The organism is Streptomyces gardneri, assembly GCF_006539185.1.
In the GTDB taxonomy this organism is placed as follows: Bacteria; Actinomycetota; Actinomycetes; order Streptomycetales; family Streptomycetaceae; genus Streptomyces; species Streptomyces gardneri.
Window position 1 is genome coordinate 284,049 of sequence record NZ_BJMN01000005.1, and the last position, 57,671, is coordinate 341,719.

Here is a 57,671-nt window from a genome sequence, read left to right on the forward strand (position 1 = left end):
TCGTCGTGGCCTGGCGGCTGGTCATGGTGTCGCTCTCTCTCGACCTGGGCGGCCGATGGGACGGCCGCTGGGAACCCCGGACGATAGCCGCGCCGCGAGCCCGGCGGCCACCCGGTTTCCGCGCTCGGCAGGTCACTTGGACACGCGCGCCGGCCCGGCGGGGGAGTTCCGCCGGGCCGCCGCCGTGGTGGGTGACGTCAGCAGGCGTCGACCCAGAGGTGGGAGCCGATCCGGTCGTTGACGGGCTCGCCCTGGCCCTCGCCCGGGCCGAAGAACCTCAGGCCGTTCGCGCCGAGGTCGGGAATGGAGTGGCCCTGGTGGAGGCAGACCCACGAGCCGGTCCAGGAGACGCCGCGGAAGAGCTTGGCGTCCTCGCCACGTCCGGGGTAGCCGTTGTTCCAGATGTCCGAGACCTTGTCCCGGCAGCCGGCCCAGTTGCCGTTGGGCCCGCTCCACTTGCAGTGGGCTCCACCCGCGTGGGGGTGCTCCCAGGCGTAGAGGAAGCCGTCCGGGGCGGGAACCGCCGCCGGTGCGACGACCGCCTCGGCCTCGGGGACGGCGCCGCGGGCGTCGGCCACCGGGGCGGTCAGCAGGGTGAGGGCTCCGACGGTGAGAGCGGTCGCGAGAGCGCGCTTGATACGCATGGTGTGTCTCCTTCTGAGGGGGGATGGTGGCCGTACCGCCGTTCGCGGCACGGCCGTCGGGGCCGCCGGGTGGCACGTGGCACGCGGCGGAGTCTTGGGTGCAGGGGGTCAGGCCTGCTCGTCGGCGCCGAGGATCCGATGGGCGCGGGGCAGCGCCGCCGACCTCAACCGGTCCCGGGTCTCGACGTCCGCGCGGTACTCGCCGGCCAGCAGCCTGCCGTGGTGCGCGTCGAGGTCCCGGGCCGTGCGGGCCAGCTCCGCATCCCGGCCGCAACGCACCTCCGCCAGGGCGAGGGCGACCTCGCGTTCCCTGCCCAGGGGGCGTTCGGGGGAGAGCGCGGCGGCCCGGGCGTCGGCCGGCGCCGCGAACGCGTGTCCGGCGCGCCGCATGCACTCCCGCCACGCACCGAGCCGTTCCCGGTAGCCGGGGTCGGCCACGACACGGCTCCGGCGGATCCGGACCAGCGCCTCGACGCGGGCCGAGGCCCGGAACCAGGCGCCGAGGTCTCCGTAGAGGCCGCGCCAGGACTCCGCGACGCAGCCCGTGTCGCTGCGCTGAAGGCTTCCGCCGCCCGGGAGGGTGACGGTCAGGCCTTTGGGCGAGGTGCCGTTGGCGGCGGCGAGCGCCGCGGCCTTCCGGTCCGCCGGCAGCGCGGCGAAGTAGGCGCGGTTCGGATCGCTCGCGGTGCGGGCGTCCCGCTGTCGGCGCAGATCGGAGCCGTAGCCGTGGCGTCGGGCCCGGTCCTCGTCGTCGAGGACGTACACGAAGTCCGTGGCCCCGGAGTCGTCGTCGAGCGGGAACACCTCGTACGTGAATCCGTGCCGACGCATGCAGTCGCGCAGCAGCCGTTGCTCGGCGTCGTGGAGCAGCCGGTCGTCCGCGGTGACCGCTCCGGCGGATGCGGGAGGTGGGCGTTCACCCGTGGGCGGTTGACCGAGGCCGGCCAGCAGGGTCGCGGCGAGGGCGATCGTGGCGCTGGTGACCGCCACGGCGGTGGCGAGGGGGGAGCTGTGGACAGGGCTGTGCCGGGGCATGGGGGATCTCCTGCGGTGGTCGAGGACGAGCGGGGGTGACGACGAGACCGGGGACCTGAGAGCCATGGAGGCGAGCGTCAGGGGGAAAGGGGGAAGAGGTGGTGGTCTCGTCGGGGGATGTCAGGTGATGTCAGGCGATCTCGGAGGACATCGGAGGCGTCGGGAGGCGTCGCTCCGGCCGTGTGGCTCCGGCGTACGGCGCGGGTTCGCACCAGAGCGGGACGCCCGGTCCGGGTGCCGCTGTCGAGCGGCGTCCCGGTCGGACAACCGAAGTCTGCGACGGGCCGGAAGCGGCCCGCAAGCGTGTCCCGGCCGCTTCGGTGAAGTCGGGATCCCCACCCTTCTGACCTGCGGGGACTCTCTTGTCCCGGGACAGGAACGACCCCGGGACACGGGTCGGGACCGGCGCAACGCGACGGGCGCCGTGTCGTTCTCGTGGTGTGCCCCGCGCGCCGAGGCGCGGGCGGAACGAACCCGCCGGAACCGACGTCGTCCGCGACGCCGGGCCGGCCGGAACCGAGGGAGCGCATCCGTGGACCACCGCAACGAGCACGGGGACGGACGTCCCCGCCGCGCGGACGTGAGACGCCGCCGAGCAGACCCGTCGATCGGCCGGGGACAGGGCCGGGGCCGGGTCGCCCGGGAACGGGCCGCCTCCCGCCGGGGGTTCGTCGCGACCCTGGCGCTGGGCGGGGCCGCCTGCCTCGCCGCGCTCGCCGGCGGCGGCGCCGTCGCACCCGTGACGGCGCCGCCCCGCGTGGAGGTCCTCGCCCCCGGAGCCGCACCTCCCGTACTCGCCCCGGCCGCGGCCCAGGTGCCCACGCAGCGGGCCGCGCCGCCCGCGCCCGTCCTCGACCAGGACTTCGCCGACCCGGACGTCGTGCGGGTCGGCCGGGTCTACCACGCCTACGCCACCAACGCCCACGGCAGGAACATCCAGCACGCCACCTCCACCGACCTGGTCCACTGGACGGCCGACGGGACCGACGTGCTGCCCGAGGTCGGCGCGTGGGTCACGCTCGATCCTCCGGGCCACGTCTGGGCGCCGGAAGTCTTCGACAACGGCGACGGGTTCACGCTCCACTACACGGCCCGCGACCGGGCCGGCGGGCGCCAGTGCATCGGCGTCGCGCTCGCGGACTCGCCCGACGGCCCGTTCCGGCCGGTCGGCGACGGCCCGCTGGTCTGCCCGACCGAACAGGGCGGCGCGATCGACGCGTCGAGCTACACCGAGAACGGCGCCCGCCACCTCCTCTGGAAGAGCGACGGGAACTGCTGCCAACGGGACACGTGGCTCCACCTCCAGCCCGTCTCGTGGGACGGCACCCGCGTCACCGGCGAACCGGTCCGGCTCGTCAGGCAGGACGACCCCCACAGCTGGGAGCAGGGCCTCGTCGAAGCGCCCACGCTCGTCAAGCGGGACGGCCGGTACGTCCTCCTCTTCTCGGGAGGCGACTACCGCACCGACGCGTACGCGGCGGGCTGGGCGACCTCCGACACCCTCACCGGGCCGTACGTGAAGGGGAACGGGCCGTTCATGACCACGGCGTCCTTCGCCGGCGCGATCGGCGGACCGGGCGGTCAGGACGTCGTGACCGGCCCCCGTGGCCAGGACCGCATCCTCTTCCACGGCCGCGGCGCCGACGGTTCACGACGGGTGCTGTACGCCGCCGACCTGGGCTTCGCCGACGGTCGTCCGATCGTGCGCGGCAGCCGGACGGTGTACGAGGCGGAGCTCGCCCGGGTGCACCTGGCGTCAGTCCGCGAGGCGCGGAAGGCCTCGGCCGACCGGGCCGTCGGCCACATCGACGAACCCGACAGCTTCGTGGAGTTCCGCGTCTTCGCCGCCTCCGCGGGACGCCACACGATGACCGTGCGCTACGGAAACGGCTCGCTGGACGCGGGCGCACCGGCCACCGCGTCGCACGGCCTGACGGTCAACGGCAGTGGCGCGGTCGTCGTCGACTACCCGTACACCGGGTGGGACGAGTGGCGGTCGCGCGAGGTCCCGGTCGACCTGCGAGCGGGGTGGAACACCCTCCGCCTCACGAAGGGCGAGCGCTACACGGAACTGGACGCCGTGGAGGTGGCGTAACCCCCGACCAGGGCCTGTCACCGGGTGCGCGTCAGGCCCACTTCTGACGCGTCGTCCCGTCGCACGGCGACACCCGCAGACCGCCCGCGCTGTCGGCCAGGCAGCGCCGGGCGGTCGTGCTCCTGATCTCGACGGCCACGTCGTCGCGCGCGCTGACGGTCCACCGCTGCGACGCGGACGAGCCGCAGGGAGCCGTCGACAGGCCGCCGGGGAGGTGGTCCAGGCACTCGCCCGTCGCGTGGTTCCTGAGCTGGGCGCTGCCGTCGGGCGTGGTGCGGACGGTCCAGCGCTGGTACGACATGCCGTTGCACGCGAAGGACCGGGTGCCCTGGTCGAGACTGTCGTCGAGACAGGCGCCCGTCGCGCGGCTCACGAAGATCCTGGGGCCGCTCGACGCGGCGGACGCGCCCTGCACACCGTGCGCGCCGGCCGAGGCCGTCGGAGCGTCGCCGCCCGAGGATGCCGGGGCCTGCGGCTGGACGAGTACGGTGCTCACGGCTCCGAGCACCAGGCCGATCACGGCCCCGGCGAGGGCCCAGACCGTACGGCTGCCCCGCCGCCCCGGCTTGCCGGCGACGGCCTCGCCCGCGGCCGTCCCGCCCGGGACCGGCTTGCTCTCGACCGGTTCACTCTCGGCCGGTGCGTCCTGGCCCGGTTCACTCCGGACCGGTTCGCCCGCGGCCCGCTCGTCCCCGCCCGGTTCCCCTTGGGCCGGCTCACCGCTCTTGCCCCGCTGCCGCCGGGCCGGCTTGCGCTGGCTCCGGTCGGCGGCCTGCCACAGGTGGCGGTACTCGGAGGGGTCGCCGCCGAGCGCCTCGCACAGATCGCGCACCGTCGCCCACGGGGGGACCGTGATGCCGAGGAAGTACCGGGACAGCGACGAGTCGCTGATGCTCACGCTCGTCTCAAGGTCCCGCAGCGTGTGCCCGGAGCGTCTCTGGAGGTCGCGCAGCGCCCTGCCCAGCACGCGCGCCGGTTCCTGGTCGTCAGCCCGGTCGGCAGCCATGGTGGCGCCCTTCGCAGGAGGGGCAAATGGTGTTCCAGCAGGTCAGAACCCTAGGGCGCGGCAGATCTTGGTGGCAAACAGGAACACTCTCCCGGAGGACCCCGAGCCTCCCGGTTGACGTGCGCGTGGTTCAGACGTCCGCCGGGCCGCAGCACTCCTCGGGGACGGTCTCCCGGTCCTCGTCCGTATGGAGGAGGGGGCCTTGCGGCGGTTCGTGGACCATGCCGGCCGGTGCCGGTTCGAGGTGGCGGTGGACGCGCCGTAAAAGGGAGCCCAGTTGGGCGCGTTCCGCCGGGCTGAGCGGGGCGAGGACCTCGTCGTCCGTCGACGCGATGTCCGCGCTGAGTTCGGCGAGCGCGGTCCTGCCCTCGTCCGTCAGCCCGACGACGACACGGCGCCGGTCGACGGTGTCGCGGACGCAGTCCACGTGTCCGGCCCTGTCCAGGTCGTTGACGATCTTCACGAGGTCGCTGGCGTTCATGTCGAGCCGGGTGGCCAGGGCCGTCTTCATCTGCGGGCCGAGGTCGTGGAGCAGCGCCATCACGGTGAGGTGCCACAGGCGGAGTCCGCGCGCGGTCAGCCGGTCGGTCAGGCGTCGGCGCGCGGCCTTGCCGATCGCCGTCAGGAGGTACGCGTGGAGGTCGAGGACGCTCGGTGGCGTCATGCGCGTCACGGGCGTGGGCGTGGGCGTGGGCGTGGGCGTGGGCGCAGAGGAAGGCGCGGTCGCGGCGGGCGGAGGACCGGCGGCCGGTACGGTCGCGCTGTCGCCCGGGAGCATGCTGAGGGTCAGGCCGGAACCGGCGAGTGCCGCGAGGACCCGTGCCCAGTCGGTCGGTACGTTCGAGATGCCGACGAACGCGAACCGCTCGCCTTCCGGGTCGTGTGCCGTCCCCGAGACGACCGGCTGCTCCATCGAGTAATCCCTAGGTTAGGTAAACCTAATATTCGACCACTGGCGTACCCCGGGACCGTCCGGGGCACGTCAGTGGCTATGCCGGGTCGTGGCTCTGCGCGGCCGTGCGCAGTTCCAGCGTGCAGCACTTCACGCTGCCGCCCGCCTTGAGGAGTTCCGAGAGGTCGACGCCGATGGGGTGGAAGCCCCGGGCGCGCAACTGCTCGGTCAGGCCGGTGGCGTTGTGCGGCAGGACGACGTTGTGGCCGTCCGAGGTCGCGTTGAGGCCGAAGGCCGCCGCGTCCTCGGCCGTGGCGATGACGGCGTCCGGGAAGAGGCGCCGCAGGACGGCGAGGCTGCCCGGTGAGAAGGCCGCCGGGTAGTACGCGATCGTCTGTTCGTCGAGCACCGTCAGCGCGGTGTCGAGGTGGTAGTAGTCCGGGTCCACGAGCGTCAGCCCGATGACGGGGCGGCCGAAGAACTCCTGCGCCTCGTCGTGCGAGCGCGGGTCGCTGCGGAAGCCCGTACCGGCGAGGAGCCACTCGCCGGCCAACAGGTAGTCGCCCTCGCCCTCGTTGACGACGTGGGCGGTGCGGAGGTCCGGGAACCCGTTGTCGCGCAGCCAGTCGTGGTAGGCGGGGCCCTCCGCGATGCGCTCGGCGTCGCGGAACCTCGCGACGAGCGCCCGGCCGTCGATCACGGTGGCGCCGTTGGCGGCGAAGACCATGTCGGGGAGGCCGGGGAGGGGGTCGATCGTGTCGACGGTGTGCCCGAGGCTCAGGTAGACCTCGCGCAGCTTCTCCCACTGGGTGATGGCCAGTTGGGTGTCGACGGGCTTCGCCGGGTCCATCCAGGGGTTGATGGAGTAGACCACGTCGAAGTGGGTGGGCCGGCACATGAGGTAGTGCCGAGGCCGTGCGGTACGCATGGGTGAGGGTCCTCGTGGTCGGGGGGTAGGGGTCAGGGGCGGCCGGTGAGGTAGCCGCCCATGGAGGTGAAGTACTCGGCCGCGGCGAGCTCGCGGCCGTCGTCGGTCCGTACGCGGGTGACGGCGAGGCCGTGGTTGCGGCCGGTGCGGGCGTCCGCTCCGGCGACGATGACGACGCCGTCGCCCTCGCGGTAGAAGATCCGGCCGGGAGTTCCGCCGTAACGGCCCGTGGAGACCACGGCGGAGAGGATCTCCAGGCGTCGGCCGCGATGGAACGTGAAGGCCGCCGGATACGGCTCGGACTGGGCGCGGACCAGGCGCTCCAGGACCTCGGCGGGCCAGCTCCAGTCGATCCGGATGTCCTCTTCGGCCCGCTTGTGGAAGAAGGTGGCCTGGGACCTGTCCTGCGGGGTGAACTCGGTCTGCCCGGAGGCGATCAGGCCGAGGGCGCCGATCGTGACCGGGGCGATGAGGTCGACCGTCTTGTGGAACAGGTCCGTCGCCGTGTCGGTCGGCTCCACGGCGACCGACTCCTGCCGGACGATGTCGCCGGCGTCGAGCACCTCGTCCATCATGTGGGCGGTGACGCCCACTTCCGGCTCGCCGTTGATCAGCGCCCAGATGAGGGGCGAGAAGCCGGCGTACTTCGGCAGCAGTGAGTCGTGGACGTTCAGCGTGCCGTGGCGCGGCAGCGTGTAGATGCGCGGCGGGATCCACGTACGCCAGTTGTTGGCCACGATGATGTCCGGATCGGCCTCCTTGAGGCGCTCGAACAGCTCCTCGTCGTCGAGCCGGTTGCGGATGACGACGGGGACGCCGTGCTCCGCCGCCAGATCGGCGACCGAGTCGCTCCAGATCTTCTCGTAGGCGTGCTCGCTCTTGGGGTGCGTCACGACCAACACCACGTCGTGCTCGGAGTCCAGGAGCGCTCGGAGGGTCCGATGGCCCCAGGTCTGATAACCGAACATGACGACCCGCATGGGCTTCCTCCTCGGAAGAGCGATTGATCGACGCCAAGTAAAGCAAGGCTTACCTAACATGACAACTGGGCGGTGTTTCAAGGCTGTTCAGCGCCATTTCTTCGCCGTCGTTCGCCGTGGGCCGTCGACAGCTGCCGTCAGATGAGGTTAGCTTTACCTAAGTTCGACTCGGGTCGCCGTCTCCGGTGTGCCCCGATGTCCTGTTCTCGACCACGCCCCCCACAGGCGGCACGCACGATGGGAGTGACATGTCTCAGGTTCTTCCTGGCGACACACCTCTGGTCCACGACCTCATTGGAATCGGCTTCGGGCCGTCCAACGTGGCCATGGCGTTGGCGCTCAGTGAGCACAACGCACAGGTCGACAGGGAGGAGGCGGTCACCGCGCACTTCTTCGAGCGGCAGCCGTGCTTCGGCTGGCACCGCGGCATGCTGATCGACGACGCGACCATGCAGGTGTCCTTCCTCAAGGACCTGGTGACCCTGCGGAACCCGTCCAGCGAGTACAGCTTCCTCTGCTACCTGCGGAGCAAGGGCCGGCTGATCGACTTCGTCAACCACAAGAACCTCTTCCCGCTGCGCGTGGAGTTCCACGACTACTTCGAGTGGGCGGCGGCGAAGGTCGACGACATGGTCTCGTACGGCCACGAGATCATCGCCGTCGAACCCGTCGTCCAGGACGGCGTGGTGGAGTACCTGGAGGTCACCGCCCGCGCCGGCACGGAGCTCGTCGTGCACCGCGCCCGCAACCTCGTCCTCGGCACGGGACTGCGCCCCCGCATGCCGGAGGGCATCGAGCGGAGCGAGCGGGTCTGGCACAACTCCGACCTGCTGGCGAAGGTGGACGGTCTGGAGGGCACCGCCCCCGAGCGGTTCGTCGTCGTGGGCGCCGGGCAGAGCGCCGCGGAGAACGTGGCCTACCTGCACCGCCGGTTCCCCGACGCCGAGATCTGCGCCGTCTTCTCCCGCTACGGCTACAGCCCCGCCGACGACAGCGCCTTCGCCAACCGCATCTTCGACCCCGAAGCGGTCGACGAGTACTTCACCGCACCCGACGACATCAAGCGCAAGCTGATGGAGTACCACGGGAACACCAACTACTCCGTGGTGGACATCGACCTCATCGACGACCTGTACCGGCAGTCGTACCAGGAGAAGGTCCTCGGCACCGAGCGGCTCCGCTTCCTCAACATCTCCCGGCTCGTCGGCGTCGAGGACGGCCCGGACGGGGCCCGCGCCACGGTCAGGTCCCTGGTCAGCGGCGAGGAGACCACGCTCGACGCCGATGTGGTCGTGCTCGCCACCGGCTACAGCCCCGCCGACCCGATGGGCCTCCTCGGCGACGTCGCCCGGCACTGCCACCGCGACGAGCAGGGCCGCATCCGCGTCGAACGCGACTACCGCGTCGCCACCGACGCCGAACTGCGCTGCGGCATCTACCTCCAGGGCGGCACGGAGCACACCCACGGCATCACGTCCTCGCTGCTCTCCAACACCGCGATCAGGGTGGGGGAGATCCTCGAATCGGTCGTCGGTCACCGCCGGTCCGCCGTCTCCTCCCCGACGTCCTCCCCGGTGCCGGTCCCCGCTCCCGCGCCCGCCACGGCCCCGGCCGTCGGTAAGGGCCGGCCGGTCGCCGACGGAGTCGGTACGGCCCGCTAGGCCGACGCCTCCCTCGCACCTCCCGTACGTCTCCGCGACCCCCCACGCGACACCCGCCGTCCCTCCGCCGGACAGAGCTCTCGCCCGGCGGCGCGGCACGCACTGTGTATCCCCGTGAAAGGAAAGTCCGTGTCAACTGGTGCACGTCCCACCGCCCTTGTGCGGTTCGCCAGATCCGCTCCCCGTGTGGCCGTCCTCGCGGTGGCGGCGCTCGCGCTCGCCGCCTGTGGGGGCGGGACGGAGAAAACCGGTTCGTCCTCCTCGCCCTCGGCCCCGGCGTCGGCCGACGGGGCGGACAAGCCCGCCGCGTTCCCCGTCACCGTCGCGCACAAGTACGGCAGCACGACGATCGACAAGGAGCCGAAGACGATCGTCACGCTCGGCCTCTCCGACCAGGACGCGGTGCTCGCGCTCGGCGTCAAGCCGGCCGGCTCGGTCGACTGGTTCAAGGAGCAGCCGTACGGCAAGTGGCCCTGGACCAAGGACAAGTGGGGCTCCGTCAAGCCGGTCATCGTCGGTGAGCGCGACGAGTACAACATCGAGAAGATCGTCCAGCTGAAGCCGGACCTCGTCATCGCCCAGTACTCGGGGATGAAGAAGGAGCAGTACGACACGCTCTCCAAGTTCACCAAGGTCGTCGCGCAGCCCAAGGAGCACCCCGACTACGGCGCCCCGTGGCAGGTCATGACCCGGCAGATCGGCAAGGCCCTCGGCAAGGACGCCGAGACCGAGAAGCTGATCGCCGACATCGGCACCCGCTTCAAGGCGGTCCGCGACAAGCACCCCGAGTTCGCGACGAAGACACTGGCCGTCGCCGACTCCTTCGAGGCCGGCAAGTACTCGGCGTTCACCAGGACCGACCCCAAGGCGATCTTCTTCTCCGAGCTCGGCTTCAAGCTCAAGCCGGAGATCGACGGCCTGGCCAAGCCCGGGTGGAACGTCGCCGAACTCAGCGCCGAGAAGCTGAACATCCTCGACGTCGACCGGCTCGTCTGGGTCACCTCCAGCACCGACGCCAACGACCGCATCAAGGCGGAGCCGCTCTACAAGAAGCTGAAGGTCAACCAGGAGAAGCGCGACCTGTTCGTGCCCTACCAGGACCCGGACATCGGCGCCGCGTTCTCCTTCAACACCGTCCTGTCGATCCCGTACGCCATCGACGAGATCGAGCCGCTGCTCGCGGCCGTCAAGTGACGACGCACCGCTGCCCCACGCGCCGCTGACGCGGCGTCAGGGTGCGTCGATCGAACCGACGGCGTGGCGGGCCCCGCCACGCCGTCGGCGATCTAGGGCCTGTCTTTCGGATCATGCCGGGCTCGCGGGGCCTGGTGCCGCGCCTCGCCGCGTTGTCGTCACTCGCCATGGCTCCGCCATGACTCCCTCCTCCGCCTTGCGATCCACGGCACCAGGCCCCGCTCCCTGATCCGGCCTGATCCGAAAGACAGGCCCTAGCCGCACCCCGCGCACGGAGGGGTGCCGAGCCGCGCCCGGGACCACCCACACCGACGCACCTCCAGGGAAAGGCCACTTCGTACGATGTTTGACGTCGAGTCGGACCGGACGTCCGCTTCCGGGATCCCCCTCACCGGCGGGCAGTCCGGTATCTGGCTGGCCCAGCAACTGGAGCCGGACAGCTCTGCCTACAACATCGTCTTCACGCTCGACCTCCGGGGCTGCCTCGACGTCGACCGGCTCACCGAGGCCGTCCGCCGGGCCGTCGAGGAGGCCGAGTGCCTGCGGGTGACCATCGTCGCCGGGAGCGACGGACCCCGCCAGACGCCCCGGGCCCTCCCCGTCGACATCACCGTCGTGGACCTGCGCGCCGCCGCCGACCCCGAGGAGGCCGCCGCCGCGTGGACCGCCGCCGACCGGGACCGGCCCACCGACCTCGCCCACGGACCGCTCACCGGCCACGCGCTGCTGCGGCTCGCCGACGACCACGTCCTGTGGGTCCAGCGCTACCACCACATCGTCGCCGACGGCATGGGCGCCGCCCTCGTCACCCGGCGCGCCGGCGAGCTCTACACGACGGGGGAGCAGGCGCCGCCGCCCGGAGACCGGTCCCTCGCCCGCCTGGTCGCCGCCGACCGCGCGTACCGCACGTCGGAACAGCACGGGCAGGACCGCGACTGGTGGGCCGACCGCATGGCCGGCCGGACCGAGCCCGTACGCCTCGTCGAGCGCGGCGCCGCCCCCATGACGCGACGCCTGCGACGGACGACGGAACTCGCCCCCCAGGACGTCGACCGGCTGCACGCCGCCGCCCGCGGCGCGGGCGTCCGCCCCTCCCGCGTCCTCGTCGCGGCCGTCGCCGCCTACCTCCACCGCGTCAGCGGCGAGCAGGACCTCGTCCTCGGCCTGGCGGTCACCGCCCGCCGGGACGAGGTCTCCGCGACCGTCCCCGGCATGGTGTCCAACATCGTCCCCCTGCGCCTGTCCGCCGGTCCCGCCCTCACCGGCGCCGCCCTGGTCGCCCACGTCCGCGACACGGTCGCCGACGCCGTCGCCCACGGCCGCTACCGCGCCGAGGACCTGGCCAGGGACCTCGGCCTCGTCGACGGCGTACCGGAACTCGTCGGCCCCACCGTCAACATCCTGCCGCGCGCCGAGGGCCTGCGCTTCGCGGCCGACGGGATCGAGCACGAGGCCGAACTGCGCCCGGAGTGGCTCGGGCCCGTCAGCGACCTCGCCTTCGGCTTCGCCGAGACCCGGCGGGGTCACGGCCTCACCGTCCACCTCGACGCCGACGCGGACGTCTGCGACGAGGCCGCGCTCGCGGACCACGAACGCCGCTTCCTCGCCCTGCTGCACGCCTTCACCGGGGACCTCGACCGCCCGATCGGCCACCTCGACATCGCCTCGGCCGCCGAACAGACCCTGGTGCTCGACGAGTTCGGCATCGCACCGCGCGAGGTGCCGGAACTCTCCTGGCCCGCCGCCTTCGAGCGGCAGGTCCGCCGCAGGCCCGACGCCGTCGCCGTCGTCTGCGAGGACCGCGAGCTGACCTACGCCGAGCTCAACGCCTCCGCCAACCGGCTCGCCCGCCTCCTCGCCGCCCGTGGCGTGGGCGCCGAGGACGTCGTGGGCGTCGCCCTGCCCCGCTCGCCGGAGCTGGTCGTCGCGCTGCTCGCCGTGATGAAGGCGGGCGCCGCCTACCTGCCGCTGGACGCGGACCACCCCCGCGACCGCATCGCCTACATGCTCTCCGACGCCGGGGCGCGGACCGTGCTCACCGTGCGCGAGCTCGCCGGTGAACTCCCCGGGGCGGGAGACGTCACCCATCTCCTGCTCGACGACCCGGCGACCGCGGAGGCCCTCGCCGCCCAGGCCGACACCGACCCGGACGTCCCGGTCGCCCTCGACCAGGCCGCGTACGTCATCTACACCTCCGGCTCGACCGGCCGCCCCAAGGGCGTCGTCGTCCCGCACGACGGCGTCGGCAGCCTCATCGCCACCGCGACCGACCGGATCGGCATCACCCCCGACAGCCGGGTCGTGCAGTTCGCCTCCGTCGGCTTCGACGTGACGGTGTGGGACCTCGTCATGTCGCTGTGCGTCGGCGGCCGGATCATCCTGGTCCCCGCCGAGCGCCGCGTCGCGGGCCCCGCGCTCACCGACTACATCGCCCACCACCGCGCCACCCACATGATCCTGCCGCCCTCGCTCGTCTCCGCGCTGCCGCAGGAGTGCGAACTCCCCGCCGGCGCCGTGCTCGTCGTCGGCACCGAGGCGGTCCCGGGCGAACTGATCGCCCGCTGGGACGGCAGGCTCCGGGTCGTCGTCGCGTACGGCCTCACGGAGGCGAGCGTCAACTCGACGCTCTGGCTCGCCGAGCCCGACCGGCCCGGCCCCGCGCCCATCGGCCGGCCCGACCCCAACACCCGCGCCTACGTGCTCGACACGGCGCTCCGCCCGGTGCCCGTCGGCGCCGAGGGCGAGCTGTACGTGGCCGGGCGCGGCCTCGCCCGCGGCTACCTGGGCCGCCACGGCCTGACCTCCGAGCGGTTCGTCGCCGATCCGTACGGCGAGCCCGGCACCCGGATGTACCGCACGGGAGACCGGGTCCGCTGGGGCGCCGACGGCAACCTGGAGTTCCTCGGCCGCGCCGACGGGCAGCTCAAGATCCGCGGCCACCGGATCGAGCCCGGCGAGATCGAGAGCGCCCTCATGGCCTGCCCGGGCATCGCCCAGGCCGCCGTACTCGCCCGCGAGGACCACCGGGGCGTGAAGCGCCTCGTCGCCTATCTGGTGGCGGAGGCGAGCGGGACGGTGGCCGAGGCCGCCGTGGCGGCCTCGCGCGCCCACGTGACCGACGCGCTGCCCGACCACATGGTCCCGTCGGCCGTCGTCGTCCTCGACGGACCCCTCCCGCTGACCCCCAACGGCAAGCTCGACAGCAAGGCCCTGCCCGAGCCCCGGTGGACGGCCATGACCGGCGCCGACACCCCGGGCACCCCGGCCGAGACCGCGCTCGCCGCGCTGTTCGCCGAGGTCCTCGGCCTGCCGTCGGTAGGCGTCCACGACAGCTTCTTCGAGCTGGGCGGCGACAGCATCGTCGCCATCCAGCTCGTCAACCGCGCCCGCGAGGCCGGTCTCGCGATCACCCCGCGCGAGGTGTTCCGGAACAGGACCGTCGCCGCACTCGCCCGGATCGCCGGCGAGACGGCCACCGCCCCGGCTCCCCGGGTGAGGCTCGACGCGGACGCGCTGCCCGTCTCCCCGCTCCAGGAAGGTTTCTTCTTCCACGCGGAGTTCGACGACCGCGCCCCGGACCTCTACGTCGTCCAGGAACTCCTCGACCTCGACGGCCCCGTCGACCCCGACCGGCTGCGCCGCTCCCTCCAACTGCTCCTCGACCGCCATCCGTTGCTGCGCGCCGCGTACCGCCAGCTGCCCGGCGGCGAGATCGTCCAGCGGCTCGCCGACCACGTGACCCTGCCCTGGTCGGAGGCGGACACCGCCACCACCTCGCTCGACGACATCCTGAGCGCCGACCGCGCCGAGCGGTTCGCCCTCGACCGGCCGCCGCTGCTGCGCGCCACCCTCGTCAGGGACGGGCAGCGCCACCGGCTCCTCCTCACCCTGCACCACATCGTCGCCGACGGCTGGTCCGTCTCCGTCCTGCTCCGCGAACTGACCGCCGCCTACCGGGGTGACGCCCTGCCGGAGCCCGCATCCCCGGAGCCGTACCTGGCGTGGCTGGCGGGCCGGGACCGGTCCGCCGCGCGCGAGGCCTGGCGCGGGGCCCTCGCCGGGCTCGCCGGACCGACCCGGCTGACCGAGCTCTCCGGGACCGACAGCCCCACGGGTGCGGCCGACGCGCCGGTCCGGCCCGAGCACGTCGACACCCGGCTGCCCCAGGACCTCACCGCCGGGCTGACCGCGTACGCCCGGACCCACGGCCTGACCCTGAGCACCGTCCTCCACGGCGCCTGGGGCCTCCTCCTCGGCGGACTCACCGGCAGCCAGGACGTCGTCTTCGGCACCACCGTGTCCGGGCGGACCACGGAGGTCGCGGGCCTCGACTCCGCCGTGGGCCTCTTCATCAACACCGTCCCGGCCCGGGTGACCCTGCGCGCCGACGAGTCGCTCACCGAGCTCCTGCGGCGCGTCCAGGACGAGCACACCGCCCTCCTCGACCACCAGCACCTCGGCCTCGCCGACATCCAGCGGGCCGCCGGGGGCGGTGAACTCTTCGACACGCTCGTCGTGCTGGAGAACTACCCGACCGGCGACCGGTCCGCCGGACAGGGCGCCGAGGAGCTCCGCATCACCGGCGCCGAGGTCCTCGACGCCGTCCACTACCCGCTCGCGCTCGTCGTCGAGCCGGCCGACGGCGGGCTGCTGCTGCGCTTCAAGCACGACGCGGCCCGCCTCGACCAGGTGGCCGTGGCGGTCCTCGCCGGCCGGTTCACCGCCCTGCTGCGGACGGTCGTCGCCGAACCCGCCCGCCTCGTGGGCCGGACCGGACTGCTCTCCCTCCGCGAGCGGGAGCACCTCACGGAGCTCAACGCCACCGGGCACGCGGTGCCCGAGGCGACCCTCGCCTCCCTCTTCGCCGCGCGGGCGGCGGGCACGCCGGACGCCCCGGCCGTCGTCTTCGAGGACACCACCCTCACCTACGCGGAGCTCGACCGGCGCGCCGAGGCCCTGGCCCGGCGGCTCCGGGCGAGCGGCGCGGGCCCCGAGCGGTACGTCGCCGTCGCGGTACCGCGCTCGGCCGAGCTGATGGTCGCGCTCCTCGGCGTCCTCAAGGCGGGCGCCGCCTACCTCCCCGTCGACCTCGACTACCCCGCCGACCGGGTCGCGTTCATGCTCACCGACTCGGGTGCCCGGACGGTCGTGACGACCGGTGAGGCGGCCGGCCGGCTGCCCGCCGTCCCGGACCTCACCCGGATCGTGGTGGACGCGGACGAGCACGGCAGCGACCCCCTCACCGACGGGTCCGTCCCGGCGGTCGCCGGACCCGACCACCCCGCCTACCTGATCTACACCTCGGGCTCGACCGGCCGCCCCAAGGGCGTCGCCGTCACCCACCGGGCCATCGTCAACCGACTCGCCTGGATGCAGCACACGTACGGGCTGACCGCCGACGACCGGGTCCTCCAGAAGACCCCGTCCAGCTTCGACGTGTCGGTGTGGGAGTTCTTCTGGGCGCTGACCGAGGGCGCGACCGTCGTCCTCGCCCGCCCCGACGGCCACCGCGACCCGGCCTACCTGGCCCGTCTGATCCACGACCGCTCCGTCACCACGGCCCACTTCGTGCCCTCGATGCTGGCCGCGTTCACCCGGGTCATGGAAGCCACCGCGGACGTCCCCGACTGGGCGGCGAGCCTGCGCCGGGTGTTCTGCAGCGGCGAGGCGCTCACCGGCGCCGACGCCCGCCGCTGGCGGGACCTCACCTCCCGGACCTCCGGCGACGGCCGGGGACCCGTACCCCTCCACAACCTCTACGGCCCCACCGAGGCCGCCGTGGACGTCACGTACTTCCCGTACGAGGGCGGCGACGAGCCTGCCGTGCCGATCGGCCGGCCCGTCTGGAACACCCGGCTCCACGTCCTGGACCCGTTCCTGCGCCAGGTGCCCGACGGGGTGCCCGGTGAGCTGTACCTCGCCGGCGTGCAGCTGGCGCGGGCCTACCACGACCGGCCCGGGCTGACCGCCGAGCGGTTCGTCGCCGACCCCTTCGGGGCGCCGGGGGACCGGATGTACCGTACGGGCGACCTGGTGCGGCGGCGCGCCGACGGGGCGGTCGAGTACCTCGGGCGCACCGACCGCCAGGTCAAGATCCGCGGCAACCGCATCGAGCCCGGCGAGATCGAGACCGCCCTCGCGGCCCTCCCCGGCGTCGCCCGCGCCGCCGTGGTCGTGCGCGACGGCACCCTCGTCGGGTACGCCGTCCCGGACGCCGGCGCGGCCCCGGAGAGCGAGACGCTGCACGCGGCGCTCGCCGACGCGCTGCCCGCCCCCATGGTGCCCGGCGCCGTCGTCGTCCTCGCGGAACTGCCGCTGACACCCAGCGGCAAGCTCGACCAGAACGCCCTGCCGGCCCCCGAGGCCGTGCCCCGGGCGGACGGCCGCGCACCGCGCGACGAGCGCGAACGGGACCTGTGCGCGATCTTCGCCGACGTCCTCGGCATCCCGGGGATCGGCGTCGACGACGACTTCTTCGTCCTGGGCGGCGACAGCCTCACCTCGATCACCGTCGCCACCCGCGCCCGCGCTCGCGGGCTGACGCTCGGCCCGCGCGACGTGTTCGTGTGCCGCACGCCCGCCGCACTGGCCGAGACGGCCGCCCGGGCGGCCCCGGCCGAGGCCCCGGCAGAACCCACCGCACCCCAGACACCCGAGGTACCCGTGCACTCAGACGGCGTGACCGTCTCCGCCACCGACGCCGGGCAGGCCGCCGCCGCCCTCCAGGCCGTCCTGGCGCTCCAGCAGCAGTCCGGCGCGGCCGTCGACCCGGCCCTGAAGGCCCTGCTCGACCAACTGACCGCCGCCGCGCCCCAGGCGCCCCCGGCCCCGGCGCCCGCCCCGACTCCCGACCGGGCTCCCCTGGGCGGACTCGACCTCACGGCGGAGGAGACCGCCCGCGTCCACGCCGCCGCGGGGCTCCCCGTCGCGGACATCTGGCCGCTCTCCCCGCTCCAGGAGGGCATGTACTTCCACGCCACCTACGACGCGGGCGACGCCCTCGACGTCTACCAGTCCCAGGAGGTCCTGGACTTCGACCGCGAGGTCGACGCCGACCGGCTGCGGGCCGCCTGCCGCGCGCTCCTCGCGCGCAACACCGGCCTGCGCGCGGGCTTCACCAGCGACGGCCTGCCCCGGCCCGTGCAGTTCATCGCGGACGGCGCCGAGATCCCGCTGGCCGAGGAGGACCTGACCCACCTGTCCGAGGAAGAGCGGCGGATGCGAGTGGAGGAGCTGCTCGCCGCCGACCGCCGGCAGCGCTTCGACCTGTCCGCCGCGCCGCTCTGCCGTCTGCTGCTCATCCGCCTCGGCGACGGCCGCGACCGGCTCGTCGTCACCCACCACCTCATCCTCTGGGACGGCTGGTCCGCCTGGCTGTTCCTGGAGGAGCTGTTCACGCTGTACGAGCGGGCCGGCGACGCCACCGGTCTGCCGCAGCCCGGCTCGTTCCGCGACTACCTGGCCTGGCTCGACGTCCAGGACACCGCCGCGGCCCTGGACGCCTGGCGCGGAACGCTCGACGGCTTCGACGAACCGACGCTCGTCGCCCCGTCCGGGCGCGACGCCGGCCCGGTCATCCCGGCCGACTTCGACGCCCTCCTCACCCAGGAGAGCAGCGACCGGCTCCGCACCCTCGCCCGGCGCCACGGACTCACCCTGAACACCGTCCTGAACGCCGCCTGGGGCCTGGTGCTCTCGGCGATGACGGGCCGCGGCGACGTCGCCTTCGGTACGGCGGTCGCCGGGCGCCCGGCGGACGTACCGAACGTGGCCGGCATCATCGGCATGTTCCTGAACACCGTCCCCGCCCGTATCGCCTTCGCCCCGGACGAGCCGCTGCTCGACCTGCTGCGGCGGATGCAGTCCGAGCGCGCCTCCGTCATGCCGTACGAGCACGTGGGCCTCGGCACGCTCCAGCAGGAGACCGGCCACCGCCGCCTCTTCGACACCCTCTTCGTGCTCCGCTCCGCCGACGGCGAGGACCGGGCGGCGGAGCTCCGGGCGCGCCACGGCATCACCGGCGTCTCCAACGTCGACGGCACCCACTTCCCGATCACCCTGATCGTCACCCCCGGCGCGCGGCTGCGGGTGACCCTGGCCGCCCGGCCCGACCTCTTCGACGCCGAGGCCGCCGCCACGATCCTGGCCCGTTTCACCACGGTCCTCGACCGGCTCGGCCAGGCCCTGGACGCGGCGGAAGGACCGGCCGCCCGTACCGTCGGCGTGGACCTGCTGCTGCCGGCGGAGCGCGCCGCGCTGGAGTCCGGCCGGGCCGCCACCCGCGAGGACGTCCCGGACGAGACCGTCGCCGACATGCTGACGGCCCAGGTCGCCCGTACCCCCGACGCGGTCGCCCTCGTCTTCGGCGACCGTGCCCTCACGTACGCCGAACTCGACGCCCGGATCAACCGGCTCGCCCGGCTGCTCCTCGCCCGCGGCGCCGGACCCGAGACGGTCGTGGCGCTCGCGCTGCCCCGGTCCATCGAGATGGTGGCCGCGCTCTTCGCCGTCCTGCGGACGGGCGCCGCCTACCTGCCGCTCGACCTCGACCACCCCGCCGACCGGCTCCGCCTGATGGCGGAGGACACCGGACCGCTGTGCCTGCTGTCCACGACCGCCGTCGCCCCGACGCTGCGCGGCGAGGACGGGCCCGCGGCCCCCGAACTCCTCCTCGACGACCCGCTGGTGGCGGCCGAGCTGGCCGCACTGTCCGGCGACGGCATCACCGACGCCGAGCGGCCCGCGTTCGCCCGCGGCGTGCCGGACCGCCTGGAGCACCCCGCGTACGTCATCTACACCTCCGGCTCCACAGGCCGTCCCAAGGGCGTCGTCACCCCCTACCGGGGTCTGACGAACATGCAGCTCAACCACCAGAAGGAGATCTTCGACCCGGCCATCGCCTCGGCCGGCGGACGGCGCCTGCGCATCGCGCACACCGTCTCCTTCGCCTTCGACATGTCCTGGGAGGAGCTGCTCTGGCTCGTCGAGGGCCATGAGGTCCACGTCTGCGACGAGGAGCTCCGCCGCGACGCCGAGGCCCTCGTCGCGTACTGCGACGAGCACCGCGTCGACGTCGTCAACGTGACACCCACCTACGCCCAACTCCTCATCGAGGAGGGCCTGCTCGACCGGGACGAGGCTGCGGGGCGGCACCGGCCCGCCCTGGTGCTCCTCGGCGGCGAGGCCGTGTCCGACACGGTCTGGACGCGCCTGCGCGACACCGACGACACCTACGGCTACAACCTGTACGGCCCGACCGAGTACACGATCAACACCCTCGGCGGCTCCACCACCGACAGCGCGACGCCGACCGTCGGCGTGCCCATCCGCAACACCCGCGCCCATGTGCTCGACACGATGCTGCGCCCCGTGCCGCCGGGCTGCCCCGGCGAGCTGTACATCGCCGGTACGGGCCTCGCCCGCGGCTACCACGACCGGGCGGGCCTCACGGCCGAGCGGTTCGTCGCCGACCCCTTCGGCGAGCCGGGCGAACGCATGTACCGCACGGGCGACCTCGTACGGCAGCGCCCCGACGGCCTGCTCGACTTCCTCGGCCGCACCGACGACCAGGTGAAGATCCGCGGCTACCGCGTCGAACTCGGCGAGATCGCCACGGCCCTGTCCGGGCACCCGGAAGTCGCCCACGCCGCCGTGGTCGTCCACGAGGCCACGGGGACGAAGCGCCTGGTGGGCTATGTCGTACGGGAGGACTCCGCCGGCCCCGCCGACGAGACGCTCGGCCGGCGGCTGCGCGAGCACCTGAAGGCCGGCCTGCCCGACTACATGGTGCCGTCCGCGCTGGTCACCGTGGCGACCCTGCCGCTGACCGTCAACGGCAAGCTGGACGTCAAGGCCCTGCCCGCACCCGACTTCGCCGGCACCGGCCTCGGCGAGATCCGCGCGCCGCGCACCCCGCAGGAGGAGACGCTGTGCGCGCTCTTCGCGGAGGTCCTCGGCCTGGCCGGGGACAGCGTCGGCATCGACAGCGACTTCTTCGACCTCGGCGGCCACTCCCTCCTCGCCACCCGGCTCGTCAGCCGCGCCCGTACGGCCCTCGACGCGGAGCTGGCCATCCGCGACCTGTTCGAGGCGCCCACCGTCGCCGAACTGGTGGAACGCGCGACCGCCTCGCGCGGCGCGGCCCGCCCGTCCCTGTCGGCGCTCCCGGCGGGCGAGCGGCCCGTCGAACTGCCGCTCTCGCACGCCCAGCAGCGCCTGTGGGTCATCCAGCAGATCGAGGGCACCTCGGCCGCGTACAACTTCCCGCTCGTCATGCGCCTGCGCGGCGCCTTCGACCGCGCGGCCTGGTGCGCCGCCCTCGCCGACGTGACCGCCCGCCACGAGGCGCTCCGCACCGTCTTCGGCGAACGCGAGGGACAGGCCTTCCAGCGGGTCCTGCCCGCCGGCGTCGTTCCGGCCGTGGAACACCTGCGCGCCACCGAGGACGAGGTGCCCGGCATCGTGGACGCCGCCGTCCGGCGGCCGTTCGACCTCGCCGCCGAACTGCCCGTCCGCGCCACGATCGTGGAGGTGGCGCCCGACGACCACGTCGTCGCGCTGCTCCTGCACCACATCACCACCGACGAGTGGTCCGACCGCCCCTTCCTGCACGACCTGACCACCGCCTACACGGCCCGACTCGACGGAGCCGCCCCCGACTGGGAGCCGCTGCCCGTCCAGTACGCCGACTACGCCCTGTGGCAGCGCAGCCTCCTCGGTGCCCCGTCGGACCCGGACAGCCTGGCGGCGAAGCAGCTGGAGTACTGGGACACGGCCCTGGCCGGCGCTCCCGAGGAGCTGGAGCTGCCCACCGACCGGCCGCGACCCGCCCGCCCGGCGTTCACCGGGGCCGAGGTGGACATCGCCTTCGACCGGACGGTCCACGAGGGCCTCAGGAGGCTCGCCCGCGAGACCGGCGCCAGCATGTTCATGGTGGTCCACGCGGCCGTCGCCGCCCTCCTGCACCGGCTCGGCGCGGGCACCGACATCCCCCTCGGCGCACCCATCGCCGGACGGGGTGACGAGGCCCTGGACGAACTGGTCGGCTTCTTCGTCAACACGCTGGTGCTGCGCACCGACCTCGCGGGAGACCCCACCTTCACCGAGCTGCTCGCCCGGGTGCGGGAGACCGACCTGGCCGCGTTCTCCCACGCGGACGTCCCCTTCGAGTCGGTCGTGGAGAAGCTCAACCCGACCCGGTCGCTCTCCCGGAACCCGCTGTTCCAGGTGATGGTCGGGTACCACGCCCGCACCGACGACGAGCTGCGGCTGCCGGGCCTCCAGGCCTCCTACGTCCCCTTCGGGATCGGCACCGCCAAGTTCGACCTGGTGTTCAGCTTCACCGAGCACACCACCGGCCCCACCGCCGAGAGCGGTTCCGGCTCCCTCGGCTGCCGCCTGGAGTTCGCCACCGAACTCTTCGACCGGGAGACCGCCGAGCTCGTCGCCGACCGCCTCCGCAGGCTGGTCGCGGCCCTCGTCGCGGCCCCCGACCAGCCCGTGTCGCGGGCCGAGATCCTCTCCGCCGAGGAACGCCGACTGGTTCTCGAAGGCTTCAACGGCGCGCCCCGCGAGGTCGACGAGCAGACCCTGCCCGCGCTGTTCGCCCGATGGGTGGCCGAGCGCCCGGACGCCGTCGCCGTCGTCGAACGCTCCCGGTCGGTGACGTACGCCCAGCTCGACGCCCGAGCCGACCGCCTGGCCCGGCTGCTCGCCGCCCGGGGAGTCGGCGCCGAGAGCGTGGTCGGTGTGGCCGTCCCGCGCTCGGTGGACATGGTCGCGACGGTCGTCGCCGCGCTGAAGCTGGGCGCCGCGTTCCTGCCGCTCGACCTGGTCCACCCGGGTGACCGGCTCACGTACATGATCGAGAACTCGGGCGCGGCCGTCGTCGTCGGCACGGAGCCCGTGGCCGGCAAGATCCCCGAGGTGCCGGGTGTCCCGGTACTCCTGCTCGACGCTCCGGACATCGCGGCCGAACTGGCCGCACCGGACGGGCCGGACACGCCGCTGCCCTCCTCCGGCCCGGCCGACCTGCACCAGGCCGCGTATGTGATCTACACCTCCGGCTCCACCGGCCGTCCCAAGGGTGTCGTCGTCCCGCACGAGGGCATCGCCAGCCTGGTCGCCACCGCCGTCGACCGGATGGGCCTGGAACACGACAGCCGCGTCCTGCAGTTCGCGTCGATCGGCTTCGACGTCTTCGCCTTCGAACTGGCCATGGCCCTCTGCCACGGCGGCCGGCTCGTCCTGATCACCGACGAGGCCAGGGTCGCGGGCCCCGCGCTCACCGACTTCCTCGCGGACCAGCGGATCACCCACATGATCCTGCCGCCGTCGCTGGTGTCGGCGCTGCCCCCGGGCTGCGCCCTGCCCGAGGGCTCGACCGTCCTCGTCGGCACCGAGACGGTGCCGCCGGACCTGTTCGAGCGCTTCGGCGCCACGGCGCACCTGATCTGCGCGTACGGACTCACCGAGGCGACGGTCAACTCGACGCTCTGGCCCGCGCGCGAGCACGGCGGCCGGGCCCCCGGCCGCGTGCCGATCGGCCGCCCCGACCCCAACACCCGCTGCTACGTCCTCGACGACCACCTGCGGCCGGTACCGCCCGGTGTCGTCGGCGAGCTGTACGTCGCGGGGCGCGGCCTCGCCCGGGGCTACCTCGGGCAGCCGGGGCTCACCTCGGAGCGGTTCCTCGCCGACCCGTTCGGCGCGCCCGGCAGCCGCATGTACCGAACGGGCGACCGCGCCCGCTGGCGCTCCGACGGCAACCTCGACTTCCTCGGCCGGGTCGACACCCAGGTGAAGATCCGGGGCTTCCGCATCGAGCTGGGCGAGATCGAGGCCGCACTCGCCGGCCACCCGTCCGTCGCCCAGGCCGCCGTCCTGCCCGACCGCGACGGCGACATCGTCCGGCTCGTCGGCTACGCCGTACCCGAGACGGGACAGGGTGCCCCACGGGAGCTCGACCCGCAGGAGCTGCGCGCCCATGTCGCCGGACAACTGCCCGAGTACATGGTCCCCGCCCTCGTCGTCGCCCTGGACGGCCCGCTGCCGCTCACGCCCAACGGCAAGCTGGACCACAAGGCGCTGCCCGCGCCGGAGTGGTCGGCGATGACCGGCGACGCCCACCCGGCGACCCCCACGCAGGCCCGGCTCGCCGAGCTGTTCTGCGAGATCCTCAAGCTGGACGAGGTCGGCGTCCACGACAGCTTCTTCGCGCTCGGCGGGCACTCGATGGCGTCGATGCGGCTGCTCGGCAGGATCCGCTCCGAGTTCGGCGCGGAACTCAGCATCCGGGACGTCTTCGACGCCCTCACGGTCGCCGGCATCGCGGCCAAACTCGACGGTGCGACGGCCGCACGCCCACCCCTGCGCCCGATCGATGACACGGCGACCGAGCTCCGCGTGGCGCCTGTCCAGCAGTGGCAGTGGGACACCTACCGCCGGAACCCCGGCTTCGACCACGCGCTGGTGCTGCGCTCGCCCGGCGGTCTCGACGCCGAAGCCCTCGCCGCCGCGCTGGCCGACGTGACGGCCCGACACGAACCCCTGCGCACGGCCTTCACCGAGCAGCCCGACGGGACGGTGCTGCGCAGGGCCACCGAGGCGCCGACACTCTCCTCGGAGCACTGCGCGGACCTGGACACCCGACTGTCCGAACAGGCTGCGGAGGCAACCGACCTGGGGGAGGAGCCCGCCCTGCGGGTCCGCCTGCTCACCGGCCCGGACGGGGCACAGGCGGTCCTGCTGACCATGCACTACCTGGCGGTGGACGAATGGTCCGTGGTCCCGCTCCTGCGCGACCTCACGACGGCCTACGGCGCGCGCACGGCCGGCCGGGCACCGGCCTGGGAGCCGCTCCCGGTGACGTACGGCGACTACACCCGCTGGGCGCGCGAGGTACTGGGCGACCCGGACGACCGCGAGAGCCGGGGCGGCCGCCAACTGGCCTACTGGCGCCGGACGCTCGTCGGGTCCCCGCGCACCCTGCCCCTGCTGCCCGACACCCCCGCGACCAAGGCGCCCGAGACCGTCGAATTCACCCTCGACGACCGGCTGCACGAGGACATCGACCGGCTCGCCCGGGCGACCGGCACGAGCATGTTCATGGTCCTCCACTCGGCGCTGGCGACACTGCTCACCGCCCACGGGGCCGGCACCGACCTCCCCATCGGCTCGATGGTCGCCGGACGCACCGACGACCGACTCGCCGACCTGGTGGGCTGCTTCTTCAACACGGTCGTGCTGCGCACCGACACCGCGGGCGACCCGACCTTCGCCGAACTGCTGGCCCGGGTGCGGGAGACCACGCTGAGCGCGCTGGACCGGCAGGACGTCCCCTTCGACGCGGTGGTCCGAGCGGCCGGCCTGCGCCCGGAGGGCCCGCAGGTCATGGTGATCCACCACGAACAGGCCGACCTCGACCGCCTGGAGGGCGGCGTGGGCACCCTCGGGACCGTCCCGACCGGCAAGGCGCGGGCGGACCTGACGCTCTCCTTCCACGAGCCGCTCGGCGACGGCCCCGTGCACTGCGGCATCATCCACGCGCCCGAGCGCCTCGACGCGGCGACGGCCCGCCGCCTGGCCGAAGAACTCCAGACCCTGCTGCGGACCGTGGCAGCCGACCCCGAACAGCCGCTGTCCGAGCTGTTCCCCGTCACATCCATGAGGAGCGACAACGCATGACGACCAACCCCTTCGAGGACCCGCAAGGCCGCTTCCTGGTCCTGGTGAACGAGGAGAACCAGCACTCGCTGTGGCCCGCCTTCGCCGCGGTGCCCGCGGGCTGGCGAACCGCCTTCGGCGAGGACACCAGGGAAGCGTGCCTGACCTACGTGGAGTCCCACTGGACCGACCTCCGCCCGACGAGCCTGGTCGCCCGGCAGGGCTGACCGGGCAGGCCTGAGGAAGGGCCGGGCAAGGAACACGAAGGAGGGGCGTCACGACGGATAGTCGTGACGCCCCTCCTTCGTGTCGCCCCTCAGGGGGCCGGTACGACCGGGACCTCGTGGCCCGCGGCCGGCTTCGGCACCTTCTCCGCCGGGTGCCGCCGGCTGTCCGACCACGCCGCCCAGAGGTCGGCGTAGCGCCCGCCCGCGGAGATCAGCTCCTCGTGGGTGCCGTTCTCCACGACACGGCCCGCGTCCAGGACGACCACGCGGTCGGCGGTCGCGGCCTGCGGAAGGCGGTGGGCGACCATCAGCCCCGTGCGGCCCTCCAGAGCGCGGGTCGCCGCGTCCTCCAGGACGCGGGCGCCCGCGCTGCCCGCGTCGGCCGTCGCCTCGTCGAGGATGGCGACCGGCGGGTCGGCGAGGACCAGCCGGGCCAGGGCGAGATGCTGCGCCTGCGTCACCGTCAGCCGGTGGCCGCCCTCTCCGACGACCGTCGCCAGGCCCTCGGGCAGCGCCTCCGCCCACTCCAGGGCTCCGACCTTGTCCAGGGCCGCGCGCAGTTCCTCGTCGCCTGCTTCGGGGCGCGCCAGGCGCAGGTCCTCGGCGAGCGGTCCGGCGAAGACGTGCACCTCCTGGCTGATGAGGGTCACCGCGCGCCGGACCCCGGCCGGGCCCAGCTTCCCGACGGGCACCCCGCCGAGCGTGATCGAGCCGGACGTCGCTTCGTGGACCCCGGCGATGACCTTCGCGAGGGTCGTCTTGCCCGCCCCGCTGGCGCCGACCAGCGCGACCCGTTCCCCGCTCCGTACCGCGAGGTCGATCTCGTGCAGGACCGGAGCGCCCGTGCCGTAGGCGTGGCTGAGCCCCGAGACCGTGACCGAGCCGTCCACGGGGGCGTCGGCCCCCTGCGGCGCGGGCTCGGCCGGGAGGGCCGAGACCCCCACCAGACGGGCGAAGCTCGCGCCCGCGGACTGGGCGTCGTCCAGGAGGTACAGCGTCGCGTTGATCGGGTTGAAGAGGCTGTGGAAGTAGAGCGCGGCGGCCGTCGCCGTACCGATGCTCGCCGAGCCGCCGTCGACCAGGACGAAGCCCGTGGCGAGCATCGCGGCCAGGCCGATGAACTCGGCGAGGTTCAGCCGCGAGAAGAAGCCCGAGACGAGGTGGATGCCCCGCAGGCCGAGGTCGCGCGCCGCCGCCGACCGCTCCTCCAGGAGGCCGGAGTGCGTCCCGCCGAGCCGGAAGGCGCGGACGGTCCGCGCGCCGCCGACGCTGTCGAGCAGCTGGTGCTGCAAGGCCCCGGTGGCGATGCGGTGTTCGCCGTACACGGGGGAGGAGCGGCGCATGTACCAGCGTACGGAGAAGACCTGTACCGGCGCGGCGAGGAGCGCGGCGAGCAGGAACCGCCAGTCGAGCACGGCGAGTCCGGCGAAGGTGAGCACGATGGTGAGCGCGGACCGGCTGAACTCGGGGAGCGCCTGCCGCACCGACTTGGCGATCATGGTCACGTCGCTCGTCACCCGGGAGACGAGGTCCCCGGAGCCGGCCGCCTCGACGCGTTCGAGCGGCAGCCGCAGCGCCCGCTCGATGAACTGCTCGCGCAGCGCGGCGAGCACGGTCTCGCCGAGCCGGGCGACGAGCGTGCCGCCGACTGCGGTGGCCGCGCCGCGGGCGATCGCGACGGCGATCAGCAGGACGAGCGGCACCGTCAGGGCCTGGGCCCCGCGCTGCTCCACCACCAGGTCGACGATGCGCCCGAGCAGGGGAGCGGTCAGCAGCCCGACGGCGGTCCCGGCGACGAGGACGGAGAGCGCGCCCACGGCCAGGAGCCGGTGGCCGTGGAGCATGGTGCGCAGCGCCGCCATGGACTCGGCGCCGGTGGCGGTCGGCAGGAGCGCGCGGTCCTGGGGGGTTCCGCTCATGGTCTGTTCCGTCTCCCTCGTGTCACCCGGACGGCGTGCCTCGTCGTTCGTCATGCCAGGACCGCCGCTCGGTACGTCTCGTCGGCGGCGAGCAGGTCGTTGTGGTGGCCTTCCGCCCGTACGGCGCCGTCCTCCAGGACCACCACCCGGTCCGTCACCGCGAGGAGCGCGGGACTGGTGGTGACGAGGACGGTCGTACGGCCCCGGCGGACCTCCCGCAGCCGGCGCGCGATCCGCGACTCGGTGACGGTGTCGACGGCGGTCGTCGGATCGTGCAGGACGAGCACGGACCGGTCGGCGGCGAGCGCCCGGGCGAGCGCCACGCGCTGGCGCTGGCCGCCGGAGAGGGACCGGCCGCGCTCGGCGAGGAGGGTGTCCACGCCGTCCGGCAGCAGCAGTGCCACGTCGTCGGCGGCGGAGGCGGTGAGGGCGCTGTCGACCGCCGTCGTGTCGCCGTCGGCCCCGGACCGTACGTTGTCGAGGAGGGTGCTCTCGAAGAGGTCCGCGTCGTGGTGGGCGACCAGGACCGCCCGGCGCAGCGCGTCGGGGTCGAGCCCGGTCAGGGGTACGCCGTCGAGCTCGACCGTGCCCTCGGCGGGGTCCTTCTCCCGGGCCAGGCAGAGCAGCAGGTCTGCGGCGGCCGCCGGGTCCCTGGTGACGATGCCGGTCAGGCCGCCGGCGGGCAGGTCGAGGTCCACCCCGCGCAGGGCGCCGAGCGACACTCCGCGCAGCGCGAGGTGTCCGGCGGCCGGTGTGGCCGGGACCGCCTCGCCGCCCTCGACGGCGACGGGCTCGGCGAGCACCTCGGCGATCCGCTTGGCCGACGCCCGCCCCTGGGCGATCTCGGCGTTGACGTACGTGAGGAGCTGGAACGGTCCCAGGAGGAACTGCGCCAGACCCACGGCCGCCACCAGTTCGCCGACGCTGATGCTGCCGTCCATGGCGAGATAGGCCCCCACCAGGCCGATCACGGCGATGAAGACGCCCGTCAGGGCGAGGATCGCGCCCTCGTGCCCGGCCCGGCTGCGGGCCGCGCGCAGGGCGGCCGCCAGCGAGTCCTGGCTCGTGGTGCGGTAGCGGGCGACCGCCGCCGACTCGGCGCCCATGCCCTTGAGGACGCGCAGACCCGAGACGAGGTCGGCGGCGACGCCCGAGGCGTGGGCGGCGCGCTCCTGCTCGGTCTCGCTGCGCCGCTCCAGCGGGCGGCTGATGCGGTGCCCGAGCCAGAGCAGCGGCGGGATGCCGAGCAGGACGAGCAGCCCGAGCGGGACGGAGATCCGCAGGAGGGCGACGGCGCTGATCACGAGGGCCGCGACCGCCGACACCCCGTACGCGATGGCGGTCGCCACCGAGCCGACCCGGCGGGCGTCGTTGGTGGCGATGCTGGTGAGGGCGCCGGGGAGGCGGTTCGTCTCGGCGCCGCCGCGGGGGTCGAGGACGCGCGCGGCCAGTTCGAGCCGGAGGCGGTGCGCGGCCTGCTCGCCCGCGCCCTCGGTGATCCGCGCGCTCGTGCGGTAGCACGTGGAGAGGACGAGGAAGAGGGCCGCGAGGACGACGAGCCAGCGCAGCAGGGACTCGGAGGAGCCGGTCGCCACCGCCGAGTCGATGATGACGCCGATGACCACCGGGACCAGGGCCTCGCAGCCTTGGTGGGTCATGCCGAGCAGGGATGCCGCGATGATGCGCGGGCGTTGCCCTCTGATCGCTCGACCGAGGACAACTGCCCCTGTCGGTACGCCCGTTGGCATGTGGCTCCTCCGCGGAGAACGAGTGAATGGTTAGGTAAGCCTACTCTGACCTGTCGAGCGTTGACCGGCCGTGCGCCTTCGGTTAGCCTCACCTAAGTACCGGCTCGTCAGGTCGCGTACCGCGGGGTTCACCCCACGCGTCAACTGCCGCCAGGGGAGCTGTCGTTGTCCGTCCAGTCCCGCGAACAGGTCGGGAAGGCCGTCGACGCCGCACCCCACTCGGGCCGCACCGGGGCCACGCTCCGGAGCCTCGGCCTCCTGCTCGGCGTCGCCGCCCTCGTCCTCGTCTCGCTCGTCAGCGTCTGGGTCGGCACCCGAGGCATCCCCTTCACCGCCACCTGGCACGTCCTGTGGAACCCCGACGGCTCGGAGACGTCGGTGATCGTCCATGACTACCGCATCCCGCGGACCATCCTCGGCATGCTCGTCGGCATGGCGCTCGGCCTCGCCGGCGCCCTCATGCAGGCCCTGACCCGCAACCCGCTCGCCGACCCCGGCATGCTCGGCGTCAACCTCGGGGCCTCCGCCGGCGTGGTGGTGGCCATCGCCTTCTTCGGCGTCGGGGCACCCCTCGGATACGTCTGGTTCGCGCTCGCGGGCGCCGCCGCCGCGTCCGTCGGGGTCTATCTGCTGGGCTCCTCCGGACGGAAGCTCGCCTCGCCCGAGCGGCTCGTCGTCGCCGGCGCCGCCGTCACCGCGGTGCTGTACGCCTTCAACTGGGCGATCCTGCTGCTCGACCCCAGGGCCTTCGACCAGTTCCGCTTCTGGACCGTGGGCTCCCTCGCGGGCCGCTACTACGACGTCGTCCTGATGGCCCTGCCGTTCATCGGGGTCGGCCTGGTCGTCGCCCTCGTCCTCGCTCCCTCGCTCAACGCCCTGGCCATGGGCGACCAGATGGGCCGGGCCCTCGGCGTGAACGTCGGCCGCACCCGCGCCCTCGGCGCCGTCGCGGTGATGCTCCTGTGCGGCGCCGCGACCGCCGCCGCCGGACCGATCGGCTTCGTGGGGCTCGCCGTCCCGCACGTCGCCCGCTTCGTCGTCGGCCCCGACCAGCGGTGGGTGTTCGCGTACTCGATGCTCATCGCCCCCGTCCTGCTCATCGGCTCCGACGTCCTCGGCCGGATCCTCGGCGCCCCCGGCGAGGTGCAGGTCGGCATCGTCACCGCGTTCATCGGAGCGCCCCTCTTCATCGCCCTGTGCCGCCGCCGAAAGCTGGTCATGCTGTGACTGCCGTACGGGAGGCGAAGTCCTCCGGACCTCCGCCCGGCTCCGAGGGCGGGTCCCGCTCCGACGCCACCTCCGCCCCGGCCCCGTCCCGTGTCGTCAGCGGCCGGGTCGTCCGTACGCCGTCGGGAGCCGTCTCCCTGCTCGTCCGGGGCCGGACCGTCGCCGTCACCGCCGCCCTCCTCGTCGCACTCCTCGCCGTCGCGGGCATCACGCTCACCACCGGAGACTTCGACCTCACCGTCGGAGAGGTCCTCCAGGCGCTCACCGGCAACGGCTCGGGCATCGCCGACTTCGTCGTCAACACCCTGCGCATGCCCCGGCTCCTGACCGCGCTCTGCGTCGGCGCCGCCCTCGCCGTCAGCGGGGCCATCCTGCAGAGCGTCACGGGCAACCCCCTGGGCAGCCCCGACATCATCGGCTTCACCAACGGCTCCGCCGTGGGCGCGCTCGTCGTCATCGTCGTGCTCCACGGCAGCATGACGCAGATCGCGCTCGGCGCGCTGGCCGGCGGCCTCGCCACCGCCCTCGCCGTCCACCTCCTCATGCTCGGGCGGGGCATCCAGGGGTTCCGGCTGGTCGTCGTCGGGATCGGCGTCAGCGCCCTGCTGCTCGCCGTGAACTCGTACCTGATCACCCGGGCCACCTTCCAGGAGGCCCTGGAGGCGCAGGCCTGGCTCATCGGCAGCCTGGGCAACCGGCTCTGGACGCACGCCACCGCCATCGGGATCGCCGTCGCCGTTCTGCTGCCGCTCGCCTTCCTCCTCTCCCGCCGCCTCTCCATGGTGGAGATGGGCGACACCACCGCCATGGCCCTCGGCGTCGACGTGGCACGCACCCGCACCCTGCTCCTCGTCATCAGCGTCGCCCTCGCCGCCTTCGCCACCGCCGTCACCGGCCCCATCTGGTTCATCGCCCTGGCCGCGCCCCAGGTGGCCCGCAAACTGACCCGCTCGTCCGGGCCCGCCCTGCTGCCGTCCGCCCTCATGGGCGCGGTCATGCTCGCCCTGAGCGACCTCGCGGTGCAGCGCCTCTTCGCCCCCGCGCTCCTCCCCGTGGGCACGGCGACCGGCTGCGTCGGCGGGCTCTACCTCATCTGGCTACTGGTCACCGAGTCGCGAAAGAGCCGCGCATGACAGCAACAGCGAAGCGTCCGACGAGCGGATCGACGAGCGGACAGGCGACCGGGCCGGGAACCGGAACGGCGACCGTGCCGGAGACCGGGTCGGCGAACCCTCCCGCCTCCCGCCTCCGCGCCGAGAACCTGACCCTCTCCTACGACCAGCGGACCGTGGCCACCGGTCTCGGCGTCGAGATCCCCGACCGCTCGTTCACCGTGATCATCGGCCCGAACGCCTGCGGCAAGTCCACGCTCCTCACCGCCCTCGCCCGGATGCTCAAGCCCCGCGCCGGACAGGTCCACCTCGACGGCCGCGCCATCGGCTCGTACCGCTCCCGCGAGGTCGCCCGCCGCCTCGGCCTGCTCCCGCAGTCCTCCACCGCGCCCGGCGGCATCACCGTCGGGGACCTCGTGGCCCGCGGCAGGTACCCGCACCAGGGCATGCTCAAGCAGTGGTCCGCCGACGACGAGGCGGCCGTCGTCGAGGCGATGCGCCAGACCGGCGTCCTCGAACTCGCCGACCGGCCCGTCGACGACCTCTCCGGCGGCCAGCGCCAGCGGGTGTGGCTGTCCATGGTCCTGGCCCAGCAGACCTCGATCCTCCTGCTCGACGAGCCGACGACCTTCCTGGACATCGCCCACCAGGTCGAGGTCCTCGACCTGTGCGCCGAACTCCACGCCCGCCGGGGCCACACGGTCGTCGCGGTCCTCCACGACCTCAACCAGGCGTGCCGCTACGCCACGCACCTCATCGTGATGCGGCCCGGGGGCGTGATCGCGGCCGAGGGCGACCCGTCGACCGTCATGACCGCCGAGCTGGTCGAGGACGTCTTCGGCCTGCCCTGCCGGATCATCGACGACCCGGAGACGGGGACCCCGCTGATGGTGCCGGCTGCGCCCAAGCGGTACGCGCCCACGACCGGGGCCACCGCCCTCGCCCCGACCACCTGACGCCGACACCGACGCCGACAACGATCCGGACGGACCGACCATGCTCTGTACGAGGCTGACGAACGCGCACATCCTCACGATGGACCCGGACCACCCCGTCGCCCACGACCTCGGGATCTGGCGCGGCCGGATCGTCGGTCTCGACGAGGCCGTGACCTCGCTGCCCGCCCGCGAGGTCGTCGACCTCCAGGGCGCCACCGTGCTGCCCGGCTTCATCGACAGCCATGTGCACCTGGCGTGGGCGGGGCTGAAGGCGAACACGCCGAACATCGCCCCGTGCGAGCGGGTCGAGGACGTGCTCGCCGTCGTCGCGGACGCCGTCGAGCGCAAGCCGCCCGGCGCCTGGGTGGACATCGCGGGCTACGACCAGCGGGCCCTGGGCCGGCACCTCACCGCGACCGAGCTCGACCGGGTCGGTCGCGGACGCAGACTCTTCCTCATGCACGACTCCGGCCACGCCTGTGTCGTCAACAGCGCCGTCCTGGAACTCCTGCCGGCCGACGTGCCGCACCAGGACGGGTTCCTCGTCGAGAGCGCCATGTCCGCCGTGCGCCGCCTCCGGTTGCCCTACTCCCAGGAGGAGATCGCCGACGCGGTCGAGCTCGCGGCCCGCGCCTGCCTCGCCGAGGGCATCACCGCCGTCGCCGAGGCGGGCATCGGCGGCGGACTCCTCGGCCACAGCCCGGTCGAGCTCGGCGCCTACCAACTCCTCCGGGACCAGGGCCGGCTGCCCCTGCGGGTCCAGCTCATGGCCGCGGGCGACACCCTGCACCCGCTCGGCGCGCACCGCGACGACGGCATCCCCCGCGCCCTCGACCTCGGCCTGCGGACGGGCTTCGGCGACGACTGGCTGTCGCTGGGCGCGCTCAAGATCTACACGGACGGCGGCATGATGGCCCGTACGGCCGCCCTGACCGCCCCGTACGAGGGGATGTCCCACACCGGCCAGCTCCAGGACGACCCCGAGCGGCTCGGCCGGATGATCGTGGACGGCCATCTCGCGGGCTGGCAGCTCGCGGTCCACGCCATCGGGGACCGCGCCGCCGACCTCGCCCTCGACGCCCTGGAGCGTGCCCAGGAGCTGCGGCCCCGCCCCGACGCCCGGCACCGGATCGAGCACGCGGGGCTGATCCGGCCCGACCAGCTGCCCCGTTTCGCGCGCCTCGGCCTCAGCGCCGTGATCCAGCCCAACTTCCTGCGCTCCTTCGGCGACGACTACGCGCAGATCATGGGGGAGCGGCGGGCGCCGTGGATGTACCGGGGCCGGGGCTTCCTGGACCACGGCGTCACCGTCGCCGGCAGCTCGGACCGCCCGGTCACGGACGGCTCTCCGCTGCGGGCCGTGCAGTTCATGGTCGAGCGGGCCTCCCTCTCCGGCCGCCGGATCGGCCCTGACGAGGCGGTGACCGTCGACGAGGCCCTGCACGCCTACACCGTCGCGGGCGCGTACGCCTGCCGCTGGGACGACACCGCCGGCAGCCTGAGCCCCGGCAAGCGCGCCGACCTCGTGGTCCTCGCGGACGACCCGCGGCGCGTCGATACGGCCCGGATCGGGGACATCGAGATCGTGGCGACGTACGTGGACGGTCGGCGCGCTCAGGAGACCAAGGCCTGAAAGCCGACCGGCGGCGGGCCGGGAAGCCGGACCGGCCTCAGGGCCTGGACGTCGGCTCGGCGACCTCGCGGAGGAGCCCGGCGCGGTCGATGGCGTCGCTGCCGGTCGCCGGCACGGTGCACGCGTAGGCACCGGCCACCGAGCCGTACAGCGCGCAGCGGTCCAGGTCCTCGCCGGTCAGACGGCCGAAGAGGAAGCCGGCGGCGAAGGCGTCTCCCGCGCCGTTGGAGTCGACCACCGGGGCGCGCGGCGTGACGGCGGGGATGTGCGCGAGACCGTCGGCGGTCAGCAGGTACGCGCCCTCGGCCCCGGCGGTGGCGACCACGGCCTCGGCCCGCCCCCGCTCCAGGATGCGGCGCATGGTCTTCTCCTTGTCCGCGAGGGCGGTGGCGGAGACGAAGACGATGTCGGCGCCGTAGGCGAACGGCTCGTGATAGGGGTTCTCGCCGTCCCAGTTGTGCAGGTCGGTGGAGATCGTGAGACCCGCCTCGCGGAGCAGGGGCAGGGCGAAGGCGCACGGGTGGGTGATCGAGACGTGCGCGTGCCGGCTCGCCGCGGCCAGGGAGCGGACCAGCTCCTCGGGGAGCCGGTCCGACTCCCGGGAGCGGCTGTCGTCGTAGAGCGAGAGGCGCCGGCCGTCGGGGGAGACGAGGTTGACGGCCCGCTTCGTACCGCCGGGCAGGGGCACTTCGGTGAAGTCGATGCCCCGGTCGCGGTGGAAGGCGCGGACGAGGTCGCCGTACGGGTCGTCGCCGATCATGTCGAGGTGGTGCGTCCGCAGGCCGAGGGAGCTCAGGCCCAGGGCGACGAAGTCGCCGGTCTGCCCGGCGCGGGCCTCGATGCCCGGCCGGATCATGTAGCTGTCGGCGTACGGCAGGGGCAGCTCGGGGACGTACACGATCGTGTCGACCCCCGCTCCGCCCAGGACGAGGACGTCGTACTCGCTGGTCATCGCTGTTCCTCTCGACGGGATCGCGGTGGTCGGAGGGGGGTGGCACAACTCCCGCCGAACGGACGCGAGTCAAGCAGCCGGCGCAGGGTGATGCAAGAACTTGCGGCAAATTTCAGCAAGTTGTCGCGGTGCGGTGCGGGGCGGCTCGGCTCGACTCAGAGTCGTTCAACTCGGTTCAGTTCGGCTCAGCTCAGGACCAGCAGCACCGCCAGAGCCATAAGGAGGGAGTCGATCCGGTCCAGCAGCCCGCCCGAGCCGGCGAGCCACCGGCCGGCGTCCTTCGCGCCGGCACCGCGCTTGACCATCGACTCCAGCAGGTCCCCGAGCGGGCCGCCGACCGCCACGGCCACCGCCGTCTGCCACGTCAGGGACGACAGCACGGCGAGCGTCCCGAGACCGGCCGCAGCCCCGGCGAGCGTGCCGCTCCACCGCTTGGCGGGCGACAGCGGGGAGAGCCGGGGGCCGCCGAACCGGGGACCCGCCGCGTACGCGACGATGTCGGCGATCGACACGGCCACGAACAGGACGAGCCCGAGGGCGCCGGACGGCACGAGACCGGCCAGGACGCCCAGCCAGACGAGCCCGAGCAGGCCCGCCCCCAGGCGACGGAGCCCGTGCTCCGCGTCGCCCGCGAGCAGCGGCACCCCGGCGATCGCGAGCGCCCCGACGGCCCCCACCCGGAGGACCTCTTCGGGGGCCAGCCAGGCGGTCAGGACGAGCGCGACGACCGCCGCGCCGAGCACCGCCCGGTCCACCAGGGCCAGTCGCAGCAGCCCGCCGTACTCCGCCACGGCGACCACCGCGACCACGGCCGCGAGCACCGCGATCCCCGCCGGACCGAGCCAGAACGCGGCGGTGACCAGGGGCACTCCGAGCGCCCACACGCACCACCGGATCATCAGCTCGCGTCGCCGGGTCGCCACCACCGCGAGCCCTCCGGCCGCCAGCGCCCCGCCGAGGTACGGCACGAGACCGGCGACGGTCGTCGTCACAGGCCGCCCTGCCCGCCCGCCGCCACCGGCGCGACCGTCTCCGCCCCCAGCGCCTCCAGGGCGCTCCGGCACGCCGCGACGATCCGCGCGTTCTCCACCCTGTCGCGGACGGCGACGCGGAAGGTCCGTCCCTCGTACGAGGGGGACATCGGCGACAGGTCCCGCAGGTACACGTCGTGGCGGCGGCACTCGCCCACCAGCCGGGCCGCGCTCGGCCCGCCCCGCCGCAGCGTCACCGTGAGGAAGTTCGACACGCCCTCGTCGACCGAGGAGAAGCCGTCGAGCTCCAGGAGACCGGCGGCGAGTTCACGGCGCAGCACCGCGGTGCGCGCCCAGCGCTCCGCGTAGTACGCGGGATCGCGCAGCGCGGTCACGGCGGCCAGTTGGGCCGGCAGGCTGACCGGCCACGGCGGCGTCCAGCGGCGCAGCTCCGCGGCCGTCTCCGGGTCGGCCACCAGATACGCGGCCCGCATCCCCGACAGCGCGTACATCTTCGACAGCGACGTGCAGACCACGACCCGGGGGTCGACCGAGGCGAGTCCGGCCAGCGAGTCCGCCGGATCGACGTAGCCCAGGTACGCCTCGTCGATCCACCACCGGGTCCGCGCGGGCGTGTCCGCGATCACCGCGCGCAGCGCGTCGGCGGGGGCGTGGCGGCCGGTCGGATTGTTCGGGTTGACCACCACCACGAGGTCGTACCGTCCGCTCCGGGTCGCGGCGGCGAGCCGGGCCGGATCGAGCAGCCAGCCGTCCTCCCGGCGCAGCCGGAGCCGGTCGACCTTGCAGCCGATCACCCGCTCGGTGACATGGGCGTACTCGCCGTAGCTCGGGTCGAGGAGGAGCACCCGGCTCGTCGGCGTGAGCCACCGGCCGAACGCGCGGAAGATCAGGTCGGACGAGCCCGCGCCGACGGCCAGCGACTCCACCGGCAGCCCGCGGACCTCGGCGATCTCCGCGAGCAGTCCTTCCGCGCCGGTCGGGGGCGAGGTCCGGGCCGCCCACCCCGGATCCTCCGACAGGACAGCGCGGACGTCCGGGGACGGCGGGAACCAGGCGTCCAGCACGTCGGCCGGGACGACCTCGTGACGACGGGGCAGTGTCCGGAAGTCCGTACCGATGGCCGAGAAGAAGGCGCCGCCGTGCTCGCAGCCGTCAGCGCGCGGCGCGAACGGCACGTCCAACCGCCAGTCGAGGCCCGCCCGCAGTCGCTCCAGCGTCCGGCCGTGGCGCTCCCCGACCGTCCTCGTCAGCTCGGCCACGGAGCCGCTCAGCACCTCGAACGAGACGGCGCCGGAGCGGACCGTGCGCCCCACCGGCCGCAGCCCGGTGGCGAGGTACATGTCGAGCAGCTCCGTGCGTCCCATCGCCACGACCCGGCGCCCGCCCCGCGCCGCGACCCAGCGCAGCGCCGCGTACATGAGGAGCGGCGCGGCCGCTGTCGACCTCCACCGCTCCTCGACCGTCAGGACGCGGATCTCGAAGGGGGCCTCCTCGGTCAGGACAGGCAGCTCCTCGCGCGTCAGGTACTTGTCAAGACCGTAGCGGCCGACCCACGGCGGGGTGAGACTGACGAACCCGATCCGGGTCTCCCCGCGCGCGGCCACGAGATAGACGTTCTCGCCGTCGAGCCCGTCGCTCAACCGCCCCGAGGGATCCACCGGATGCTGTCCGAGCTCCTCCGCGTACACACGATGGCGGAGCTCGTGGATCCAGTCGCGATCCTGCGGAGTGGCGGTGCGCAACTGCAAGACGCGCCCCATGTGTTCCGTTCCGTTCGTGCGGTCCATGCGTGTCCCCCGAGGAAGATCCAATGTCCGCGCACCAGCATGGGGGAGTCCGGCCGAAGACACCTGAGTACGCGTACTCACGCCGGTGACGGAGGAGTCGGGGTCCGTCGGCCGTCGGCCGTCGGGATCAGAGGCCGAGGAGCCGGACGGCGTTCTCCTTGAGGATCAGCGGCCGGACCTCGGGCTTGATGTCGAGCTTCTCGAAGTCGGCCAGCCATCGGTCCGGGGTCACGACGGGGAAGTCCGAGCCGAACAGCACCTTGTGCCGGAGGAAGGAGCCGGCGGCCCTGACGAGCTGCGGCGGGAAGTACTTCGGCGACCAGCCCGACAGGTCGATGTGGACGTTGGCCTTGTGCGTGGCCATGGAGATGGCCTCGTCCTGCCACGGCACCGACGGGTGCGCCAGGATGATCGTCAGGCCGGGGAAGTCGGCGGCGACGTCGTCCAGGAGCATCGGGTCCGAGTAGCGCAGCTTGATGCCGCGCCCGCCGGGCAGGCCCGCGCCGATGCCGGTCTGCCCGGTGTGGAACAGCGCGGGGACGCCCAGCTCCTGGAGCGCCTCGTAGAGCGGGTAGAGCTCGGGCGTGTTCGGCGCGAACGCCTGGAGACTCGGGTGGAACTTGAAGCCGCGGACGCCGTGGTCGAGGACGAGCGCGCGGGCCCGGTCGACGGCGTCGGGACGGTGCGGGTCGACCGAGCCGAACGGGATGAGGACGTCGGGGTGTTCGGCCGCGGCGGCGGCGATCTCCTCGCTGGACAGGCCCGGGTGGCCGAGGCCCGTCGTGGCGTCCACCGTGAAGATCACGGCGGCCATCCGGCGCTCGCGGTAGTGGGCCGCGAGACGCTCGACGGTCGGAGTGCGGTCCTGGCCGGACCTGAAGTACGCGGCCGAGGCGTCCATCAGCTCGGCATCGAGCGCGAGATGGCCGTGGGCGTCCTGCTCGACATGGACGTGGAAGTCGATCGCCGTCAGCTCGGCGGGGTCGAGGGGGGTCCGGCCAGTCAGGGGGGTCTGGGGGTTCATCGGCGTGCTCACAGGTGGTCGGTACGGTTCTTGGCGTCGAGCAGGAGGGCGAGGAGCGCGTCGCGTTCGGCGACGAGACCGGCCTCGGCGGTCCCCGCCAGCTCCTCGGCGACGCCCTGGGTGATCTTGTCGGTCAGCTCGGGTGTGAGGCGCGGCGCGCCGAGGTCCGCCCACCACTCCTCCATGGGCGGGCCGAGGTGTTCGAGTACGTGGGCGATGCCGCCCGCACCTCCCGAGAGGTGCTGGTTGAGGAACGGCCCGAGCAGCGCCCAGCGCAGGCCGGGGCCGTGGGCGATGGCCGTGTCGATGTCGGCGACACTGGCCGCGCCCCGGTCGACCAGGGAGTACGCCTCGCGCCACAGCGCTGCCTGGAGCCGGTTCGCGACGTGCCCGGGCAGCTCCCGGCGCAGCCGGATCGGCCGCCGGCCGAGACCGCGGTAGAACCGCATGGCCGCCTCCACGGCGGCCTCGCCCGTCCGCTCGCCCGGCACGACCTCGACCAGCGGGATGAGGTGCGGTGGGTTGAACGGGTGCCCGACGAGGACCCGTTCGGGATGGGCCGCGCAGGCCCGCTGGATCCGGGACGGGAGCAGCCCGGAGGAGCTGCTCGCCAGGACCGTCCCCGGCGGGGCCGCGGCGTCGAGGGCGGCGAAGACCTCGTCCTTCAGGTCGGGGCGCTCGGGCCCGTTCTCCTGGACGAAGCCGGCGTCCGCGACGGCCTCGGCGAGGTCGGCGGTGAACGTCAGCCGGGTCTGGTCGGCGGTGACGGCCGCGCGCAGCCGGGCCTCCGCGCCGGGCGCCGGGTCGGTCGCGACGACCTCGTGCCCGTACCGGAGGAAGAGGGTGGTCCAGGAGGCCCCGATGACGCCGGTCCCGACGACGGCGATCCTCATGACGCGCTCCCCGGCCTCACCGTGCCGCCGCGCGTGGCGGCGTACGCGACGAAGGTGTCCAGGGAGCGGGGGTCGGCGAGGACGTCGGTGCTCGCGACGGACTCGGGGGCCGCGCCGAGGAGGATCCGCTTGACGGGCACCTCCAGCTTCTTGCCGGTGCGGTTGCGCGGGACGGCGGGCACCCGCTCGATCACGTCGGGGACGTGCCGGGGCGACAGCGCCGACCGCAGCGTCCGGGCGATCTTCGTACGGAGGGCGTCGTCGAGCTCGGCGGGGCCCGCGACGAACAGCAGCAGTTCGCCGTTGCCGCCCTCGGGGTCCTCGATGTGGACGACGAGGCTGTCGTCGACCTCGGGCAGGTCCTCGACGACGGCGTAGAACTCGGCGGTGCCGAGCCGGACCCCGCCGCGGTTGAGGGTGGCGTCGGAGCGTCCGGCGACGATGCAGTGGCCCTCGGGCGCGAACCGCACCCAGTCGCCGTGCCGCCACACGCCCGGGTACTCCTCGAAGTACGCGGCCCGGTAGCGGGAGCCGTCGGTGTCGCCCCAGAAGCCGACGGGCATCGACGGCATCGGCTCGGTGATCACCAGCTCGCCCAGCTCGCCGACGACCCGCTTCCCCTCGCCGTCGTAGGCGTACGCCGCGACGCCGAGGCACGGGCCGGAGATCTCCCCGGCGCGCACGGTCTGCAGCGGGCTTCCCTGGAGGATGCCGGTGCACACGTCGGTGCCGCCGCAGCCGACGTTCAGGAGCACCCGGTCGCCGAACTGCTCGGCCACCCAGCGGAATCCTTCGGCCGCGAGCGGGCTGCCCGCAGCGCCGAGCTGCCGCAGCCGCGACAGGTCGAACTCCTCGGCGGGCCGGACGCCGGCCTTGCGGCAGGCCATCAGATAGCCGGGGCTGACGCCCATGAGCGTCGCCCCCGTCTCCTCGGCGATCCGCCACTGCTCCCGCAGCTCCGGGTGGACCGGATTGCCGTCGATCATGACGATCGAGGCGCGGACGAGCAGCGCCGAGACCAGGGTGTTCCACAGCATCCAGGCCGTGGTGCTGAACCAGAGCATCCGGTCGCCCGGCTTCAGGTCCCAGCTCAGCGCGTTGTTCTTCAGGTGTTCCAGGAGGATCCCGCCGTGGCGGTGGACGATCGCCTTGGGGATGCCGGTGGTGCCGGAGGAGAAGAGCACGAACAGCGGATGGTCGAACGGCACCGGCTCGAAGGGGACGGGGCCGGGGGCCGGTTCCGCGAGCAGCTCCGTCCAGCCGAGGGCGTCGGGCAGGGCGTGCGGTCCGTAGGGGATGTGGACGACCCGCTCCACGGTCGGGAGCTGCGCGGCGATCTCCGCGACCTCGGTACGGCGGTCGACGTCCCGCTCCCCGTAGTGGTAGCCGGCGACGGTGAGCAGCACCTTCGGTTCGAGCTGGGCGAAGCGGTCGACGACGCTGCGAGGCCCGAACTCCGGTGCGCAGGCCGCCCAGACCGCGCCGATGCTCGCGGTGGCGAGGAAGGCGACGAGCGTCTCGGGGATGTTCGGCAGATAGGCGACGACCCGGTCGCCCTTGCGGACGCCGAGGCGGAGGAGCCCGGCGCGGGCCCGGGCGACCTGGTCGCGGAGCTCGCCGAAGGTCAGCTCGACCGGCGCCCGCGTCTGGGAGTGGGCGACGACCGCGACGGCGGCGGCGTCCTCGGCGGAATCCTCGCGGCCGAGGGCGTGCTCGGCGTAGTTGAGGGTCGCGCCCGGGAACCACTCGGCGTCCGGCATGGACCTGCGGCCCAGGACGGCGGTGGGCGGGGTGTGCGGACGGACGTCGAAGAACTCCCAGACCGAGGACCAGAAGCCCTCCAGGTCGGTGACGGACCACTGCCACAGGCTGTCGTAGTCCGGGAACGACAGCTGCCGCTCCGCCTCCAGCCAGCGGAGGTAGCGCCCGATCTCCGACTCGTCCCTGACCCGGGGACCGGGGGTGCTGAGGATCTCGCTCATCGGGTGACCTTTCCGGCGCGGCCGTCGAGGAACGCCCGCATCCTCTCCTGGGCGTCGGCGCTGCCGGCGGCGACGGCCGCCATGAGGGATTCGAGCAGGAGGCCGCCGGCGGGCGAGGCCTCGGCGATGCGGGGGAGTGCCTGGAGGACGGCGAAGTTGGTCAGCGGCGCGTTGGCCGCGATCCGTTCCGCGAGCTCCAGGGCCTTGGCGCGCGCCCCGCCCTCCTCGGTCAGGTAGTGCGAGAGGCCGACGGCCTGGCCCTCGGCGGCGTCGAGGACGCGGCCGGTGAGCATCATGTCGGCCATCCGGTGCGCCCCGATCAGCCGGGGGACGCGGACCGAGCCGCCACCGCCGACGAACAGGCCGCGCTGCCCCTCCGGCAGGGCGTAGAAGGCGGTCGGTTCGGCCACCCGGAGGTGCGCGGCGGCCGCCAGCTCCAGACCGCCGCCGATGACCGCGCCCTTCAGCGCGGCCACCACGGGGACCCGCCCGCCCTCGATCGTGTCGAAGACCCGGTGCCACATGAGCGAGTGCTCCAGAGCCTCCTCGGTGGACCGCTCGGTCAGCTCGCCGAGGTCGAGTCCGGCCGAGAAGTGGTCGCCCTCGGCGTCCAGGACGACGGCCCGGACGTCGGGGCCCGGCTTGCGGAAGAACTCCTCGACGCGCAGCACCGTGGCGTCGTCGAGGGCGTTGCGCTTGGCCGGGCGGCAGAGCGTCAGGACCGCCACTCCGTCGCGGCGGTCGATCGAAAGCGTGCTCAAGAAGGACTCCTCAATCATCAGGAATCCTGAGTATCAGAGGGCGCCCTGCAGCCACGCAAGGGGGTTTGCGCTAGAATTTTCGACAGGATTCCTGATGATGGTGAGAAGGGGAGGGGATGTGACGGACGCCGCTCCGCCGTCTCTGCTGTACTCGGTGAAACAGGTCGAACTGGCCACCCGGGCCCGGCTCGACGAGCTGCTCAGGCCTTCGGGCGTGACCGCCCTCCAGTACACGGCCCTGACCGTGCTCGAACGCCGGGACGGCATGTCCTCGGCGGAGCTCGCCCGCAACTCCTTCGTCACGCCCCAGTCGATGTCCGACCTGGTCGGCGCCCTGGAGCGGCGCGGCCTCATCGCCCGGTCCCCGGACCCGGCGAGCCGGCGGCGCCATGTCATCAGCCTCACCGACGACGGCCGCGCCCTGCTCGCCCTCCACGCGCCGGCCGTCCAGCACCTGGAGGACGAGATGCTCACGGGCTTCACCGCCCGTGAGCGCACCGTCTTCCGCGACCTCCTCAACCGCGCCCGCGCGGCGCTCGGCTGACGCCGGGCGACCGCGCGGGGGCGGGAGCGTCGGTGCGACGGCCGGGGCCGGTGGTCACACCTCGCCGTCGGACTCCGTGTCGCTGTCGTCGGCCTCGGGCTGCTGGTCCAGGCCCGGCGCGTTCACGCCTCTTGCCTCGCGGGGAAGTCTCCCGACAGCCGCCGACGTTCGGCTGAAGCGACGTCAGCGGTGGCCGCACCGACAGAACCCCTACGGCTCCTGGATCACGGGCTCGACCACGAAGAGCGGGATCTCGCGGTCCGTCTTCCGCTGGTAGTCCGCGTAGTCGGCGAAGGCCTCGACGGCCCGCTCCCACCATGCCTGCCGCTCTTCGCCCGTGACCAGCCGGGCCTTCATGTCCCAGACCCGCGGGCCGTCGCGCAGCTCGACCAGGGGCGTGGCGACCAGGTTGTGGTACCAGACGGGGTGCTTCTCCGCCCCGCCGTTCGACGCCACCAGCGCGTACGCGCCCTCGTGCTCCACCCGCATCAGCGGCGTCTTGCGGAGCTTGCCGCTGCGCGCGCCGACGTTCGTCACCAGGACCACGGGCATGCCCCGCATCGTGGTGCCCTTCGTGCCGCCGGACGACTCGTACAGCTCGACCTGGTTCCGCACCCATGCCGTCGGGCTGGGCTCGTACTCACCTTCGAGAGGCATGACTGTCCTTTCGTCCGCGCCGCGGGCCGGTACCGGACACCGGCCCCGCTCGCCTGACGACGCTATCCGACGCCCTGCCGTCCGCGCCCCTTCTGCGGGGGCAGTGGCGCGGGGTCGCCCGGCATTTCGCCGATGCCGGCCGGCGGCTCGCGGTACTCGTTAGGGTGCCGCTCGCCCGGCCGGCCTTCGGGTCGTCGCTCGGGTCCTCGATGTCGCTCGGCCGATCGATGTGTCGCACGGCTGTGTCCAGGGGTTCTGTGGTCGGATGGGCGCCGCCGACGACGCCGTCGGGAATCCCTCCTCGACCTCCCGAGGGAATGCGCCGAAGGCGATCGACGAGTGATTGTTCCGGTTTCGCCGGCCGGCAGGAATGGCGACAGGACCCGAGGGAAAGGGGAGCCGGATGTATCGGATGCGCCAATGGATCGCTGCGGTCGAGGCCGAACTGGACAGGGAACTCGCCCTCGAAAGACTGCTCGGCTCGGACGCGGGACGGTCGACTGCGCCGAAGCGGACCACCCACGCCGGACCGGCGCGTCACGCCGTGGCGTGGGAGGAGGCGCGCGCCCGTGCCCACGACGGCGCCGGGCGGCCGCTGCCCGCCGTCACCCGCGAGCTCGACGCGGCCCTCGGCCACGCCCTCGCCGGACCGCTGACGGCCCTCACCGACCTGCCGCCCTTCGACACGTCGGCCAGGGACGGCTGGGCCGTCGCCGGACCCGGGCCGTGGCGGCTGCGGGACGGTCGCGTACCGGCGGGCGGGCAGCCCGAACCGCTGGACCACGGCACCGCCGTCGCCCTCGCCGCGGGCGCCCGTCTGCCGGTGGGAGCCGGTGCCGTACTGCGCCGGGAGTACGGGGAGGTGGTGGCGGGCGACGGCATGCTGCTCGACCGCTCAGGAAGCCCGGGGGCCGGCGGGCCCGGCCCCGGCCGTGACGTCCGAGCGCGGGGGCAGGAGTGTCGTGCGGGGGAGATGCTGCTTCCCGCCGGGACGGCCGTGACCCCGGCCGTCGTCGGCCTGGCCGCGGCCGCCGGCCACGACCGGCTCGCCGTGCACCGCCGTCCCCGCGTGGAACTCCTCGTCCTCGGCGACGAGTTGCCGGAGTCCGGCCCGACGCGCGACGGTCGCGCCCGGGACGCGCTCGGCCCGCTCCTCGCGCCGTGGCTGGCCCGCCACGGCGCCGAGGTGATCGGCCGCCGTCGCGTGGCGGACGACGTCGGACGGCTGCGGGACGCCCTGCGGGACTCCACCGCCGACGTCCTCGTCACCACCGGCCGTACGGCCGCCGGGCCGGCGGGCCGTCTGCACGCCGCTCTCGCGGAGTCGGGCGCACGGCTCCTGGTCGACTCCGTCGCCGTACGGCCCGGTCACCCCATACTGCTCGCCGAGCTGCCGCCGTCCCCCGACGGCCGGCCCCGCCTCCTGGTCGGGTTGCCCGGCGACCCGCCGGCCGCCGTCGCCGGAGCGGTCACCCTCGCCGTACCCCTGCTGCGCCGCCTCGGCGGCCACGCGGACCCGGACCCCGAGTCGCACCGGACGACCACCGCCTCGGCACTGCCCGGGCACCCGCACGACACCCGGCTGCTCCCCGTGCGGCGCGGGGCGCACGGGATCGTGCCGCTGCCCTTCGACGGCCCGGCGATGCTGCGCGGGCTCGCGGTCGCCGACGGCCTCGCGGTCGTCCCGCCCGGCGGCGTCCCGGCCGGGGCCCACGTCGAGGTCCTGGACGTACCGGGACCGTGAGCGCCGCAAGAGACACCGCCGTGGAGCCCCGATGACGTACTGCCCCGACACCGCCGAGGACCCGATCCGTCTCCTCTCCGTGCGCGAAACCCCGGCCTCCCCCGACGAGCTGTACGCGGCGAGGGGCGGCGACACCGTGGGCGTCGGCGGCGCGGGCCGTGCGGAGGAGCGGGTCGGCGCGTGCTGAACGGCCTGGGGCGTACCGCGGCCCGTGCGCGGAGCGCGCTCTCCCCGCGCGGGGCGCTCGCCCTGCAGAGCGTGGACGGTGCCCTGTCCTTCGCCCTGCGGGCCGCCCTCGCCATGGCGCTGCCCGCCCTGCCGATGGCCCTGGCCGGCCGGGCGGACCAGGCCGTCTACGCCATGCTCGGGTCCTTCACCACCACCTTCGGCCGCAACCTGCCCTACGCGCGGCGGGCCCGTGTGCTCGCCCTGGTCGCGGTGGCCATGACCGCGTGCGTGGGCGGTGGTTCGGCGCTCGCCGCGTGGGCCGATCCGACCGGCGGGGGCGCGGGCGCGGCCGTGGTGGTCGCGGCGACGGCCGTCGTGGCCGGGATCGCCAAGTTCGCCTGCGACGCGGCCCGTCTGAGCGGCCTCGGAGCGGTGCTGCTGCTCTTCTCCTTCGCCGTGGCGGCCAACGGCTCCTCGACCACGGCCGACGTCCTGCCCCACACCCTCCTGGCCGCGTCGGGCGCGGCCGTGGCCTGGGTCCTCGCCCTGTCCGGCCGGTTCGTCCACCCGGACCGGCCGGAGCGCCTCGCCGTGGCCGCGGCGCTCCGCGAGCTCGCGGACCTCCTGGAGCTCCCGGACCGCCGGGAGGCCGCCGGAGCGGCGGCGTACGGGAGCGGGCTCCGGCGCCACCGCGCGACCGCCGCCGTCCTCCAGGCGTACCGCACCCTGGGCCGGGTGCCCCCGACGGCCGCCGATGCCGTGCGCGGCGACCGGGACGGCACCTGCCTGCGCCTCGCCGACCTCGCCTGGTCGCTGCTCATCGGCTGCGCCCGCCGCCCGCCCGACGACCCCACCGGCCAGGTCCGCGCCCTCCGTGCCCAGGTCCGCCTGCTCGTGAGCCGTCGTCGGCGGGCGCTGCGGATCCTGCCTGAACTCGCCCGCCTGTCGGACGTCGCCCGCCTGCCAGACGTCGCCCCTCCGTCCGAACCCGCCAGTCCGTCCGAACCCGCCCCTCCGTCCGAACCCGTCCGTCCGTCCGCGCCGGCGCGGGACGGCACCGTCCCCGACCGGGAGTCGCCCGACCCCACCACCTCCCGCGCCGCCGGACTCCGCGCCGCCCGCCTGCTGACGGGCGGCCGCTCCGCGCACGCCTCCGTCCTGCTCGTCCCCGCCCTGCGGATGGTCCTCGGCACCGGTCTCGCGGGCGGCGCGGCCCTCCTGCTGGGCCTCGGCCACGGCTACTGGGCGGCCGTGTCCGCCGCCGCCGTCCTGCACTCGGTCAACGTCCGCACGGCGACCCAGCGCGCCGTCCAGCGCACCCTCGGCACGGTCGTCGGGCTGGCCCTCGCCCTCGGCGTGCTGGCCCTGCGCCCCGAACCCGTGGTGCTGGTCCTGGTGATCGTGCTCCTGGAGTTCCTGCTCGAGTACGTGGTGGCCCGCAACTACGCTCTCGGCGTCGTCTTCCTGACCCCGCTCGCCCTGCTGATGACCGACCTGGCCGCCGACTCCCCGACCGACGTGCTCATCCGGGACCGGGCGCTGGCCAGCGTCCTCGGGATGGGCATCGCCCTGGTCTGCGCGCTGCTCGTGGTCCACGACCGGGCGGCGGTCCGGGCGCAGCGCGCGCTGGCCGCGTGCACGGACGCCGCCGACTCCGCGGAACACGCCCTGGCCGCGGGGGTTCAGGCGTCGTCCCCGCTGGTGCAGACGCGGCTCGCGGCGGCCGTGGTCGAGCTGCGCGAGGCCGACGACGCCGCCGCGGGCGAACTGTGGCCCGCGGAGATGGACCCCGTCGAACTGGCCGCCGCGGAGCAGCGCGCGTACCGGCTCCTCGAACGGCTCGTCAGGCCGCAGGACCGATCGTGACCTTGACGTGCTTCATGATCGGCTGGTCGCTCTGGGTGCTGTAGTCGCCGAGCGCGCACAGCACGTTCATCTCCGGCATGTAGCCGGCGGCGCAGCCCCGGGGGATGTCGTACGGGACGGCGACGTAGCCGCGGAGGAACCGCCTGCTGCCGTCCTTCGCGGTGCTCGTGATGTCGACGGACCCGAGGTCGGGGATGCCGCGCTCGCGCATGTCGGCCCGGTTCATGAAGACGAGCGTGCGGAGGTTCCTGATGCCCCGGTAGCGGTCGTTGTCGGAGTAGATCGTGGTGTTCCACTGGTCGTGGGACCGCATGGTGCCCAGCGCCAGGGTGCCGGGGGCGGGGACGACGTCGGGCAGTGCGGCCGCGGAGAACTCGGCGCGCCCGGACGGCGTGAGGAAGACCAGTTCCCGGGCGGGCTGCTTGATGCGGAAGCCGAGGGGCAGCCGGACCCGCCGGTTGAAGTCCTCGAAGCCGTCGAGGGCGCGGGCCATCGTGTCGCGGATGCGGTCGTAGTCCTCGACGTACCACTCCCACGGCGTCGCGCTCCCGGGCAGCGCCGCGCGCGCCATGCCCGCGACGATGGCCGGCTCGGAGAGCAGGTGCGGCGAGGCGGGGCGCTTCATGCCGACGGACAGGTGGACCATGCTCATCGAGTCCTCGACGGAGGTGCTCTGGATCCCCTTGCGCTGGTGGTCCTTCTCGGTCCGGCCCAGGCACGGCAGGATCAGCGCCCGTCGGCCGTGGACGATGTGGCTGCGGTTGAGCTTGGTGCTCACCTGCACGGTGAGCTCGCAGTTGGCCAGTGCGGCGTAGGTGTACGGGGTGTCCGGAGCCGCGAGGGCGAAGTTGCCGCCCATGCCGACGAACACCGTGACGTCGCCCTCGTGCATCGCCGTGATCGTCCGGACGGTGTCCAGACCGTGCTCGCGGGGCGGCTCGATCCCGCAGGCCTCGGCGAGACGGTCGAGGAACGCGTCGGAGGGGCGGTGGTCGATGCCGCAGGTGCGGTTGCCCTGGACGTTGCTGTGGCCGCGGACGGGGGAGGGGCCCGCGCCCTCGCGCCCCAGATTGCCGCGCAGCAGAAGGAGGTTGACGATCTCCCGTACGGTGTCGACGCCGTGCTCGTGCTGGGTGACGCCCAGACACCAGCTGACGATCGAGCGGTCGGCCTCCCCGTACACCCGCGCCGCCGCGAGGATCTCGGCGCGGCTCAGCCCGGACTGCTTCTCCAGCTGCTCCCACGACGCGGCCTCGCAGACCGCGCGGTACTCGTCGAAGCCGGACGTGTGACGCTCGATGAACTCCCGGTCCAGGGCCTTGGGATCGGTCTCCGACTGCTCCAGGATCGCCTTGGCCATGCCGCGCAGCAGCGCCATGTCGCCGCCGATGCGCGGCTGGAGGTTCAGCGTGCTGGTCCTCGTCGTCTTGAGGAGGGCCATGTCGAGGAAGTCGTGGGGGACGATCGTGCGGGTGGCGGCCGCCTCGACCAGCGGGTTGACGTGCACGATCTGCGCACCGCGGTGGTACGCCTCGGCGAGGGCGGTGAGCATCCGGGGCGCGTTGGAGGCGGCGTTGACCCCGAGGATGAACAGCGCGTCGGCGGCCTCCCAGTCCTTGAGGTCGACGGTCCCCTTGCCCGTGCCCAGCGAGGCCTGGAGGGCGCGGCCGCTCGCCTCGTGGCACATGTTGGAGCAGTCCGGCAGGTTGTTCGTGCCGAGCTCGCGGGCCATCAGCTGGTACAGGAACGTGGCCTCGTTGCCGAGCCGGCCGGAGGTGTAGAAGGCGGCCCGGTGCGGGCTGTCCAGCTCGCGCAGGGTGCGGCCGACCGTCTCGAAGGCGTCCTGCCAGCCGATCGGTACGTAGTGGTCCGTGTCCGGGTCGTAGACCATCGGCTCGGTCAGCCGGCCCTGGTTCTCCAGGTCGTAGTCGCTCCACCCGGCGAGCTCGGTCACCGAGTGGGCGGCGAAGAACTCGCGCCCGACCCGCTTGCTCGTCATCTCCCAGGTGACGTGCTTGATGCCGTTCTCGCAGATGTCGAGGTGGAGGCCCTTGGTGTCGTCCGGCCACGCGCAGCCGGGGCAGTCGAACCCGGTGTTCTCGTGGTTCATCTTCATGATCGCCCGGGGTCCGTCCACCAGCGCGCGCTCGGCGACGAGGAAACGCGTCACGCTCTTCGCCGCGCCCCAGCCCGCCGCGGGGTGGTGGTACGGGCGGAACTCCGGTTCGCCCTGGGGCGTGGGCCCCACGCGGGCTTCCGGGTGCTCCGGTCGTTCAGGGTGCTCCTGGCGCTCCGGGCGTTCCTGGTCGTCGTTGTCGGCATTCACGACTCTCCACCCTTCCGGCCTGCGGGCACGGGGAGGCGACACGGCTCTCTTCCGCAGGCTAGGTCCGGTGCGGAGGGCCTGCCACTCGACCTCCGGGGCCCCTCCCGTGCGCCCCGTCCGGCAGGGCGGACCCCTCCGCGCGCGGATACGCTGGCGCCGCCCCACTGCTTCGGTATGCCCCTGTTCATCCCTTTCGGCGGGAGTTCCATGGTCGTCGCGCAGCCCGTCCTCACACCCTCCTCCCAGGCGGCCGTCTTCCTGGTGGCCACCGTGGCCCCCGGTGGGGAGACGGTCGTACGGGACGCCCTCCAGGACCTGTCGGGACTGACCCGTTCGGTGGGGTTCCGGTCCCCCGAATCGGGGCTCCGCTGCGTCGCCGGTGTGGGGTCGGAGGCCTGGGACCGGCTCGTCGGCGATCCGCGCCCGCGCGACCTGCACCCCTTCCCGGCCTTGCGCGGCCCCCGCCACCGTGCGCCGGCGACCCCGGGCGACCTGCTGTTCCATCTGCGCGCCCGGCGCATGGACCTCTGCTTCGAGCTGGCCCGGCTGATCCTGGACCGGCTGGGCGACGCGGTGACGGTCGTCGACGAGGTCCACGGCTTCACCTACTTCGACGAGCGCGACCTGCTCGGATTCGTCGACGGCAGCGAGAACCCCTCGGGCACGGCCGCCGCCGAGGCGGTGCACATCGGCGACGAGGACCCGGACTTCCGGGGCGGGAGCTACGTCGTCGTGCAGAAGTACGTGCACGACATGACGGCCTGGGACTCTCTCACCGTCGAGGAGCAGGAGCACGTCATCGGCCGCACCAAGCAGGCCAACGTCGAACTGCCCGACGGCGTCAAGCCGTCCGACTCCCACGTCGCGCTCACCACCGTCGTCGACGACGACGGCACCGAGCGGCAGATCCTCCGCCAGAACATGCCGTTCGGGCGGGTCGGCAGCGGCGAGCTGGGCACGTACTTCATCGGTTACGCCCGCACGCCCGACGTCACCGAGCGGATGCTGCGCAACATGTTCCTCGGGGATCCCCCGGGCAACACGGACCGCATCCTCGACTTCTCCCGCGCCGTCACCGGCTGCCTCTTCTTCGTGCCGAGCGCCGACCTGCTCGACGACCTCCCGGCCGCCCCGTCCGCGGCCGCCACGAGCCCCGGGGACTCCCTGGGCATCGGCAGTCTGAAAGGAGCCCCCGCGTCATGACGACTCCCGACGTGACGAACAACCTGCACCGAGAACTCGCCCCGATCACCCCCGCGGCCTGGGCGGAGATCGAGGAGGAGGCCCGTCGTACCTTCCGGCGCCATGTCGCAGGACGTCGCGTCGTCGACGTGCCCGACCCGGCGGGCCCCGGGCTCGCCGCCGTCGGTGTGGGCCACCTCGCCGAGATCGAGCCGCCCGCTCCCGGTGTCTCGGCGCGGCTGCGCGAGGCACGGCCGATCGTGGAACTGCGGGTGCCGTTCACCGTCTCCCGGGCCGCCGTGGACGATGTCGAGCGCGGCTCCAAGGACTCCGACTGGCAGCCCGTCAAGGACGCGGCGCGCACGATGGCGTATGTCGAGGACCGGACGATCTTCGACGGGTACGGTGCCGCCGGTGTCGACGGACTGCGCTTCCGGTCCTCCAACCCGGTGCTGCGGCTGCCCGCCGAGCCGCGCGAGTACCCCGACGCGGTCAGCCGCGCCCTGACGGCGCTGCGGCTCGTCGGCGTCGACGGGCCGTACGCGCTGCTGCTCGGCGCCGAGGAGTACCGGGCGGTCAGCGAGACCTCCGACCACGGCTACCCGATCGCCGCCCACCTGGGCCGGATGCTCGACGGCTCCCCGATCTGGGCACCGGCCCTGAGCGGCGGCTTCGTCCTCTCCACCCGGGGAGGCGACTTCGAGCTGCTGCTCGGCCAGGACGTGGCGATCGGCTACGAGGGTCACGACGCGCACGGCATCGACCTGTACTTCCACGAGACGCTGACCTTCCTCGCCCACACGGACGAAGCCGTGGTCGTCCTGGAGACCTGACCCGTGCACCGCAGGCCGGTCGACGCCGTCCCGCGACTCGTCGCAGCGGCGGTCGTCGGGGCGGCGACCGGTGCGCTCGTCGGCCTGCTCTCGGACACGCCGCTGGGCATCCTCGCCGGCATCGCCACGGCGGAGACCCTCTTCGTCGTCGCGGGGTGGCTCGTGCTCTGGCCCATGGACGCGGCCGCCACCCATCGCAACGTCCGGCGGGAGGAGTTCCGGCCCGTCCTCGAGGAACTCGTCGTCGTCGGGACCGCCGTGTGCGGCCTGGTCGGCATCATCGTGATGCTCATGGTCGGCCACTCGGACCTGGGCCACGCCGCCGCCGCGACGGCCCTCTGCGGCGTCTTCATGGCCTGGGCGGCGCTCCACCTGATGTACGCCGCCCGCTACGCGTACGACTACTACGCCCTGCATCCCGGCGGCGGGATCGACTTCAACACCCACGACCCGCCGCGGTACAGCGACTTCCTGTACTTCAGCTTCAACCTCGGCATGACCTACCAGGTCTCCGACACGAACGTCTCGACGTCGTCCCTCCGCGCGATCGTCCTCCGGCACTGTCTGCTGTCGTACGTCTTCGGCGCCAGCATCCTGGCCACCACCATCAACCTGGTGACCGGCATCGTCACGGGCTGAGCGGGCGGCGCCCGTTCAGGTGCGCCACCAGGGCTCGCGTACGTAGCGGCTCTCCTCGCTCGTGCACCCCACGCCGTTGGAGATCTGCTCGGAGTCGAAGGAACAGCGCCACCCACTGCTCGACGGCGGCGGCCCGCCGCATCCAGGAGGGCGGCCGGTAGCCGGGCCTGTTGGGCCTGTTCGGTCGGCAGGGACGGCTCGGGCCGCGGGGTTATGACGCGTCGCCGAGCGACAGCACCACCGCGGTCGTCGGGCCCTCGGGCGTGTCGTACGTGACGGTGTCGCCGGCGCGATGACCGAGCAGCGCGCGGCCGAGCGGGCTGTCGACGGTGACCATGGTCGCGTCCAGGACCTCGGCGACCTCGCCGATCTGGACGGTCGTCTCCGTGGCGTCCGCGAACCGCACGGTCACGGAGCTGCCGACGCCGACCTCGTCGGTGCTCGGCGGCCCGGCGACGGCGCCCTCGCGCAGCCGCCCTTCGATCACGGCGATACGGGCGTCCAGGCGCTGGAGCTCCGTGACGCGCTGCAGCTCGTCGGCCTGGTCGGCGCGGTCGCCCACCTGGTCGCCGCCGCCCTCGCGCAAGGTCACGGCGACCGTCTCGCGTTCGGTGCGCAGGTCGGCGAGTTCGCGCTCGAACGCCGCTCGGGCGACGGCGCTGAGGGGCTCGGGTCCACCGGTCATGTCTGATCCCTTCGGGCGGGCGGCACGGATGTGTGCCGCGGATCGGTCACGGCAAGCCGAAGGTATCAGGCGAATCGGGGCATTTTGCCCAGGGTCGTCGGGCGGTTCGGAGTGCGTCCCGGAGTGGTTCGGAGTGCGCCGCGAGGCGGCTCGGGTGGGCGCCCCGGGGTGGTTCGGTGCGTGTCCTCCCGGTGGGCCCGTGGGCGTTTTCCACGGGTTCGACGGGAGTTCGATTGCGAGAGTGTGGCAGATGCATGACAAGCGCCCAACTCCCTTGAGCTACGCCCGTAGACCGGACAGTCTGCTGATCACCCGGAGCGCCCCACACGGCTCCCGGCCGTGCGTGTGACCCACACGCGCCCCCCACTGTCGCGCCGCCCCACAAGAGGCGCGACGCCGAAGAGGAGGACTCCCTCGTATGGCACTCCCTCAGCACACCAGGGCCCGGTTCGCGCTGACCGTCTCCGCCGCGACCGCGGCCGCCCTGCTCGGCACCTTCGCCGCCGTCCCCGCCCAGGCGGCCCCCGCCGAAGGTGTCGTCCTCGCGGCCGATTCGGCCGACGCGGTGCCCGGCAGCTACATCGTCACCCTGAAGCAGGGCGCGGGCTTCAAGGCCGCCTCCGCCAAGGGCCGGAACCTGATATCCGGTTACGGCGGCACGGTCCGCAAGACCTTCGGCTCCGCCATCAACGGCTACACGGCCACCCTCGACGCGACGGAGGCACGCCGCCTCGCCGCCGACCCCGCCGTCGCCTCCGTCGAGCAGAACCAGGTCTTCCGCGCCGACGCCACGCAGACCAACGCCCCCTGGGGCCTGGACCGCATCGACCAGGCCAACCTGCCGCTGAGCGGCACGTACACGTACCCCGACTCGGCGGGCGCCGGCGTCACCGCGTACGTCATCGACACCGGCGTGCGCATCTCGCACGCGCAGTTCGGCGGGCGGGCCGTGAACGGCTACGACGCGGTCGACGGCGACACCGTCGCCCAGGACGGCAACGGCCACGGCACGCACGTCGCCACCACCATCGCGGGCTCGACGTACGGCGTGGCCAAGGCCGCGAAGATCGTCGCCGTCCGGGTCCTCGACAACGCGGGCTCCGGCACCACCGCCGGTGTCATCGCGGGCATCGACTGGGTCACCTCCCACCACACGGCGGGGGCCCCGGCCGTCGCCAACCTGTCCCTCGGGGGCGGCGCCTCCACCGCCCTCGACAACGCGGTGAAGAACTCCATCGCGGACGGTGTCACCTACGCCGTCGCCGCGGGCAACTCCGGCGTCAACGCGTCCTCCTCGTCGCCCGCCCGGGTCGCCGCCGCCATCACGGTCGGCGCCACGAGCAACACGGACGCCAAGGCGAGCTGGTCCAACTACGGTTCGGTGCTTGACCTCTTCGCCCCCGGCGTGTCGATCACCGCGGGCTGGCACACGAGCGACACGGCCACCAACACGATCTCGGGCACCTCGATGGCCACCCCGCACGTCGCGGGAGCCGCCGCGGTCTACCTCGCGGGACACACCTCCGCCACTCCGGCGCAGGTCGCGACCGCTCTGGTGAACGGCTCGACCCCGAACAAGGTGACCAGCCCGGGCAGCGGTTCGCCCAACCGCCTGCTGCGGCTCGTCCCGTAGGACGCACACGACCGGTGTCGGGGGTCTTGCGCGGACCCCCGACCCTCTCTACCCTCGCGGCTCAATGGTTAGGAAAACTTCCTAACGAATGAGCCGCGAAGGAAAGGGAGTTGTCATGCGTCGTCGAAGCGTCTCGCTTCTCGGGCTCGCCGGACTGCTGGTGCTGCCCCTGACGTCGATCCCGCAGGCACAGGCACAGGCGCCGGCGCAGCCGCGCGCACAGGAGCGGGGAGAGGCGGCGGCCGCCGCCGACAGCCTGGTCTCCGCCGGAAAGCCGGTCACGGCCTCGTCCGTCGAGGGCACAGGCTTCGAGGCCGGCCGGGCGGTGGACGGCAACACCGCCACGCGCTGGGCCAGTCTGGAGGGCGTCGACCCCCAGTGGGTGAGGATCGACCTCGGCGCGGCGCACACCGTCTCCCGGGTGAAGCTCAACTGGGAGGCCGCCTACGGCAAGGCGTACCGGATCCAGACCTCGGCCGACGGCACCACGTGGACCGACGTCTACGCGACCACGACCGGCGACGGAGGCGTCGACGACCTCACGGTCTCCGGCAGCGGCCGTTACCTCCGCATGCACGGGACCTCGCGCGGCACTCCGTACGGCTACTCCCTCTGGGAGTTCGAGGTCTACGGCGCCCCGAGCGGCGGCGGCGTCCCCGGCGGGCCGGCCGTCCCCTTCGGCAGCCACCTCAAGCCGTACGCGGCGGGGACCCTGAAGCCCTCCGGCGCCCAGGCCGTGCTCGACCAGAAGGTCGTCGAGTACTACAACAAGTGGAAGGCCGCCTTCGTCCGGCAGAACTGCGGCAACGGCTGGTACCAGATCATCTCGCCGGACGCCGACCACCCGTACGTCGCCGAGGCGCAGGGGTACGGCATGGTCGTCACCGCGACGATGGCCGGCGCCGACCCCGACGCGAAGAAGATCTTCGACGGTCTCGTGAAGTGGAAGATCGACCACCCGTCCTCGGTCAACCCGAACCTCCTCGCGGCCGAACAGGACGTCGCCTGCAAGAGCGTCAACGGCGGTGACGGCGCCACCGACGGCGACATGGACGTGGCCTACGGCCTGCTCCTCGCCGACAAGCAGTGGGGCAGCGCCGGCACCTACAACTACAAGGACCTCGCGCTCAAGCACATCGCCGCGATCAAGAAGGACGAGCTCAACCCGACCACCAAGCTCCTCAAGCTGGGCGACTGGAGCAGCTCCGGCGACCAGTACTACTACATCTCCCGCACCTCGGACTGGATGGTCGACCACTTCCGCGCCTTCCGTACGGCCTCCGGCGACACGACCTGGGACGCCGTGCGCAGCGCGCACCAGACCCAGATCTCGCGGCTCCAGTCGACGTACGCCTCCGGCACCGGCCTGCTGCCCGACTTCGTCGTCGACACGAACACCACGCCCAAGCCCGCCCCCGGCCAGGTCCTGGAGGACCCGAACGACGGCGCCTACTGGTGGAACGCGTGTCGTACGCCGTGGCGCATCGCGGACGACGCGGTGACCAGCGGCGACGCCACGTCGCTCGCGGCGGCGCGCAAGCTCAACAGCTGGATCAAGACGAAGACCGGTGGCGACCCGAACAAGATCGCCATCGGCTACAAGCTCAACGGCACCCAGATATCGGCGGGCAGCGAGGCCGCGTTCTTCGCGCCGTTCGCCGTGGCGGCCATGACCGACCCGGGCAGCCAGGCCTGGCTGGACGCCCTCTGGAACAAGATGCTGACCACCCCGGTCGACACGAGCAGCTACTTCTCGGCCAGCATCCAGCTCCAGGTCATGATCACGGCCTCGGGCAACCACTGGGTCCCGTAGAGGTCGGCTCGCCGATCAGTGGTGGAAGAGCCTCAGTCCGGTGCGCGCGAGAGTGATCCCGTGCTCGCGGCAGGCGTCCTCGACGTCGGTCGAGCGGATCGACCCGCCGGGTTCGGCGACGGCGGTGACGCCGTGCCGGCGCGCGTGGTCGACGTTGTCCCGGAAGGGCAGCGCACCGTCCGAGGCGAACGCCACCCCGGTCAGCTCGGCGAGCCACCCGGCGCGCTGCTCGTCGGTGAGGTCGGGGGCGGGCGCGGACAGGGCCCCGGACAGGCGCTCGCGCTCGTCCGGGGTGAGGTCGCCCTCGACGAACCGGATCTGCCAGTTGATCCGGTCCTGCCGGCGGACGCCCGGCCGGAAGGCGAGCGCGCGGACGGCGGGGTGGCGGCGCAGCCACCACGTGTCGGTCTTCGCGCCCGCCAGCCGGGTGCAGTCCACCCGGGACTGCTGCCCGGCGCCGATCCCGAGCGTGGCTCCGTTGCGTACGTAACAGACCGAGTTGGACTGGGTGTAGCGCAGCACCGCGAGTCCGAGCAGCAGGTCCTCCGTGGCCGAGGCGGTGAGCTCACCGCAGACGAGGTCGTCCAGGAGGGCGGGGGAGAGCGGCACGTCGTCGCGCTGCTGGGTCAGCCGCATGCCGTACACCTCCCGGGCCTCCTGGCCCGGCGGGGTGAAGGTCTCGTCGGCCTCCATGACCAGGAAGCGGCCGCTCTTCTTCCGGCTGAGGGTCTCGACGGTCCCGGGAGCGTAACCGGGGGCGATGACACCGTCGCAGACCACCCGGGTCAGCAGCTCGGCGAGCTCGGCGTCGACCGGGTGCGAGACGGCGGCGAAGTCGCCGTACGAGGACTTCGGATCGGCGTCGCGGGCCCGCAGATAGGCGCTGGTGACCGCGCCGACTCCGTCGCGGTCGACGCCGTACAGCTCGGCGGTCACCTCGTCGACCGGCCCGGCCACGGCCGCGCCGGCCGGGGAGACGTGCTTGAAGGAGGCGGCGGCCGGCCGGCCCAGGGCACGGCCGGCGTCCCGCACCAGCTGCCAGCTGTTCAGCGCGTCGAGGAGGTTGATGTAGGACGGGCTGCCGTTCACCACCCGGATCGGCCAGCTCCCGGGCTCCACCGGGTCGGCGGCCGCCGCCAGCTGCTGGGGGTTGATGCCGTAACGCAGTTCCATCTGGGGACCTCCTGGGTCAGCGGGACATCACTGACGCAGGCGCCCAGGCGGTCGACGCGCACGCGGGAAAGCGACCAACTGCCGCTCCCCGGTGGTGATCCACCTTCGCCAGTC

38 protein-coding genes and 1 riboswitch (2 of these 39 cut by a window edge) are annotated in these 57,671 nt (G+C 73.5%); of the genes, 18 read left to right on the forward strand and 20 right to left on the reverse strand.

Translation table 11 applies throughout. The features are described 5' to 3' along the window. The 3 genes from SGA01_RS03725 to SGA01_RS03735 form a co-directional block, all read right to left on the reverse strand. On the reverse strand, positions 1-25 hold the beginning of the coding sequence (locus tag SGA01_RS03725; RefSeq protein ID WP_141293237.1) for a hypothetical protein. The gene continues 362 nt to the left of window position 1, outside the view; 25 of the gene's 387 nt are visible here — the first part of the coding sequence; the start codon lies at positions 23-25; its stop codon lies off the left edge, out of view. Between the two features lie 172 nt (positions 26-197). Then, a complete protein-coding gene (locus SGA01_RS03730; protein WP_141293239.1) occupies positions 198-644 on the reverse strand; it encodes a peptidase inhibitor family I36 protein in 447 nt (148 codons plus the stop codon). 108 nt (positions 645-752) lie between these two features. Continuing rightward, positions 753-1,745, reverse strand: a complete 993-nt coding sequence (locus tag SGA01_RS03735; protein WP_141293241.1) for a hypothetical protein — start codon at positions 1,743-1,745, stop codon at positions 753-755. A 466-nt stretch (positions 1,746-2,211) separates the two neighbouring features. Here SGA01_RS03735 and SGA01_RS03740 point away from each other — a divergent pair, with 466 nt between their 5' ends. Further along, entirely contained in the window at positions 2,212-3,774 is a 1,563-nt protein-coding gene (locus tag SGA01_RS03740; RefSeq protein WP_229917929.1) for a family 43 glycosylhydrolase, read from the forward strand. A gap of 31 nt (positions 3,775-3,805) precedes the next feature. Here SGA01_RS03740 and SGA01_RS03745 read toward each other — a convergent pair whose 3' ends face one another. The 4 genes from SGA01_RS03745 to SGA01_RS03760 form a co-directional block, all read right to left on the reverse strand. Beyond that, the gene (locus SGA01_RS03745) at positions 3,806-4,780 is read right to left on the reverse strand and encodes a helix-turn-helix domain-containing protein (protein WP_141293243.1); all 975 of its coding nucleotides are present in this window, start codon (positions 4,778-4,780) and stop codon (positions 3,806-3,808) included. Between the two features lie 130 nt (positions 4,781-4,910). After that, complete coding sequence (locus SGA01_RS03750) at positions 4,911-5,693, reverse strand: MarR family winged helix-turn-helix transcriptional regulator (RefSeq protein WP_174867199.1); 783 nt, start codon at positions 5,691-5,693, stop codon at positions 4,911-4,913. Between the two features lie 76 nt (positions 5,694-5,769). Beyond that, on the reverse strand, positions 5,770-6,600 hold the full coding sequence (gene ddaH / locus SGA01_RS03755; RefSeq protein ID WP_141293245.1) for a dimethylargininase: 831 nt from the start codon (positions 6,598-6,600) through the stop codon (positions 5,770-5,772). Between the two features lie 32 nt (positions 6,601-6,632). Further along, the gene (locus tag SGA01_RS03760) at positions 6,633-7,580 is read right to left on the reverse strand and encodes a methionyl-tRNA formyltransferase (RefSeq protein ID WP_141293247.1); all 948 of its coding nucleotides are present in this window, start codon (positions 7,578-7,580) and stop codon (positions 6,633-6,635) included. A 248-nt stretch (positions 7,581-7,828) separates the two neighbouring features. On the opposite strand from SGA01_RS03760, the gene SGA01_RS03765 reads away from it, so the two are divergent. From SGA01_RS03765 to SGA01_RS03780, 4 genes are all read left to right on the forward strand, one after another. Then, positions 7,829-9,241 (forward strand): lysine N(6)-hydroxylase/L-ornithine N(5)-oxygenase family protein, encoded by a 1,413-nt coding sequence (locus SGA01_RS03765; protein WP_141293249.1) that lies wholly within the window; start codon positions 7,829-7,831, stop codon positions 9,239-9,241. A gap of 186 nt (positions 9,242-9,427) precedes the next feature. Further along, complete coding sequence (locus SGA01_RS03770) at positions 9,428-10,435, forward strand: iron-siderophore ABC transporter substrate-binding protein (protein ID WP_141293251.1); 1,008 nt, start codon at positions 9,428-9,430, stop codon at positions 10,433-10,435. Between the two features lie 342 nt (positions 10,436-10,777). Further along, positions 10,778-25,120 (forward strand): non-ribosomal peptide synthetase, encoded by a 14,343-nt coding sequence (locus SGA01_RS03775; protein WP_141293253.1) that lies wholly within the window; start codon positions 10,778-10,780, stop codon positions 25,118-25,120. Beyond that, entirely contained in the window at positions 25,117-25,326 is a 210-nt protein-coding gene (locus SGA01_RS03780; protein WP_055644979.1) for an MbtH family protein, read from the forward strand. The genes SGA01_RS03775 and SGA01_RS03780 overlap by 4 nt, the downstream gene beginning before the upstream one ends. Positions 25,327-25,415: 89 nt before the next feature. On the opposite strand, the gene SGA01_RS03785 is transcribed toward SGA01_RS03780, so the two are convergent. Then, positions 25,416-27,245, reverse strand: coding sequence for an ABC transporter ATP-binding protein (locus tag SGA01_RS03785; RefSeq protein ID WP_141293255.1), 1,830 nt, complete (start codon positions 27,243-27,245; stop codon positions 25,416-25,418). A gap of 50 nt (positions 27,246-27,295) precedes the next feature. After that, entirely contained in the window at positions 27,296-28,993 is a 1,698-nt protein-coding gene (locus tag SGA01_RS03790; protein WP_141293257.1) for an ABC transporter ATP-binding protein, read from the reverse strand. A 159-nt stretch (positions 28,994-29,152) separates the two neighbouring features. Between SGA01_RS03790 and SGA01_RS03795 the strand changes: the two genes are divergently transcribed. The 4 genes from SGA01_RS03795 to SGA01_RS03810 are packed head-to-tail and all read left to right on the forward strand — an operon-like array spanning position 29,153 to position 33,903. Then, the gene (locus SGA01_RS03795) at positions 29,153-30,220 is read left to right on the forward strand and encodes a FecCD family ABC transporter permease (protein WP_371865998.1); all 1,068 of its coding nucleotides are present in this window, start codon (positions 29,153-29,155) and stop codon (positions 30,218-30,220) included. Then, entirely contained in the window at positions 30,217-31,353 is a 1,137-nt protein-coding gene (locus SGA01_RS03800) for a FecCD family ABC transporter permease (protein ID WP_141293259.1), read from the forward strand. Before SGA01_RS03795 ends, SGA01_RS03800 begins: the two co-directional genes overlap by 4 nt. Beyond that, a complete protein-coding gene (locus tag SGA01_RS03805) occupies positions 31,350-32,288 on the forward strand; it encodes an ABC transporter ATP-binding protein (protein ID WP_229917927.1) in 939 nt (312 codons plus the stop codon). The genes SGA01_RS03800 and SGA01_RS03805 overlap by 4 nt, the downstream gene beginning before the upstream one ends. 40 nt (positions 32,289-32,328) lie before the next feature. Next, complete coding sequence (locus tag SGA01_RS03810) at positions 32,329-33,903, forward strand: amidohydrolase (RefSeq protein WP_141293261.1); 1,575 nt, start codon at positions 32,329-32,331, stop codon at positions 33,901-33,903. A gap of 37 nt (positions 33,904-33,940) precedes the next feature. On the opposite strand, the gene SGA01_RS03815 is transcribed toward SGA01_RS03810, so the two are convergent. The 7 genes from SGA01_RS03815 to SGA01_RS03845 all read right to left on the reverse strand — a co-directional run bounded on the left by SGA01_RS03815 (position 33,941) and on the right by SGA01_RS03845 (position 42,294). Further along, positions 33,941-34,855, reverse strand: a complete 915-nt coding sequence (locus SGA01_RS03815) for an adenosine kinase (RefSeq protein WP_141293263.1) — start codon at positions 34,853-34,855, stop codon at positions 33,941-33,943. Positions 34,856-35,040: 185 nt separating this feature from the next. Beyond that, on the reverse strand, positions 35,041-35,781 hold the full coding sequence (locus tag SGA01_RS03820) for a phosphatidate cytidylyltransferase (protein WP_141293496.1): 741 nt from the start codon (positions 35,779-35,781) through the stop codon (positions 35,041-35,043). Positions 35,782-35,843: 62 nt separating this feature from the next. Beyond that, positions 35,844-37,607 carry a pyridoxal phosphate-dependent aminotransferase gene (locus tag SGA01_RS03825; RefSeq protein WP_141293265.1) on the reverse strand — a complete coding sequence of 588 codons (1,764 nt, stop codon included), beginning with the start codon at positions 37,605-37,607 and terminating at the stop codon, positions 35,844-35,846. A 154-nt stretch (positions 37,608-37,761) separates the two neighbouring features. Continuing rightward, the gene (locus tag SGA01_RS03830; protein WP_141293498.1) at positions 37,762-38,658 is read right to left on the reverse strand and encodes an amidohydrolase family protein; all 897 of its coding nucleotides are present in this window, start codon (positions 38,656-38,658) and stop codon (positions 37,762-37,764) included. A gap of 8 nt (positions 38,659-38,666) precedes the next feature. After that, positions 38,667-39,551 (reverse strand): 3-hydroxyacyl-CoA dehydrogenase NAD-binding domain-containing protein, encoded by an 885-nt coding sequence (locus tag SGA01_RS03835; protein ID WP_141293267.1) that lies wholly within the window; start codon positions 39,549-39,551, stop codon positions 38,667-38,669. Further along, positions 39,548-41,533: an acetoacetate--CoA ligase gene (locus SGA01_RS03840; protein ID WP_141293269.1), complete on the reverse strand. Its 1,986-nt coding sequence runs from the start codon at positions 41,531-41,533 to the stop codon at positions 39,548-39,550. The genes SGA01_RS03835 and SGA01_RS03840 overlap by 4 nt, the downstream gene beginning before the upstream one ends. Then, entirely contained in the window at positions 41,530-42,294 is a 765-nt protein-coding gene (locus SGA01_RS03845; RefSeq protein ID WP_229917925.1) for a crotonase/enoyl-CoA hydratase family protein, read from the reverse strand. Before SGA01_RS03845 ends, SGA01_RS03840 begins: the two co-directional genes overlap by 4 nt. A gap of 118 nt (positions 42,295-42,412) precedes the next feature. On the opposite strand from SGA01_RS03845, the gene SGA01_RS03850 reads away from it, so the two are divergent. After that, the gene (locus tag SGA01_RS03850; RefSeq protein WP_229917924.1) at positions 42,413-42,838 is read left to right on the forward strand and encodes a MarR family winged helix-turn-helix transcriptional regulator; all 426 of its coding nucleotides are present in this window, start codon (positions 42,413-42,415) and stop codon (positions 42,836-42,838) included. A 210-nt stretch (positions 42,839-43,048) separates the two neighbouring features. On the opposite strand, the gene SGA01_RS03855 is transcribed toward SGA01_RS03850, so the two are convergent. Further along, positions 43,049-43,495, reverse strand: coding sequence for a nitroreductase family deazaflavin-dependent oxidoreductase (locus SGA01_RS03855; RefSeq protein WP_055644989.1), 447 nt, complete (start codon positions 43,493-43,495; stop codon positions 43,049-43,051). A gap of 412 nt (positions 43,496-43,907) precedes the next feature. On the opposite strand from SGA01_RS03855, the gene SGA01_RS03860 reads away from it, so the two are divergent. The 3 genes from SGA01_RS03860 to SGA01_RS03865 all read left to right on the forward strand — a co-directional run bounded on the left by SGA01_RS03860 (position 43,908) and on the right by SGA01_RS03865 (position 47,273). Then, positions 43,908-45,239 (forward strand): molybdopterin molybdotransferase MoeA, encoded by a 1,332-nt coding sequence (locus SGA01_RS03860; protein WP_141293273.1) that lies wholly within the window; start codon positions 43,908-43,910, stop codon positions 45,237-45,239. Between the two features lie 31 nt (positions 45,240-45,270). Beyond that, the gene (locus SGA01_RS40840) at positions 45,271-45,426 is read left to right on the forward strand and encodes a hypothetical protein (protein WP_167533996.1); all 156 of its coding nucleotides are present in this window, start codon (positions 45,271-45,273) and stop codon (positions 45,424-45,426) included. A gap of 113 nt (positions 45,427-45,539) precedes the next feature. Further along, complete coding sequence (locus tag SGA01_RS03865) at positions 45,540-47,273, forward strand: FUSC family protein (RefSeq protein ID WP_141293504.1); 1,734 nt, start codon at positions 45,540-45,542, stop codon at positions 47,271-47,273. Here SGA01_RS03865 and SGA01_RS03870 read toward each other — a convergent pair. Beyond that, positions 47,251-49,521: an FdhF/YdeP family oxidoreductase gene (locus SGA01_RS03870; RefSeq protein ID WP_141293502.1), complete on the reverse strand. Its 2,271-nt coding sequence runs from the start codon at positions 49,519-49,521 to the stop codon at positions 47,251-47,253. The two genes, SGA01_RS03865 and SGA01_RS03870, sit on opposite strands and share 23 nt — an antisense overlap. 285 nt (positions 49,522-49,806) lie before the next feature. Between SGA01_RS03870 and SGA01_RS03875 the strand changes: the two genes are divergently transcribed. The 3 genes from SGA01_RS03875 to SGA01_RS03885 are packed head-to-tail and all read left to right on the forward strand — an operon-like array spanning position 49,807 to position 52,253. Then, entirely contained in the window at positions 49,807-50,802 is a 996-nt protein-coding gene (locus tag SGA01_RS03875; RefSeq protein WP_141293275.1) for a Dyp-type peroxidase, read from the forward strand. Beyond that, positions 50,799-51,614, forward strand: a complete 816-nt coding sequence (locus tag SGA01_RS03880) for a family 1 encapsulin nanocompartment shell protein (protein ID WP_141293277.1) — start codon at positions 50,799-50,801, stop codon at positions 51,612-51,614. Before SGA01_RS03875 ends, SGA01_RS03880 begins: the two co-directional genes overlap by 4 nt. Positions 51,615-51,617: 3 nt before the next feature. Next, positions 51,618-52,253 (forward strand): DUF1345 domain-containing protein, encoded by a 636-nt coding sequence (locus tag SGA01_RS03885; protein ID WP_141293279.1) that lies wholly within the window; start codon positions 51,618-51,620, stop codon positions 52,251-52,253. 211 nt (positions 52,254-52,464) lie between these two features. Here the strand turns inward: SGA01_RS03885 and SGA01_RS03890 are convergent, their stop codons facing one another. Further along, positions 52,465-52,938, reverse strand: coding sequence for a GreA/GreB family elongation factor (locus tag SGA01_RS03890; protein WP_141293281.1), 474 nt, complete (start codon positions 52,936-52,938; stop codon positions 52,465-52,467). A 418-nt stretch (positions 52,939-53,356) separates the two neighbouring features. On the opposite strand from SGA01_RS03890, the gene SGA01_RS03895 reads away from it, so the two are divergent. After that, a complete protein-coding gene (locus tag SGA01_RS03895; protein ID WP_141293283.1) occupies positions 53,357-54,571 on the forward strand; it encodes a S8 family peptidase in 1,215 nt (404 codons plus the stop codon). A 115-nt stretch (positions 54,572-54,686) separates the two neighbouring features. After that, positions 54,687-56,384: a glycosyl hydrolase family 8 gene (locus SGA01_RS03900; RefSeq protein WP_141293285.1), complete on the forward strand. Its 1,698-nt coding sequence runs from the start codon at positions 54,687-54,689 to the stop codon at positions 56,382-56,384. Between the two features lie 15 nt (positions 56,385-56,399). On the opposite strand, the gene SGA01_RS03905 is transcribed toward SGA01_RS03900, so the two are convergent. Next, positions 56,400-57,557 (reverse strand): phosphoribosylaminoimidazolecarboxamide formyltransferase, encoded by a 1,158-nt coding sequence (locus tag SGA01_RS03905; protein ID WP_141293287.1) that lies wholly within the window; start codon positions 57,555-57,557, stop codon positions 56,400-56,402. 34 nt (positions 57,558-57,591) lie between these two features. Continuing rightward, a riboswitch (ZMP/ZTP riboswitch) is annotated at positions 57,592-57,671 on the reverse strand (it continues 12 nt past the right edge of the window).

Excerpts from the sequence above, each read along its gene's own strand:
- SGA01_RS03805 (WP_229917927.1), top strand. The coding sequence starts at position 31,350 with ATGACAGCAACAGCGAAGCGTCCGACGAGCGGATCGACGAGCGGACAG.
- SGA01_RS03780 (WP_055644979.1), top strand. The coding sequence starts at position 25,117 with ATGACGACCAACCCCTTCGAGGACCCGCAAGGCCGCTTCCTGGTCCTG.
- SGA01_RS03765 (WP_141293249.1), top strand. The coding sequence starts at position 7,829 with ATGTCTCAGGTTCTTCCTGGCGACACACCTCTGGTCCACGACCTCATT.
- SGA01_RS40840 (WP_167533996.1), top strand. The coding sequence starts at position 45,271 with ATGACGTACTGCCCCGACACCGCCGAGGACCCGATCCGTCTCCTCTCC.
- SGA01_RS03730 (WP_141293239.1), bottom strand. The coding sequence starts at position 644 with ATGCGTATCAAGCGCGCTCTCGCGACCGCTCTCACCGTCGGAGCCCTC.
- SGA01_RS03835 (WP_141293267.1), bottom strand. The coding sequence starts at position 39,551 with ATGAGGATCGCCGTCGTCGGGACCGGCGTCATCGGGGCCTCCTGGACC.
- SGA01_RS03830 (WP_141293498.1), bottom strand. The coding sequence starts at position 38,658 with ATGAACCCCCAGACCCCCCTGACTGGCCGGACCCCCCTCGACCCCGCC.
- SGA01_RS03900 (WP_141293285.1), top strand. The coding sequence starts at position 54,687 with ATGCGTCGTCGAAGCGTCTCGCTTCTCGGGCTCGCCGGACTGCTGGTG.
- SGA01_RS03790 (WP_141293257.1), bottom strand. The coding sequence starts at position 28,993 with ATGCCAACGGGCGTACCGACAGGGGCAGTTGTCCTCGGTCGAGCGATC.
- SGA01_RS03860 (WP_141293273.1), top strand. The coding sequence starts at position 43,908 with ATGCGCCAATGGATCGCTGCGGTCGAGGCCGAACTGGACAGGGAACTC.
- SGA01_RS03880 (WP_141293277.1), top strand. The coding sequence starts at position 50,799 with ATGACGACTCCCGACGTGACGAACAACCTGCACCGAGAACTCGCCCCG.
- SGA01_RS03840 (WP_141293269.1), bottom strand. The coding sequence starts at position 41,533 with ATGAGCGAGATCCTCAGCACCCCCGGTCCCCGGGTCAGGGACGAGTCG.
- SGA01_RS03745 (WP_141293243.1), bottom strand. The coding sequence starts at position 4,780 with ATGGCTGCCGACCGGGCTGACGACCAGGAACCGGCGCGCGTGCTGGGC.
- SGA01_RS03750 (WP_174867199.1), bottom strand. The coding sequence starts at position 5,693 with ATGGAGCAGCCGGTCGTCTCGGGGACGGCACACGACCCGGAAGGCGAG.
- SGA01_RS03890 (WP_141293281.1), bottom strand. The coding sequence starts at position 52,938 with ATGACCGGTGGACCCGAGCCCCTCAGCGCCGTCGCCCGAGCGGCGTTC.
- SGA01_RS03905 (WP_141293287.1), bottom strand. The coding sequence starts at position 57,557 with ATGGAACTGCGTTACGGCATCAACCCCCAGCAGCTGGCGGCGGCCGCC.
- SGA01_RS03825 (WP_141293265.1), bottom strand. The coding sequence starts at position 37,607 with ATGGGGCGCGTCTTGCAGTTGCGCACCGCCACTCCGCAGGATCGCGAC.
- SGA01_RS03875 (WP_141293275.1), top strand. The coding sequence starts at position 49,807 with ATGGTCGTCGCGCAGCCCGTCCTCACACCCTCCTCCCAGGCGGCCGTC.
- SGA01_RS03815 (WP_141293263.1), bottom strand. The coding sequence starts at position 34,855 with ATGACCAGCGAGTACGACGTCCTCGTCCTGGGCGGAGCGGGGGTCGAC.
- SGA01_RS03865 (WP_141293504.1), top strand. The coding sequence starts at position 45,540 with ATGGCGCTGCCCGCCCTGCCGATGGCCCTGGCCGGCCGGGCGGACCAG.
- SGA01_RS03735 (WP_141293241.1), bottom strand. The coding sequence starts at position 1,745 with ATGGCTCTCAGGTCCCCGGTCTCGTCGTCACCCCCGCTCGTCCTCGAC.
- ddaH (WP_141293245.1), bottom strand. The coding sequence starts at position 6,600 with ATGCGTACCGCACGGCCTCGGCACTACCTCATGTGCCGGCCCACCCAC.
- SGA01_RS03810 (WP_141293261.1), top strand. The coding sequence starts at position 32,329 with ATGCTCTGTACGAGGCTGACGAACGCGCACATCCTCACGATGGACCCG.
- SGA01_RS03775 (WP_141293253.1), top strand. The coding sequence starts at position 10,778 with ATGTTTGACGTCGAGTCGGACCGGACGTCCGCTTCCGGGATCCCCCTC.
- SGA01_RS03760 (WP_141293247.1), bottom strand. The coding sequence starts at position 7,580 with ATGCGGGTCGTCATGTTCGGTTATCAGACCTGGGGCCATCGGACCCTC.
- SGA01_RS03785 (WP_141293255.1), bottom strand. The coding sequence starts at position 27,245 with ATGAGCGGAACCCCCCAGGACCGCGCGCTCCTGCCGACCGCCACCGGC.
- SGA01_RS03855 (WP_055644989.1), bottom strand. The coding sequence starts at position 43,495 with ATGCCTCTCGAAGGTGAGTACGAGCCCAGCCCGACGGCATGGGTGCGG.
- SGA01_RS03895 (WP_141293283.1), top strand. The coding sequence starts at position 53,357 with ATGGCACTCCCTCAGCACACCAGGGCCCGGTTCGCGCTGACCGTCTCC.